Raw genomic sequence first — 56,408 nt, 5'->3', positions numbered from 1 at the left:
CAACTGTTCAACTTGGGCCTGGGTGACGATCCGTGTGGCCTTCGTCACCGCCGTGTTCGCCACGGTGCTGGGCACGCTCGCGGCGCTCGCGCTGACGCGCCACGGGCGCTTTCGCGGGCGGGCGCTGTTTACCGGGCTGATCTACGCGCCGATGGTGATGCCGGAGGTGATCACCGGGCTGTCATTGCTTCTGCTCTTCGTGGCCATCAATCTCGATCGCGGCATCTGGACCATCGCGGTGGCGCATACCACCTTCGCCATGTGCTTCGTCACCGTGATCGTGCAATCGCGGCTGATGGCCTTCGACAGAACGCTTGAGGAAGCCGCCCTCGATCTCGGCGCGCCGCCCTGGAAGGTGTTCTTCACGATCACCCTGCCGATCATCGCGCCGGCAATCCTCGCCGGTTTCCTCCTGGCCTTCACGCTCTCGATGGATGATCTCGTGATCGCGAGCTTCACCTCCGGCCCCGGCGCGACAACGCTGCCGATGCGCATCTACAGCCAGGTGCGGCTCGGGGTGACCCCGGAGATCAACGCGCTGTCAGCCATCCTGATCGGCCTCGTCGCCACGGCGGTGGTGATCGCCACGCTGGTGATGCGCCGCTCGGCGCGGATGCGTGAAGCGCGGGAGGGGTAGGTCGCGAACCCGCCTATTCCTCCCGGAAGGCGTTTTGAATGGCGCCTATTCCTCCCGGAAGGCGTTTTGAATGGCGCCTATTCCTCCCGGAAGGCGCGGGCGAGGTGGTCGGTCAGCGGCTTGACGAGATAGGAAAGCGGCGTGCGCTCGCCCGTCTGGATGAAGGCCTCGACGGGCATGCCGGGGACGAGATAGCGCTCGCCCACACGCTCCCATTCGCTTGCCGGAATGGCGATGCGGGCGCGATACCAGCCCTCACCGGTTTGCGGATCCCGTGTCAGATCGGCGGAGATCGTCAGGATATCCCCCATGATCTCGGGCGTGGTGCGCTGGTTGAAGGCGCTCAGCCGCAGCACGGCCTGGGAGGCTGCGAGCGCCTGGTCGATATCCTCCGGCACGATCCGCGCCTCGACAACGCGCTGCTCGTCATCCGGCACGATCGCCATGATCGTCTCCTCGGCGCTCACCACCCCGCCGACCGTATGCACGGAAAGCTCGTGCACGATGCCGTTCTGGGGGGCGCGAATATCGATGCGGGCGAGTTCATCATGGGCCGCGATGCGCCGCTCGCGCAGCTCGCTCAATTGCGCCTCGCTCTCGTGCAGGCCGGTGAGCACTTCCGACAGCACCTGCTGCTCGTATTGCAGCCATTCGAGCCGGGTCTCGACGATACGCGTGCGCGCCTGCGCGATCGCCGCCTCGATCTGGCCATCCTCGCCGGCGAGCTGGGCGCGGGCACGGCGCAGTTCGGCAATGCGGGGAAAGGGGATCAGCCCCTTGGCAAAAAGCGTTTCGATGCCGTCGAGTTCCTGCCCGATGAGCTGGCGCTCCTCATCAAGGGCGAGACGGCGCGCGGCCAATCCGTCAACCTCCTGGCCGATCTGGATGATGCGCTCGTCGAGCTGCTCCTTGCGGCGCTCATGCATGTCGCGCCGCGCCTCGAACAAGGCACGTTCGCCCGTGATCAATTCCGCGATCTCCGCCTCGCCGAGGCGCGCCGCGAGGCTGTCGGGGACGGCGACTTCGCGCGCTGCATCACGCTCGGCGACCAGCCGCGTCCGCCGTGCGACGAGCTGGTCGATCTGGTTCTCGATGATGGCGAGATTGGCGCGCGTCACGGTGGCATCGAGGGTCAGGACGATCTCGCCCGCGCGGACCCTGTCACCGTCGCGCACATGGATCGCGCCGACGATACCGCCGGTGCGATGCTGGACGCGGCGGATATTGCCTTCCACCACCACGACACCCGGCGCCATGATCGCGCCGGAAATACTCGCGAAGGCGCCCCAGCCGCCGATACCGGCAACCAGCATCCCGATCACGAGGGTAGCGATGATGATATGGCGCCGGATACCACGCACGGGGTCGACGGCTTTCGAGCGGGTCGGATCGTCGGAGGCTTCTGACATCGCTGCAATCTCCGGATCAGGCGGTGGCAGGGACGGGGCGGATGGTGGTACGGCGCAGGACCTCGTCGCGCGGCCCGATCGCCGCCTGGCGCCCGCCCTGCATCACCAGCACCTGATCGACATTGGCCAGCGCGCTCGGCCTGTGCGCGATGACGACGAGGATGGCCCGATCGGCCCGCGCCGCCGCGATTGCCTCGCTGAGCGCCTTTTCGCCCTCCGCATCAAGATTGGCATTGGGCTCGTCGAGCACGATCAGGAAGGGCTGGCCGAACAGCGCGCGCGCAAGCCCGATGCGCTGGCGCTGGCCGGCGGAGAGAATGGCGCCGTATTCGCCGATACGGGTATCGTAGCCGTCGGGAAATTGCAGGATCAGCTCATGCACCCCCGCGCGCTCGGCCGCTGCGACGATGGCCTGCGGGTCGGCATCCGGATCGAAGCGGGCGATGTTTTCCGCCACTGTTCCGTCGAACAGTTCGACACCCTGCGGCAGATAGCCGATGGCCGGGCCGAGCGCCTCGGGCGCCCATTGATCCAGCGTCGCGCCGTCGAGGCGGATGCTGCCGCGCATCGCGGGCCAGATCCCGACGAGCGCCCGCGCCAGCGTGGATTTGCCGGAGCCGCTCGGCCCTATCACGCCGAGCGCATCGCCTGCCTTCAGCGAGAAGCGCAGATCCTGAATCAGCGCGTGTTTGTCGCCAGGCGCGGCGACGGCGATATTCTCCACATCGAGGCGCTCGCCCGGGCGCGGCAGAACCATGTCGGGATCCGCAGCGAGCCCGTGGCCGAGCATCTCGCCGAGGCGCCGATAGGCCTGGCGGCAGGCGACGAAATGCCGCCACTGGCCGATCGCGGCCTCGATCGGCGCGAGAGCGCGTGCCGTCAGTATGGAAGCCGCAATCATCACGCCGGGCGTGATCGCCTGCATGATGGCGAGCCAGGCGCCGAGCGCGAGCACGGCCGATTGCAGGCCGAGGCGGAAGACCTTCGTCCCGGCGGAAAAACTGCCGGTCATGTCGCCGACCCGCGCCTGAATCGCCTGGTACGGCGCATCCGTCGTCTCGAAACGCTGCCGATAGCGCGACCCCATACCCATCGCACGCAACACTTCGGCGTTGCGCCGCCCGGCCTCCGCGAAGGCATTGCGCGTGCGCGTCATCGCCGCGAGCCGCTCGACGGGTTTGCGCAGGCTGTATTCGTTGATCAGCGTGATCACGATCAGGATGGCTGCGCCGGCAGTGCCCAGCCAGCCGAGCCAGGGGTGGAAGAGAAAGATGATGGCGAGGTAGATCGGCAGCCAGGGCAGATCACAGATCGCGACGGGCCCCTGCCCGGCCATGAACTGGCGGATGCGATCGAGATCGCGCATGGGATGCGCCGCAGCCTCGCTGTTGCGGGTCTTGAGCGGCAGGTTGAGGCCCGCATCGAAAGCCGGGCCTGACAATTCCCGGTCGACCCGCTGCCCGATCCGGGTGAGCACCCGGGCGCGGATGATTTCGAGAACGCCCAGAAACAGATAGAGCCCCGCCACCAGCGCCGTCAGCGCGACCAGCGTCGGCACGCTGCGGCTCGACAACACGCGGTCGTATATCTGGAGCATGAAGAGCGGGCCGGTGAGCATCAGGAGATTGGTCACGGCACTGACGAAAGCGACGCCCGTGAAGGCGCCGCGTGTTCGTGAAAGGGCAGCAGCCACGAGGGGCTGCTGCTGTCCTTTGGCAGATTTGGTCATGGATGCCTGCGCGTAAAGATTCTACCCTCAATTGCGCGATCGCACGGTCTGCGTCAAGCGACGAAACGGAAATCGTCCTCGTGCAGTTGCGACAGGTTCACGCCCTTCAGGAGCAGGGCGTCATCGTCATTTGCCGTGATGAGAACGTCGTCGCCCTGCTGTTCTGCTGCGGCGATCACGGCATCAAGATCGGCGAAGACCGCCTCGTCGAAGACGATGGTGCCGTCAGAGCCGGCACCCGCCGAGAAATCGACGATGGCGTCCTGACCGAAACCCGGTGCGAAGACGAAGGTGTCGTCACCGCCGTCACCGAAGAACACCTCGTTCGCCCCGGTGGAGGCGAAGGTATCGTCAGCGGCGAAACCACGATGGGTGACCGGCCCGGCATCCGGATGATCGAGCAATGCCGCGACCTGCGACTGCATCCAGGACACGCCATCCGCGAAGTGCAGCGTCTCGACGCCGTAACCCCAGCGCATCTCGAAATGATCCTGGAGCAGCACCGAGCCTTCATCACCCGCGCCCTCCGCGCTTTCCAGGATCAGCACGCGCAGATCCATCCCCTCGCGCACCAGCGTCACTTCGCCCGAGGCGATGTCCTCGAAGGTCAGCTGGTCGTTGCTGCCTTGGAAACGGTCCTCGATGATCGTGTCGTGGCCGTTGCCGCGCGCGTAGATATAGGTGTCGTTGCCATCCATCCCGCGCAGGATGTTATCGCCCTCGGTCGAGCGGATCACATCCGCAGAGCGGAAGCCGACAAGCTCCGTCTCGCCGTTCGCGCGATCCTGCTCGATGATCAGCGCGCGCAGATCGGCCTGCATCCAGGACACGCCATCCGCGAAGTGCAGCGTCTCGACGCCGTAACCCCAGCGCATCTCGAAATGATCCTGGAGCAGCACCGAGCCTTCATCACCCGCGCCCTCTGCGCTTTCCGGGATCAGCACGCGCAGATCCATCCCCTCGCGCACCAGCGTCACTTCGCCCGAGGCGATGTCCTCGAAGGTCAGCTGGTCGTTGCTGCCTTCGAAACGGTCCTCGATGATCGTGTCGTGGCCGTTGCCGCGCGCATAGATGTAGGTGTCGTTGCCATCCATCCCGCGCAGGATGTTGTCGCCCTCGGTCGAGCGGATCACATCCGCAGAACGGAAGCCGACAAGCTCCGTCTCGCCGTTCGCGCGATCCTGCTCGATGATCAGCGCGCGCAGATCGGCCTGCGTCCAGGACACGCCATCCGCGAAGTGCAGCGTCTCGACGCCGTAACCCCAGCGCATCTCGAAATGATCCTGGAGCAGCACCGACCCTTCATCACCCGCGCCCTCTGCGCTTTCCGGGATCAGCACGCGCAGATCCATCCCCTCGCGCACCAGCGTCACTTCGCCCGAGGCGATGTCCTCGAAGGTCAGCTGGTCGTTGCTGCCTTCGAAACGGTCCTCGATGATCGTGTCGTGGCCGTTGCCGCGCGCATAGATGTAGGTGTCGTTGCCATCCATCCCGCGCAGGATGTTGTCGCCCTCGGTCGAGCGGATCACATCCGCAGAACGGAAGCCGACAAGCTCCGTCTCGCCGTTCGCGCGATCCTGCTCGATGATCAGCGCGCGCAGATCGGCCTGCGTCCAGGACACGCCATCCGCGAAGTGGATTGTCTCGACGCCGTAACCCCAGCGGGATGCGAACTGATGCTTGAGGAGGACCGAACCCGCGCCGCCCGTGCCTTCCGCGCTCTCGGGGATCAGCACGCGCAGATCCATGCCCTCGCGCACCAGCGTCACCTCGCCCGAGGCGATGTCCACGAAGGTCAGCTGGTCGTTGCTGCCTTCGAAACGGTCCTCGATGATCGTGTCGTGGCCGTTGCCGCGCGCGTAGACATATAAATCACTGCCGCGGCCACCAGCCAGGGTCGTGTCGAGCGCGTTGCTGAAGATCAGGTCCTGCCCGGAATCGCTGATCGCCGTGAAGCTTTCACCTTCCGGGGTCGCGACGCGCATGCCGGACATTACCGCATCGAAAATCAGGCTCCCGTTCGCATTGATCCCGGCATCCTGGAGCGCCGATTGCAGCGCCACGGAAAACGCTTCGCCATCGGCGTCGTCATACAACCAAAGGCTGAGACCGGCGCCGAAGGCTTTGACGAAAACCGCCATATCCGCGACAGCCTTGGTGGATTCCGCAATGCGTGGCGCAAAGTAATCGTCGACCATCGTCTGCACGAAGTCACCGGCATCAGCACTGACACGATCCCGCAGCACGTCATATTCGAGATAGGAGAAGCCGATCCAGGGATTGTCGCGTGCCGCCTCGACGTCGCCACCGATCATCATCTGTGCAAAAGGCTGCTGGGTCATGAAGGAGATGAGATAGGCTGACAGCATCAGATCGTATTGCTGCATCAATTGCCGTCCGGCATTCGCGCCGATGCTCTCTCCACCCACCCAGTTCAGGAACGGACGCCCATGCAGCGCCTCGAGGACGGCGAGCTTGCGGGCATCGACATGCGAGCCGCGTGAGGCGGGATCGACATCGGAGACGTCGGCCCAGTCATGCAGGAAGGTCTCGAACCGGTCGCGGATCTCCAGCGCCGTGAGTTCCGGCGCATCGAGCACCAGCGCGCGCAGATCGAGGCGCAGGTCGTCGTCCTCGGAGATGGCGAAGCGCAGATCCTTCAGCGTGCCGTAGCCGGCGAGATCGGGCAGGAAGTCGATATCAGGGTGGAAGTTGAAATCCTGGCCCCAGGCGTAACGCGTCAGCATCTGGGAATGGTCGAACCAGATGTCGTGGATCTCGCGCACGGTGCCGTCGGCCATGGTGAAGGTGGCCGTGTGGCTGATCCAGTTGGCCCCCTCCCAGGTGTCGACGAATTGCGCATCGAGTGAGATCGAGACGATGCCGAGTTCGTCGAGCGTGAACAATTCACCCTCGTTGGTCAGGCCGTTCCCGTTGAAATCACGCCAGATCAAGAGGTCGCCGAAGACGGAATCCTGCGCGTCGATGACGCCGTCACCATTCTCGTCATGGAGCGCCAGCTTGGTGAAGCCGTGATCATCTGCGCTGTCGAAGCTGACGGCGCCGAACAATTCGCTCTGATCATCGATCCGGCCATTGCCGTTGACATCAAGCGCAAGGAAGCCGTTGCCGCCGCCGAGCCAGGCCGTGTGGCTGGCAAAGCCGTTATTGTCGAGATCGAAATAGGCGTTGGAAGCATCGAGATCGATGATTTCGAGGCCCTGCCCCGTCAGATCGAGCGCGAGCGGGGAAGCCGGCGGATTCTCGAACAGGTCGGGAAATCTCCACGGAGGGGTGCGGCGTTCGTCGCAATCCGGATCATCGGGACCGCCATTCAGCAACTCTTCGGCGAGATCCTGGAATCGTTGTGGATCGAAGTTCTCATCCGCCTCGACTTCATCAATCTTGTCGAGTGCCTGTTGTCGCAGATCTTCCGGCAGCTTCTCCACCCAATTTCTCAGCAGATCGAAATCGTTCTGGATAGCTGCAGGGTCGTTAATGCCCTCCAGCTCTCTCGCAAATCCATTGTCCCTGCTGGTCAGCTCACTTATCAAATCTCTCACGAAATTAAAATCATCTCTTAGCCCATCCCCCATATCCAATATAGCCTGCAGAGGTTCGAAAAAATTAATTTCATGCCTTTTTAGGAAGTTATCAATTATTGATGTTGCAAATGTACTAACAATGCCAACAAGGACAGCAGCTGCAACAGGCGTTGCGAAAAAGCCCAATGAAGTAATACTAAATACGATTGACGCTGTTATCATACCCCCAATCAGCGCTGAAGCAATTCCGTTCGCAGCATTATCTTGCCCTGCTGCACCACTTGCCGCCCCTAATGATATATCTCTCAATAAACCATTTGTGTTAATCATTATTTTGGCAATACTAGATGATGCCCCCGCAACTTTTGTCAATGAGAAGCTCTGAACGGCTGACATGAACGCCCCGTAGACAGTTAGGCCAACACCCAGCCAATCATTCAATTTGGAATCATCTTTATTTGGATCACAAGGCGAGTTACCCATACCACACTCCATTATTCAGCTAGACATTCGCGACTACGGCCGCAGTCACCGAAGACCGGCCAAGAAACCCGAAGTGCCCTACAAGCGACCCGCCTTAGGCGCACAGCTTGGCGGCCTCCAGATTTGGTCGCTAATTATAAAAACAATTTCTGATTGTCAATCATTCAATCTACGCAATCCATTGCGAAACAACCGGGTCTTAGTATTGCCGCTATATAACTCGAAACTCCCCACTCCCTGAATGGCATGCATCAATTTATACTCGTAATAGACAATTCCCTTAAGGGAGCCGCCACCATCCATATGTTCTAAAATACATAGTAACTCCGAAAAATAATGCAAAAAAAACGGTAATTTGATAAAAAACAATTCCAATTGCAGAGTTATGTGGAGTCGATAATCGCCCAGGGTTCAGAGGGTTGCCATATGGTAAGTACAAGGGCAACATTAATAGCAACACAATGATAAATGGATTGATAATTTTTGGCTTTGCCTCCCCTTCAATTGTCCCTTTAATTTCTTGTTCCTCATATATTTTGAAGTAAATTGATCGAATATTTCTTTGTGCAATGAAATTTGAAAAATAAAAGTATATTATTATTGCCATTGAGAATAACGCTTCAACAAAAAACATATAAGTCGAGTATCTGTAGGCACATAAGCCACCTGAACGCTCCACCGTCCACAGCGCAAAGCCGAACAGTTCGGTCCAGACCGAATCGGAAGGAAGACAAGCGTTCCGGAAAAACGGCGCGGCCAGGGGAATCAGAATCGCAAGTGCTGCCCAGACATACATGGCCGGCTTCAGCGACAGCCAGAACGGGATCTCCGCCTCGCCCTTGGCGCGATCCTGCCCGGCGAGGAAGGTGTAGCTGTCGAGTGTCGCGGCAATGATCGTCAGGGCCACGATCAGCCGGATATCCAGCATGAAGACCAACCCGAAGAAGATCGTCACCCGCGTGTTCACAAAAAAATGCTTGCGCGGCCGCCGCCACGCCTTCCACCACGCCCGGAACCGCGCCCAAAGCGAAGCGTTGCGCGCTGCCCCCTCCGGTTGACCATTGATCATCGAAACCTCGTCTTCAAAACCGGCACGCATTGCATGTGGCCATGATACGGATAAACCCACTAATCCAGAATTGCATAGGGAATTGTAAACGAGGCCGCACCTCCACCGTATTTGCGGCATGCGCGCCGAGCCCTTACCGTGTCTCGCAGGCCCTATACGTCACAGGCCCCATACGCCCATCACGCGGGAGACAGACACGATGCAGCAGCCGGCCATTCTCTTCGTATGCCTGGGTAATATCTGTCGCTCACCCCTCGCCGAGGCCGCTCTGCGCGAAGCGGCGCGGCAGCGCGAGATTTCGCTCACGGTCGATTCCGCCGGCACCGGGGACTGGCATGTCGGCGCCCCGCCCGACCCCCGGGCACAGGCCATCGCCCGCGCTCACGGCGTCGAGATCGCGCATTTGCGCGCGCGGCAGGTCGCGATGGCGGATTTCGATGCTTTCAGCCATGTCGTCGCACTCGACCACAGCAACCTCGAAGCGCTGCGCAGATTGCGCCCGATGACGGCTGCGGCACGGCTTTCGCTGTTGCTTGATCACGTGCCCGGACGTGCGGGCGAGGCGGTGGCAGATCCGTATTTCGGTGGCCCGGAAGGGTTCGCAGCCACCTGGGCCGAGGTCTCTGCCGGCGCGCAGGGCCTGCTGGATCAGATCACCGGCGCGCGCAGCCTTGCCCCCGATCGCTCATGAGGCCTGCGCCACGTCGCGCTCCAGCCGCGCCAGCAGCGCCCCGCGATTACCCGCGATATCGGCGATCGTGACCGCGTCGAGGCTGGCGAGGAAGGCGTCGAGCGCCTTTGCGAGCGCCTTCGACAGGCGGCAGACGCCGATCAGCGGGCAGGTATTCGTCGGTGCATGGTGGCACTCCACCAGTTCGATCGGCCCCTCGGTGAGGCGCAGGATTTCGCCGACGCTGATCGCCTCGGGCGCACGCGCGAGGGTAAATCCCCCTCCCCGGCCCCGTCGGGTTTCGAGATAGCCTTCGCGGCCCAGCAGATGCACGATCTTGACGATATGCGCGCGGTTGATCCGGTGCGCATCCGCGATTTCATCGATGCGAGCGAGGGCGGGCGCGCGCATAGCAGCGAATTGCAGGGTGCGCAAAGCGTAATTCGAGAAAGCCGTGAGCCTCACATCACATCCCCGATACGCGTTTGCGCCTAGGGAACAATCCCTGCGTCAATTCATTCACCATGGCCACCTTGTAAAATCAGCATGTCGGCGTTAAACATAGACACAGGATATATCTTTTGCAAGGAGCCGGCATGTTCGGTTACGATGCGATCGAACTGGCGCGATTCCAGTTCGCATTCACTGTGGCTTTCCACATCATCTTTCCCGCCTTCACCATCGGGCTGGCGAGCTATCTGGCCGTGCTGAACGGCCTGCATATGTGGACAAAGCAGGACGTCTATCTGAAACTGTTCAACTACTGGAAGACGATCTTCGCCGTCAGCTTCGGCATGGGGGTCGTCTCCGGCATCACCATGTCGTATCAGTTCGGCACCAACTGGTCGGTCTTTTCCGACAAGGCCGGGCCGATCATCGGGCCGCTGATGGGCTACGAAGTCCTCTCGGCCTTCTTCCTCGAAGCGGGTTTTCTCGGCGTGATGCTGTTCGGGCGCGAGAAAGTCGGGCCGAAGCTGCATTTCTTCGCCACGCTGATGGTGGCCATCGGCACGCTCGGCTCCGCCTTCTGGATCCTGAGCGTGAATTCCTGGATGCAGACCCCGGCGGGCTACGCCATCAACGATGTCGGCCAGTTCGTTCCTGCGGACTGGTGGGCGGCGATCTTCAACCCGTCCTTCCCCTATCGCCTCGTGCATATGGTGCTTGCGGCCTATCTCACCACGGCGCTCGTCGTCGGCGCGGTCGGCGCCTGGCACCTTTTGCGCGATACCGGAGATGCGGGTGCGCGCAAGATGTTCGCCATGGCGATGGGCATGATCCTGCTGGTCGCGCCCTTGCAGATCTTCGCAGGTGACATGCACGGGCTCAACACGCTCGAGCACCAGCCGGCCAAGGTCGCGGCGATGGAAGGGCATTACGAGAGCCATGCCGGCGCGCCGCTGATCCTGTTCGGCATCCCCGATGATGAAGCGGAAGAGACGCGTTATGCCATCGAGATTCCCAAGCTGGGCTCGCTCATCCTGACACATTCTCTGGATGGCGAAGTGCCCGGGCTGAAGGATTTTCCGCGTGACGAGCGCCCCGATGCCTTCCTCGTCTTCTTTGCTTTCCGGGTCATGGTCGGTCTCGGCTTTCTGATGCTTGGCCTTGCGCTCTGGGGCGCATGGCGGCGCTGGCGGGGCAATCTCTACCACAGCAGACCGCTGCTCTGGTCGGCGGTCGCCATGGGACCTGCCGGTTTCATCGCCGTGATTTCCGGCTGGATCGTGACCGAGGTCGGGCGCCAACCCTTCACCGTCTATGGTCTGCTCAAGACGACGGACAGCGTCGCGCCTCTGCAGGTTGAGGCGGTATCGAGTTCGCTCGTTGCCTTCATCGTGGTCTATTTCCTCATCTTCGGCGCCGGCACCTTCTATCTGCTTCGGCTCATGAAGAAGCCACCGGAGGCCGGGCCGCGGATCGAGGAACTGGGTCCGACGCGCACCGCCGGCGTGACACCGGCCCCGGCCAGCGACAAAAAATTCATCCCCGCCGAGTGAGGAGCGCAAAATGGAAATCGATCTTCCCCTCATCTGGGCCGCGATCATCGCCTTCGCGATCCTCGCCTATGTCATCCTCGACGGGTTCGATCTTGGCGTCGGCATCCTGTTTCCGCTGATCAAGGGCGAGAAGAACAAGGACCTCGCCATGAACACCGTCGCCCCGGTCTGGGACGGCAACGAAACCTGGCTGGTGCTGGGCGGCGGCGGGCTGTTCGCAGTCTTCCCGCTGGCCTATGCGGTGGTGATGCCGGCGCTCTATGCGCCGATCATCGCCATGTTGCTCGCCCTGGTCTTCCGGGGCGTCGCCTTCGAATTTCGCTGGCGGACCGTGCGCGGCAAGTTCCTCTGGGACTGGTCATTCTTTATCGGATCGACGATGGCGGCATTTGCGCAAGGCGTGGCGCTCGGCGCGCTGGTGCAGGGCATCGCCATCGAAGGGCGCGCCTATGGCGGCGGCAACTGGGACTGGCTCACGCCCTTCTCGATCCTCACCGGCCTTGCGCTCGTCGTCGGTTACGCCCTGCTCGGCGCGACATGGCTGGTGATGAAGACCGAAGGCTATGTCCGCGAGCGCGGCGTGCGTTTCGCCTGGGTCACCGGTGCCGGCACCTTCGTGGCGATCGGTCTCGTGAGCCTGATCACGCCCTTCCTCAATCCGGAATATCTCGAAAGCTGGTTCGGCATGCCGAATGTCTTCTTCACCCTGTGGGTGCCGGCGCTGCTGATCGTGACGGCGTGGTTCTTCGTGCGGGGTCTGCGCGAGGAGCGTGATGCCTGGCCCTTCATCGCAGCGCTGATCGCCTTCACCCTGTCCTTCGTCGGGCTGGGCATCAGCTTCTACCCGAACATGGTGCCGCCGGATCTCACGATCTGGGAGGCAGCGGCTCCGGATGAGAGTCTGATCTTCCTGCTCGTCGGCGCGCTCGTGCTGGTGCCGCTGATCCTCGCCTATACGGCTTATGCCTACTGGGTCTTCCGGGGCAAGGTCGATCCGGAGCACGGATATCACTGATGCAAGATGACAATACCCGTCAACGTGACGAGACACCCGGGCCGCTGTGGAAGCGGCTCGGCTGGTTCGCGATCCTCTGGATCGGTGGCTTCGTCGCACTCACCATCGTCGCCATGACAATCCGTGCCTTCATTGCCTGAATGCCGATCGTTGCTGCGATCGGAAGGGGATGTCCACGGCGACCATGCGACATCCGGAACCGATCCCGGATGCAGCCGCCGGGCCCTGGTGCTACAGGAAGCCACTCCCCACAGACCTGCCCGCCTACAGGTCCGCGAGTCTGATGCGGCTCTCGCGGTCGAACAGATGCAGGCTTTCATCGGCGGCGCGCAGGGGCAGAATCTCGCCCTCGCGCACCGGCGTATGCCCGGGAAGCCGCACGGCCATGCGCGCCCCGCCCTCCCCATAGACCGCCTGTTTGTGCGAATCGGCGAGCGTGCCGTGGACAAGAATATCGGCGCCGAGTGTCTCGACCAGCTCCGCAGCGAGACTGAAATCCGCCTCTCCGTCGCCACAGGGTAACAGATGCTCGGGGCGAATGCCGATCATTACCGGCTTGTCGGCATGGGCGGCGAGCCGATCCGGCGCCACCCGCAGGCCCTGTCCGCTTTCCAGCGCCAGCGTGGCGCCGTCCGACGCGATGCGCCCCGGCATGAAATTCATTGCCGGCGAGCCGATGAAGCCCGCCACGAACATGGTGCGCGGATGAAGATAGACGTTCATCGGCGTATCCACCTGGTCCGCCACGCCGGCATTCATCACCACCAGCTTGTCGGCGAGCGTCATCGCCTCGACCTGGTCATGCGTGACATAGAGCGCCGTGGTGCGCAGGCGGCGCTGCAATTGCTTGATCTCGAGGCGCATCTGGACGCGCAGCTTGGCGTCGAGATTGGAAAGCGGCTCGTCGAACAGAAACGCCGCCGGATCACGCACGATGGCGCGGCCCATGGCGACGCGCTGGCGCTGGCCGCCGGAGAGCTGGCGCGGCTTGCGTGTGAGCAGATCCGAGAGCTCCAGCAGCTTCGCGGCTCCGGCCACCCGCTCCTCGATCTCGGCACGCGGCTTGCCGGCGATCCTGAGCCCGTAGGCCATGTTGTCGAACACGCTCATATGCGGATAAAGCGCGTAGTTCTGAAACACCATGGCGATGTTGCGATCCTTCGGCTCCAGGCGGTTGACCACCCGCCCGCCGATGGCGATCTCCCCGGCGCTGATTTCCTCCAGCCCTGCCACCATGCGCAGCAGCGTCGATTTCCCGCAGCCGGACGGGCCGACGATGACGATCAGCTCGCCGTCATTGATGTCGATGGAGACACCGTGAATGACCTTGGTATCGCCGTAGCTTTTCTCGACATTCCGGATCATGATCTCGGACATGGGCGTGGCTTTCCTTACTTCTCGGTTTCGACGAGGCCCTTGACGAACAGCCTCTGCATGACGACGACGATGATGACGGGGGGCGCGAGCGCGAGCGTTGCCGTCGCCATGGCAAGATGCCATTGCGGCTGCGTATCGGCGACGTTGATCATGCGCTGGATGCCCATCACGATGGTCGTGTATGAAGCATCCGTGGTAACGAGCAGCGGCCAGAGATACTGGTTCCAGCCGTAGATGAACATGATCACGAAGATCGCCGCGATATTGGTGCGCGACAGCGGCAGGAGAATATCCTTGAAGAACCGGAACGGGCTCGCCCCGTCCATCCGCGCGGCCTCGGTGAGCTCGTCCGGCACGGTGAGAAAGAACTGCCGGAAGAGAAAGGTTGCCGTCGCCGAGGCGATCAGCGGGATCGAGAGCCCGGCATAGGAATTGAGCATGCCGAGATTGGCCACCACCTCGAAAGTCGGCAGGATGCGGACCTCGACCGGCAGCATCAGGGTGATGAAGATGATCCAGAAGCACAGCATCCGGAAGGGAAAGCGGAAATAGACCACCGCGAAGGCCGAGATCAGCGAGATCGCAATCTTGCCGATGGCGATGGCGAGCGCCATGATCAGCGAATTCAGCATCATCAGCGCCACCGGCACACCACCGGCCTGGCGCATGCCGTCGGTCAGGATGGCGCGGTAATTCTCGATCAGCCGGTCACCCGGCCAGAGCGGCATCACGCCCCGCATCAGCGCGCTGCCTTCATGCGTCGAGGCCACGAAGGCGATCCAGACCGGGAAGAGAACCAGCAGGACGCCGAAACTGAGCACGGCGTGACGGGTGAACGTCAGCCAGGGACGATTTTCGACCATGACGGCCCTCTCAATACTGGACCCGCCGCTCGACATAGCGGAACTGGATGGTGGTAAGTGCGATGACGATGCCCATCAGGATGACGCTCTGTGCAGCGGAGGACCCGAGGTTCAGCCCGACGAAACCGTCCGTGTAGACCTTGTAGACGAGGATGTTCGTCGCCTGGCCCGGCCCGCCGCCGGTGGTCGCATGGATCACGCCGAAGGTGTCGAAGAAGGCGTAGACGACATTCACCACGAGCAGGAAGAAGGTGGTGGGCGAGAGCAGCGGAAAGGTGATCGACCAGAACCTCTTCCAGGGGCTTGCGCCGTCGATCGCGGCAGCCTCCATGAGCGATTTCGGGATCGCCTGCAGCCCGGCGAGGAAGAACAGGAAATTGTAGCTGATCTGCTTCCAGACCGCCGCGATGGTCACCAGAACCAGCGCGTCATTGCCATTGATCTGGTGGTTCCAGTCATAGCCCAGCCCCCGCGCCATATAGGCGAAAATGCCGATGGACGGGTTGAACATGAACCACCACAACACCCCCGCGATCGCCGGCGCCACCGCATAGGGCAGGATCAGCAGGGTTTTATAGCCGCTCGCCCCCTTGATCGCCCGATCGGCCATGCTCGCGAGCAGGAGCGCGATGGCGAGCCCGGAAAAGGTGACGGCGACGCTGAAGACGGTCGTCACCTGGAAGGACGAGAGATAGAGCGGATCGGCAAACAGCCGCTGGAAATTCTGCAGACCGACGAAGGTCGTGCGCAGGCCGAACGCATCCTGGCGCAGAACCGACTGGTAGAGTGCCTGCGCAGCCGGCCAGATGAAGAAGATCAGCGTAATCAGGAGCTGAGGCGCGAGCAGGGCCAGCGGAAAGCCGAAACCTGCGAAAGTCACCCGCTTGTGCATGGGGGATCCGTTTCAGAGAAAGATCGTATACGGCGCCGGCCGGGACGGACGAGGACGCCGGCCTCAGGGACCGGCGTCCATCAGACGCGTGACACTGTCGGAAGGTGTCAGGAATTGTCGGCTTCGAACTGACGCAGCAGGTCGTCGCCACGACGAGCGGCATCGTCGAGCGCTTCCTGCGCGGACTTGTTGCCCGACCAGACTTCCTCGAGCTCTTCGTTGATGATGTCGCGGATCTGCACGAAATTGCCCAGACGCAGGCCGCGCGAATGCTCGGTCGGCTCGTTCAGGGTCATCTGCAGGATCGAGGTATCCGTGCCCGGATTGGCCTCGTAGAAGCCCTGCTCCTGCGAGAGCTCGAAGGCAGCCATGGTGATCGGCAGGTAGCCGGTGACCTGGTGCCAGTCGGCCTGGACTTCGGCCTGGCTGAGATAATCGAAGAATGCCGCCGTCGCCGCATTTTCCTCGTCGCTATGCCCGTTGAGCACCCAGAGCGTGGCACCGCCGATGATGGAATTCTGCGGCGCACCCGCGACATCGTCGTAATAGGGCAGCATGGCCACACCGAAATCGAATTCGGTATTGGCCTCGACACCGGCCTGTGCGGCGGAGGAGTTCATGTAGAAGGCGCATTCGCCATTGTAGAAGGCGGGCGCGGAATCGGAGCGGCGCCCGGCATAGCGAAACACATCTTCACCCTGCCATTCCTGCATGTTGGCGATATGGCGCTTGTGGAGATCGCTGTTGAAGGCGAATTCCGTGTCGAGACCCTCGAAACCGTTGGCATTGGTGGCAAACGGCACATTATGGAGTGCGGAGAAGTTCTCGAGCTGCACCCAGGACTGCCAGCCCGTGGTGAAGCCGCATTCGGCAGCGCCGGCCTCGATGATGGTGCGCGACATCTCGGCGAGTTCGCCCCAGGTCGCGGGCGGCGCGTCCGGATCGAGACCGGCGGCTTCCATCGCGTCGCGGTTGTAGTACATCACCGGCGTCGAGGAGTTGAAGGGCATCGACAGCATGTTGCCGTCGGGATCGGCGTAATAGCCCACCACGGAGGGCAGATAGACAGAGGGATCCCAGTCGCGGCCGTGCTCCTGCATGAGCTGATAAACCGGATAGATCGCCCCTTCGGCGGCCATCATCGAGGCCGTGCCGACTTCGAAGACCTGGACCAGATTCGGCTGTTCCCCGGCGCGGAAGGCGGCGATGGCGGAGGTCAGCGTCTCGGTGTAGTTGCCGCGATAGACGGCGTTGACGCGGAATTCGTTCTGGCTGGCGTTGAAGCCATCGACGACTTCCTGGGTGCGGTCACCCAGCTCGCCGCCCATGGCGTGCCAGAAATCGATCTCGACCGGTTGGGCCTGTGCGCTCGTGGCGCCGGCGACGAGGATCATGGCCGTCGAGGCGGCCAGAAGCGTGCGGGTGAAGGTCATGTTTCGCTCCGAAATACATAATTTACGCAGGGGAGCCTGCGTCATGCAGCGTGATGACTGCGTTTGATTTCAGAAATATGACAAAGACAAAGTAATTAATTGAAGTCGGCTAAATTTAATTCAGAGTCTGTCTAGTACATTCCTAGCCGAGCATAAATGCCAGAATCTTGCCAGATTATTCTACATCGTAAGACATCAAGCACGCTTAGCCGACCTTAATAAAATTTTAGGTTGTCTTTTCGAGCGAAGTTTACTACTTTAAGTAATCGAAATTGCAACGGATCCGCAAAATTCGCCCGCCCTCTTGCGGGCATGTACAGGCGATTGATTGTGGGAACATGACGAATGCTTGACTATCGATCACTATTAGCACTTGCCGCAGTCAATAGAGAAGGTTCTTACGAGCGTGCGGCAGCGCATCTGAATATGACGCCATCGGCGATCTCGCAACGAATCAAGGCACTGGAAGCGAAAGTGTGTGGCAAAGTGCTGGTGCGCGGTGCGAAAGGACAATTGACACCGCTCGGGGCGCTGCTGGTCAAACATACGACCCAAGTAAAAGTATTAGAGAAGGAATTATTTGGACGCCTCAAAATTCACAACTCGGATACGGATGGAAATCTTAAAATCGTTGTCAGTGCCGATCATTTATCGCTATGGTTTATCGACGCAATATGCAATTATTTGCGAAAACATATTTCTCTAAACATTGAAATAATTCCTGCAAGTGGGGAATATGCAGATGAGCTACTAAAAAATTGCCTCACAATTGCCGCAATAACTGAAAATAAATTTGACATATGTGGATATAAATCTTTGCTAATCGGAGAAATTGAATACCATGCTGTTTGTTCAATTGATGTCTATGAAAAATATTTCCTGCACAAGAATTTTTCTGAAGATACAATTTCTAAAATAATCTGCTTTCGTTCTTGTGGAAGAGGAATGATCCCACTTCAATGGGCCAAAAAAGTCTTCGGTAGGGATATTTTGCTCAAATACGTTACTGTTCCATCCTCACATGACATATTTCGGGCACTCAACGGCAATGTCGGATGGTCTGTGGTCCCGATTCTACAGTCTGCCCCCTATCTGGAAAGCGGGCGGCTGGTCAGGTTTTGCGATAATGTGAGCATTACAGCGCCCGTATACTGGCATTACCCGGCAAATGCAGGTGGAGCATTGGCCAATCTCACAAAAGTTGTCAGACGGGTGGCGTCAGATACCCTGACGCGCACAACCTCAATTTAGAGCGGCATTCCGTCAGCCCGCGGGCCTGAAATGAGATCGCATGCAATGCCTGCGAGATCCCGCAGTGCTTATCCAGGACTTCGGATGGGCACGGCGGCTTCACAGGGTCGCAGCGACCCCTACGATTTCAACGAGGTACCGGAAACTCTTCGCCTCAGAACGACGAATCCTCCCAGCGCAGCAATGATAGGGAACGATGCCCCGAGCGCGAAGGCGGCACCGATCCCGAACCAGGTCGTCATCAGGGCGAGAGCCGGCGCCGACAGCGCCTCGCCGACATTGGCAAAGGTCGAAAACGCAGCAAACGTTTTCGAGACGTGCTCCTTGGGCATGCGCTCCTGAATCAGCGTGGCAAAGAGCACGTCCGCCACAGCGCCAACGGCGCCAAGGACAAACCCGATTGCGAGAACTGCAATAAAATGGCTGGGCAAGAAGAGTGCGCCGATCAGGATCCCGTAACCCAGCCACGCCAGCAACATGTCCCGTTCCCGCCGCTCGGTCGTGAGGCGAATGCTCACCGCAGCGCCAAGAATCGTACCCATCGCCACAACGCCCCACAATACACCGAGTGCAGAAGGGCCGGCATTGAGGTGATCCTTCACAAGTATCGGTATCAGAAGACTCAGAATCCCCGCAACACCAAATATCGCTACAACATTCACAATAACGGCCGACAAGACTTCACTTCGTGATCGTGTCAAGAAATGAAAAAGCTCGGAATATTCCGCCAGAAACCCCGCGAGCCGAAGTTCGGCAGATCGTGTCTCACGGGGCAGGCGGATCGCAGCCGCCAATGCTGCTGCGACAAACTGGCATATTCCAACAAGAAACAGGACGCTTGATGCGGGCAGGACAGCCAACAGGGCGCCTCCGATTACGGGCGCTGCTACCCCCACCATTTCCATGCCACCATGGAGAGCTGCATTCGCACGCAACAACGTGCCACCGCCCGCCAGTTGTGGCAGCATCCCCTGCACTGCTGGCTGCGACAAGGTCCGGGTTGTCGTCATCAGAAAGGCGGTGATAGCGAGAACGACCAGCGGGTCAGCGTCAGTCATCAGCACCAAACCCGCTACGGCAAATAACAGGGTTCGTAGCAAATCAGCAAGTACGACCAATATCCGCCGATTCAACCGATCACTAAGCCAGCCGCAGAACATCCCGAAGAGTGCATAAGGCACGAAACGCAAGAAAACCAAAAATCCAACGGTTGCATAGTCATCCGCCTGATCAAGTGCGTACCAGATGAGGACGATATCAAAGATGCGGCTGCCGGTTGTCGCGACGAGTTGTCCGCCTAGCAGAAAGTTCAGATCCCGGCCCAGTCCGAAACCAGGGGACAAGCTGTCGCGCCATCCCATCGTCATTACGCAATTGCCAGATGGCCCGAATTAACAAATTCAATCTGGTCGGCCGTCAATACGCGCCCTGGCTGTCGCAAACAGTGAATAATGAAAGCATCCAGGACGGACTTTTGCGATTCGGGCATTGCATAATACATCATGTTAACGTACCACTCCCAACCATCCTGCGTGATCCGCCAGGTGTCGCCGGCATCCCGAATGAGCCCCGCATCAGCAAACTCATGCAATGCTTGAATGCACTCTCTTGGGACCTCATTCCAAAATACACGATTCTTTTCGAGAACACCATGATAGGCGAGCCGCGTGACAACCGGACGGGAGGCATCAATTGAACGGTCATGGCGGCTGATTTGTGTCTTCACAGATCCATTCTCATGCATATCATCAATATATTTTCGGCGATTGCCAGTATTTGTCAGCACTGTCTGTGGCAAAATAGATATTGCATTGACCCCAAAACCAACAACTGCAGTATCTGCATGGCCGTAAATATGGTCGTGATAATCGAAGGTGTAAGTATCAGTTACAGCCGGGTTGCGCGCAAGCTCGTCTGCATCCACGCGCACATAGCCATGTCCGTTATGCGGCAAGAAACCGTGCTCGCGCATCACCGCTCGCAAAAGCCGATTCATGTCGAAGCGCTCATCCGCAGTCTTTGAGGTGAAGCCGGCGGCTTCCAGCTTCCTGTGTAGCTTGATCTGAGTCACGACGTTATCGATCGGGTAGACATCCACGAGCGCGTTCCCCATCGCGGCGGCCTTCTCAAGATCGGCGAGAAAAGCATCTGTCGTCTGTCCATTCATCCCGTAGAGGATATCGAAAGACGAGTAAGGTAGCATCTTGTTGAACAGTTCGTTGGCGGCTTGGATCTGATCTAGCGAAGCAGTGAGGTCAAACATGTCCCGCCAGAACGGATCGAAGGTCTGGAGGCCATAGCGCGCATTTGTCACACCGATTTCGCGCAGCGCTGCAACCTTGTCCGCAGTGACGCTCTTGACCTCGCACTCGAATGCGAACTCCCTGAGAAGTGAAAGATCGAAATGCTCATGAAGTGCCGTACCGAATTGACGGATTTCGTCGGCCGTGAGAAGTGATGGCGTTCCACCGCCGACGAAAATCGAGCGAACTGCAAGCTCGCGCAGATTTTTTTGCTCTGATTTGAGATTTATTTCTTTGATAATAGCTTCAAGATAATCGCTGATAATTTGGTGTCCTTGGTATTTTCCTCGTGTAAAAGGGCAAAAATTGCAAATCGTTTCACAAAAAGGAAAATGAAAATAAAGTGCTACTGAACTCACTGAAGAAAAATCGATTTGAGAGAGCGCTGTAACACCATCGACAAACACGTCGCCTGACTTCGCATCCCATTGGAAGGGGTAGTATATATTAAAGATCGGCACTTGCCGATCAAAGGCGCGGCCAGGTAAATGACTTGGTTGCAATGTCAATTTCATCGGATCGCCTCCTGTCTCCTTTGTGCGACCGATCGATCTAGAGCAGGGATTGGGTCGCCACTTTCCAGTGCTGATCTTTCAAGGATATGGGTGGAAACGGCCTCCGGTCGGAGAGCCCTGATAACGACATCTGCTGCGACAGCAGGGTCACAGCTTCCGCAAGTAAAAAAATCTGCTGCGAGATAACGGTGCTCGGGATAGCTGTGATAACTGGCGTGAGATTCCGCCAAGAGGAACATTCCCGTCACGCCTCCTTCCCCTTCGAATACATGAGATTGTCGCTCAAGGATCTGCGCGCCAGCGCGGATCAAAGCGGTTTCGAAGAGGAGGTTCAGTGCCGCTTCATCGCGCAAGATGTTGGCGTCGCAGCCTGAGATATCGCCGATCCAGTGTCGCCCGATCCGCATGCGCTTCCTCCTGTTTCCACCGAAATACGAAAGGCGGAGGCGCGTGGTCGCGCCCCCGCCCGTCCGTTACCAGGCCGCAGAGCCCTTGAAGCCGCTCTTGACCTCTGTCGTCCGCTCTTTGATGAAGATATCAATAGCCATGACAAACTCCTTTGCCTCAGTGCTAGATTTATGCTGATTTGCCGAAATCAGGAATGAATTCGACAGTAAAATCCTAGCAATCGTTTTCGGCCTGCATAGCGAATTTTGCTAAAGTAGTTTTAGGAGCACTAAAGTTCCGGAATCGATGATTCACCGGCTTTGATGGGTCACGCATGCACGTCATGCACCGGCACGCACATCGACCTCTGAATGTCGGGCATAGGCACAGCGACAAGAACACAAAAAGTCGCGCCAAATTTCGATCTCGGCCCATCATATCTGACGGCAACTCTGCGTTCAGGTCGCGACGTCGATTCGTCCGCGGCGATGCCGGAGAGAATATTTACGCCGCCACAGCCGCACTCGCAGCAGCATGAGCTTCCCTGATATTGCCGAAGAACTGCCGCGCGCTCGCTTCCCAGGTATAGCCCTCCGCCGCCGTCCTGCAGGCGTCGCGGGAGATCGAGAGGGCGGCGAGGGCAGCCAGGCGCAGATCCCAGTCGAGCACACCGCAACCGGTATCGCCGACGATGTCGCTCGGGCCTGTGACCGGATAGGCCGCGATCGGCAGGCCCGAGGCTAAGGCCTCCAGCATGACGATGCCGAACGTGTCGGTGAGGCTGGGGAAGACGAAGACATCGGCGCTCGCATAGACCTGCGCGAGCGCCTCACCGCTCAGCGCCCCGAGGAAGACCGTATCGGGAAAGCGCGCTTCGAGATCGCGCCGCGCCGGCCCGTCGCCGACGACGACCTTGGTGCCGGGAAGATCGAGCGCGAGGAAGGCGGCGATGTTTTTCTCCACCGCAAGCCGGGACACGGTGAGGAAGACCGGTCCGGTGCCGAGCGTCAGCCGGGTGTCACGGGGACGGAAGAGATGGGTGTCGACCCCGCGTGACCACGGCATGATGCGCTGAAAACCGCGCCCGGCGAGTTCGCGTGCGAGCGAGGATGTCGAGACCATCATGCCGAGCCCGGATCCGTGGAAGCGGCGAATCAGCCGGTAGGTCCATTCCTCCGGGATGGGCGCGCGCGCGGCCACGTATTCGGGAAAGCGGGTATGGTAGCTGGTGGTGAAGGGGATGTTGCGAGCGCGGCAATGCCGGCGCGCCGCGAAGCCGATCGGGCCCTCGGTCGCGATATGCACATGGGTGGGCGCCATGCGCTCCATGATCTTCCCGACCATGCGCGGAAGCGTCAGCGACAGCCTGATCTCGGGATAGGTCGGCATCGGGAACGAGGCAAAATCCTGCGGCGTGATGAAACAGGTCTCGGCCCCGTTCTCAGCGGCATGGAGCGCCATCTTTTCGAGGGAACGCACGACCCCGTTGATCTGGGGATGCCAGGCATCCGTGGCGATGAGCAAGCGCATGTGATTTTTCTCCGCCATGTCGAGCGAATACTTCACCATGCCGAACTTCCATCGCAAGATTCATGAAGGTCGGACTGTATTCACTCAATGAGTGCGGTAATACGGTCGTTAAATCACAGTTTGATGACGGAATGGCTGGTCTCGCGACATGAAAAGGCCTCTCCCCCTTGCGGGAGAGAGGCCCTGCTGCATGTATGGGACGCGCCCGTCGCGCCCATATCGTCAAGGGCGATCAGAAATCCATGCCACCGCCCGGCATGGCGGGGGCCGATTCCTTCTTGGGCAGCTCGGCAATCATCGCCTCTGTGGTCACGAGCAGGCCGGAGACGGAGGCCGCATCCTGAAGCGCGGTGCGCACCACCTTGGCCGGATCGATCACGCCGAAGGCGAACATGTCACCGTATTCGCCGGTCTGGGCGTTGTAGCCGTAGGCATAATCGGCGCTCTCCAGCACCTTGCCGACCACGACGGAGCCGTCGGCGCCGGCATTCTGGACGATCTGGCGCGCCGGGGCCTGGATCGCGCGGCGCACGATCTCGATCCCGGTCTTCTGGTCGTCATTGGTCGGCGAGAGCCCGTCGAGCGCCTCGATGGCACGCAGGAGGGCCGTGCCGCCGCCGGGCAGGATGCCTTCTTCGACTGCCGCCTTGGTGGCGTGCATGGCATCGTCGACGCGATCCTTGCGCTCCTTTACCTCGACTTCCGTTGCGCCGCCGACGCGGATCACCGCGACGCCGCCCGCGAGCTTGGCCAGGCGCTCCTGGAGCTTCTCACGGTCGTAATCGGAGGTCGTTTCCTCGATCTGCGCCTTGATCTGGGCGACGCGGGCCTCGATGTCGTCCTTCGAACCGGCGCCATCGACGATGGTCGTATTTTCCTTCTCGATGACGATCTTCTTCGCCCGGCCCAGCATGTCGAGGGTCACGTTCTCGAGCTTGATGCCGAGATCCTCCGAGACCGCCGTGCCGCCGGTGAGGATGGCGATATCCTGCAGCATGGCCTTGCGGCGATCACCGAAGCCCGGCGCCTTGACGGCGGCGATCTTCAGGCCGCCACGCAGCTTGTTGACCACGAGCGTGGCCAGCGCCTCGCCTTCCACATCCTCGGCGACGATCAGGAGCGGCTTGCCCGATTGCACCACGGATTCGAGCACGGGCAGGAGCTCCTGCAGATTGCCGAGCTTCTTCTCGTGGATCAGCACATAGGCGTCTTCCAGCTCGACGCGCATCTTTTCCGAATTGGTGACGAAATAGGGCGAGAGATAGCCGCGATCGAACTGCATGCCCTCGACCACGTCGAGCTCGGTCTCGAAGCTCTTGGCCTCCTCGACGGTGATCACGCCCTCATTGCCGACCTTCTCCATGGCCTCGGCGAGATAACGGCCGATCTCGGCATCGCCATTGGCCGAGATGGTGCCGACCTGGGCGATCTCGTCATTGCTGGTGATCTTGCGGGCGCTCTTCTTCAGATCGGCCACCACCGCCTCGACGGCCATGTCGATGCCGCGCTTGAGATCCATCGGGTTCATGCCGGCGGCGACCGACTTGGCGCCTTCGCGAACGATCGCCTGGGCGAGCACGGTCGCGGTGGTGGTGCCGTCACCGGCCAGATCGTTGGTCTTGGAGGCAACCTCGCGCACCATCTGGGCGCCCATATTCTCGAACTTGTCGGAAAGCTCGATTTCCTTGGCGACCGTCACACCGTCCTTGGTGATGCGCGGTGCGCCGAAGGACTTCTCGATCACGACGTTGCGCCCCTTGGGGCCGAGCGTGACCTTCACCGCATCGGCGAGAATATCGACGCCGCGCAGCATCCTGGTGCGGGCATCGGTGGAGAATTTCACTTCCTTGGCAGACATGTTCGTCACTCCGAAAACGATATCTTCGATATCGGACAGGCCCCGTCAGGCGGCCTTCTGCTGGGCTTCGCCTTCCTCGAGCACGCCGAGAATGTCGGATTCCTTCATGATCAGAAGGTCTTCACCGTCGATACGCACTTCCGTGCCCGACCATTTGCCGAACAGCACGCGGTCGCCGGCCTTCACGTCGAGGGCGACGAGCTCACTCTTCTCGTTACGGGCGCCGGGGCCGACGGCGACGATTTCGCCCTGCTGCGGCTTCTCCTTCGCGGTATCGGGAATGATGATACCGCCAGCGGTCTTCTGATCGGCTTCGATGCGGCGCACCAGAACGCGGTCATGCAAAGGACGGAACGTCATCTTTCACATCTCCTGAATGATCTTGCGAGATCGGTTGATCCTCACAGGCGACGGCGCCCGTCGCGTCACGCAACGCCGCTCGCCCGGCGATCAGATGGGCGGGGACATGGCGCCGTTCAAGAGCGGGGACGAAAAATTTGGCACTCTTTTCATCGGAGTGCCAAGCGAGGCCGTATGAAGGCCGGCCACCGAGCGCGGAAAATTGGCAGCACTCACCGCAGAATGCTGCTAACATATTGATTTAAATGATTTTTCTCTTGCAGCTCGCTAACGCATTCGCCATCCTGTGACAAGGGATGAATCAATCCCGCCACGTTTTTTCTTCTGATGGTTTCGCGCATTGCGCAGGAAGGAGGTCCCATGTCGGAAAATGCGTTGCGTCCCGATGGTGCCGTCAGCCCCGCTTTCATCAAGCAGATGCAGGGCTATGGCCTGATCACCGCCGATATTCTCTACCGTTTGCCCGACCATCCCGGTCTGTTGCAGAATTTCATCTGGCAGGAATACGATACCGCCCCGGAATTCCCGGTGCTCAAGCGCTTCCTCGATTTCTGGACGCGCGAGATCGACGGACTGCTCCACAGCGTCACGATCGCCCATTGCGGGCTGATCAAGCCGGCGGAATTCAAGGCCGTCGACGGGGTCTTGCAGCTTCATTGAGCATCATGCCGTCAGGTGGATACCGGCTGACGGATACAATGATGCACCGAGACATTGAGCGAGCCGGGCCTCCACGACCCGGCACCCTCTCAGGGCGTGACCACGATCTTGCCCAGCGCCTGGCGCGCCGCGATATAGGCGAGTGCCTGAGGGGTCTCGTCGAGGGGGAAGACCTTGTCGACATGGGCCGAGATTACCCCGTCCGCCGCCCATTGCAGCAGGCGTTCCATATGCGCCGCCTGGCCCTTCGGATCGCGCTTGCAATAAGCGCCCCAGAACACGCCGCGTATGTCGCAGCCCTTGAGCAGAAGGAGGTTGAGCGGGATACGCGGAATCTCGCCGGCGGCGAAGCCGATCACGAGATAGCGCCCGCCCCAGCCCATGGAGCGCACGGCAGGCTCGGCGAGATCGCCGCCGACGGGGTCATAGAGCACATCGACGCCCTTGCCGTCGGTGAGGTCGCGCAGCCGCTCGCGCAGATTCTCCTGCGTATAATCGATCACCGCGTCGGCGCCGCATTGGCGCGCGAAGGCGAGTTTTTCAGGCGAGGAGGCGCAGGCGATCACCCGCGCGCCGAGCGCCTTGCCGACCTCCACCGCCGCGATTCCGGTCCCGCCGGCGGCGCCGAGCACCACCAGCGTCTCGCCCTCGCGGATCTGCGCCCGATCGACGAGCGCATGGATCGTGGTGCCGTAGGTCACCTGCAAACCCGCCGCCTTTTCGTCGGAGAGTGCATCGGGCACCCGCGCCAGCCGCTCGGCGGAGGCGATCACGGCCTCGCGGGCGCCGTTATGGCCGCAATAGCCGCTCACCCGCTCCCCGATCTGCCAGCCCTGGACACCGGGACCGAGCGCCGCGATCACGCCGCAGAATTCCGCGCCGGGCGAGAAGGGCAATTCCGGCTTGACCTGATACTTGCCCTCGATGATCAGCGTGTCGAAAAAATTCAGCGCCGCCGCGCGCAGATCGACGCGCACCTCACCGGGACCGGGTTCAGGCACCGGAATATCGGCGATTTCCAGATTTTCCGGCGGCCCCAATGTCCGCGCCAATACGGCCTTCATGCGCACGCTCCTTATGATGGCTCGGGGCAGGGATGAAACGGCGCCCGGAGCCCAAAGCACAACAGGCAAATCCGCAAAACCATGCGCGTCTGGCGGGAATCGCGCCCGCACGAATCATCTGGATGCCGGTCGCACAGGCGCGCCCGCGCCGGCGAGCTCCGGATGCGCGTAGGCTTGCGGATAGGGCATCGGGGTGAACGGACCGAGCGGCACGACCCCGTTCCAGGAACGCCCGAAATAGCCCTGGCGACAATGGATCAGTGAGCCGCTTCGTGCGACACCGGGCAGGGCGTGAACGCGGCAGAGCCATCGCCACAGATGCGGATAATCGAGAATCCGCGCCCCGTTGAGCTTCATGCGCAGATAATAGACCGGATCGTGGCGATAGAGGGTGGGAAACAGCCGCAGATCGGCTTCGGTGAAATCGGCCCCCGTCAGGAAAGGCCGCCCATCGGACAGCCGGTGCTCCAGATCGGCGAGCGCGTCGAAATAGGCCGCATAAGCCTGCGCATAGACGGATTGATCCGAGGAGAAACCGGCCTTGTAGGCGCCATTGTTGATGGCGGTGTAGATCTGCGCGTTCAAGGCGTCGATCACGCTGCGCAGGTCCGTATCATCCGGATAGAGACCAGGCCGAGCGCCATCCGCAACGGTGCTTCCCAGCGCTGACGCGGCATGGCCGAGCATGCGCACGATCTCCGCGCTCTCATTGTTGACGATGCGACCCGCGCGCTTGTCGTAGAGGATCGGGAGCGATTGCTCTTGCGACCCTTCCGCCCGGTAGATCTCCTTCGCCAGCCGCACCCCGCGCCCCGTCGCCGTCTCGCGGGTGCATTCGGGCAGCGGCGTGCCGGTCAGGCCCGAGATCCGTTCCGGAGCGAACGCCCACAGGTTCGGCCCTTCCGGATCATCCTCGCCGGTGCGGTTGGGATAGACCACGTCCATGGTGATGCTCTCAGTGAGGCCGAGCATGTTGCGGGCCAGGACGACACGGTGGCACCAGGGGCAGTTGAGCGCAACGTGCAGGTGATAGCGCCCCGGCTCCGCCGGAAACTCGGAATCGCCGATCGCGCGCCGGAAGCCGCTGACGCCGCGCACGAACTCGCCCTTGGCTCGGCGCGCAGCAGCGTTGCTCTGGTCTTCCTCGACGGAGGTGTCGGGCCCGGATCCGGTCATGGTCGCCTCTTCTATGCCCGGTAGTCCGGGTTCTCGTAGCCGAAACGGCAGCCGGCCTTCCAGGCGTTTCGGTCATTGCCGTGGTTGGGCAACCCGCCGGCCTGCTTGAGCATGCGGGCCATGTGCAGCAGGTTCCAGGTCATGATCGTGGTGTTGCGCTGGGTGAAGTCGTTATCGAAGCCAGCCCCGTCATCGCCATAGGACGGTCCGGGCCCCGCCTCGCCGATCCAGCCGCAATCAGCCTGTGGAGGGATGGTGTAGCCGAGATGGCCGAGCGCGTAGAGAATCGACATGGCGCAATGCTTGATGCCGTCCTCGTTGCCGGTGATCACCGCGCCACCGACCTTGCCGTAGAATCCGCTCTGACCGCGCTCGTTCAGGATGGCGGACATCGCGTAGAGCCGCTCGATCATCAGCCGGCAGACGGAGCTCTCCTCGCCGAGCCAGATCGGCGTGCCGATGATCAGGATGTCGGCTGCCGCGATCTTCTCCCAGAGCCCGGGCCAGGCATCCTCGGGCCAGCCATGCTCGGTCATGTCAGGCTGCACGCCGAACGCGATCGGCATGCCCGCGGGCCGGATCACCGCGACGCAGGCCCCGGCACGCCGCATGATCTCGGCCGGCACCGAGAGAAGCAGATCGGTATGGCTTTGTTCTTCGGGGCGCTTCAGGGTGCAGTTGAGGATGATTGCGGAAAGCCCCGAGAAATCGGTCTCGTTGGCCGCGCAGAGCGCCTCCTGCTTGTCGTTCAGGCTCATCGCAATCTCCTTCGCTCGCCGGCGGACGTTTGCGGTTTCATCGCCCGTCTCGCGGCGAGCATAACCCCATCCGCGATGATTGCCCCGATCACGAAACCGCCATCGCGGATGCAGACCGGGCGGACGTATCGGAACGAGAGCGATCTGGAGCAGGCCGGTTCATCGACGGAACAACGCTTCGAAGCAGGATATGATCCGCTTGCACGACCCGGGAAGGGGAATGCCACGCTGCACGGCGCCGATCCCGCAGAAATCAGAACACGCAATCAGCGCGGCGCGAAGGTTTGTGGATGTGTTCCGGGAAATTTGGTGGAGCCAGGCGGAATCGAACCGCCGACCTCTTGAATGCCATTCAAGCGCTCTCCCAACTGAGCTATGGCCCCACTGATATCCCGCAGCCTGGGAGGCCCCTGTCGGGGCGCTGCGGGCGGCGTCGCGTCAGCGACGTGCGCCTGTTTAATCAGCCACGACGGGATGTCAAGTGTCTTCGTCGCTATCGATGTCACCATCGATCAGACCGGAGACGTCATCGTCGGATTCCTCGTCATCCGGCAGGAAGGGATCGTCGGCATCGTCTTCCAGATCGATGTCGGGATCGGCCTCCGAGGTCGCCTTCTTCTCTTTGGGCTCGGCATCTTCGAGGGAGACGAGCTCGACATCGGGGGTGGCGACGGCTTCCTCGACCTCCTCCTCGGGTTCCGCTTCCGGCAGGCTGCGCGCCCCGCCTTCGAAATAGGAAAGCGGATAGGATACACCGGTATAGGGGGAGACGACGGGGTCGCGGTTCAGATCGTAGAACTTGCGCCCGGTTTCGGGGCAGGTCCGCTTGGTGCCGAGTTCCGGTCTTGCCACGGTTTCGAAACCTTCATGGTTGGTGCGAATGGATTTGGCAGCGATCCGGTTAGTCGCCTCTTGGCGGCTTTGTCAAATGCGAAATGCACGCGCGAGGCGTGACCTGTGCGGGCGGGCATGCTAACGACCCTTCCCGCAGGTCCTGCGCGGCCTGCACATGAGAGCGTTCCGCGCCAGGAAGACAACCGTGTCGCATGCCGATTCCCCCGTTCCCGTGAAGGCCCGTTCCGGCAACACCCTGACCGGACGGATGTGCCCGCCCGGCGACAAGTCGATCTCGCATCGCGCGCTGATCCTGGGCCTCCTCGCCATCGGTGAGACGAAGGTGCGCGGTCTGCTCGAGGGCGATGACGTCCTGCGCACTGCCGCCGCCTGCCGGGCGCTCGGTGCACAGGTCACGCGTGAAGCCGATGGCGCCTGGCGCATCGCCGGCGCCGGGATCGGCGGCCTGCACCAACCGGAGCAGGTTCTCGATTTCGGCAATGCCGGGACCGGTTCGCGCCTGATGATGGGGGTTGCGGGCAGCCATCCGGTGACCGTCACCTTCGACGGCGATGCCAGCCTGCGCAAACGCCCCATGGGCCGCATTCTCGACCCGCTGACCCGCATGGGCGTCACCGTGGTCGATCAGGCCGAAGGCGGGCGCGTGCCGCTCACGCTCAAGGGCCCGCGCGAGACGATCCCGATCCGCTACGAGACCCCCGTCCCCTCCGCGCAGATCAAATCCGCCGTGCTGCTCGCGGGGCTGAATGCGCCGGGCACCGTCACCGTCGTCGAGAACCAGGCCAGCCGCGACCATACCGAGCGCATGCTGCGCCTGTTCGGCGCGCAGGTGAGCGTCGAGCCCCACGGCGAAGCCGGGCGGCTGATCACGCTCGCAGGCCAGCCGGAACTGCGTGGCGTGGAACTCACCGTGCCGGCAGACCCGTCATCGGCGGCTTTCCCGATCGTCGCCGCGCTGATCACGCCGGGCTCCGACATCGTCGTCGAGAGCGTGATGACCAATCCGCTGCGCACGGGGCTGATCACCACGCTCATGGAAATGGGTGCCGATATCACGCTGACCAACGAGCGCGAGAATGGCGGCGAAGTGGTCGCGGATCTGCGGGTGCGCCATTCGGCCCTGCGCAGCGTCGAAGTGCCGCCGGAACGCGCGCCGGCCATGATCGACGAATATCCGGTGCTCGCCGTCGCCGCAGCCTTCGCTGAGGGCGAGACGCAGATGCGCGGGCTGCACGAATTGCGGGTGAAGGAGAGCGACCGCCTGCAGGCGGTGTCGGATGGCCTCGCAGCTGCCGGCGTGGCGCATCGCATCGAGGGCGATGATCTCATCGTCTGCGGTGACGGCAGCGCACCGCCCGGCGGGGGGACGGCGCAGACCCATCTCGACCACCGCATCGCCATGAGCTTCCTCGTGCTCGGCCTCGCCGCGCCCGGGGGCATGGCGGTGGACGACGGCGCCATGATCGCCACCAGCTTTCCCGATTTCGTCCCGGCCATGCGCCGGCTTGGCGCGGAGATCCTGGAGGGCTGAGCGGCATGGATGCGCTGATCATCGCCATTGACGGCCCCGCAGGCTCCGGAAAAGGTACGCTGGCGCGGCGTCTTGCCGGAGCTTACGGCCTGCGTCATCTCGATACGGGTCTGCTCTACCGGGCCGTGGCGCGGCTGATGCTTGACAGGAGCCGCCCCCTCGATGACGAAGACGCCGCACATGCGGTGGCGGCGACGCTCAATCTCGAATTCATGGACGAATCGCGCCTGCGCGGGCGTGAGATCGGTGATGCGGCCTCCGTGGTCTCGGCCCAGCCGCGTGTCCGCCATGCCTTGCTCGAGCGCCAGCGCAGCTTCGGTCTCGAACCGCCGGGCGCAGTGCTCGACGGGCGCGATATCGGCACGGTGATCTTCCCCGACGCGCCGGTGAAGCTCTTCGTCACCGCCTCTGCGGAAGAACGGGCGCGGCGTCGACATGCGGAGCTGGTGGAACGTGGCGAACATGTCGATTACGACGCCATTCTCGATGATATCCGCAAGCGTGACGATCGCGACATGAACCGCGCGCAGGCGCCGCTGAAACCGGCGGATGACGCGATCACCCTCGACACCACGGATCTCGACGCGGATGCCGCGTTCGAGGCAGCCTGCAAGATCGTCGAGACATGTCGGCAGCCAGAACGATAACGCATGCCTGATGGCGGTCAGCCGCATCGACGTCCCACCTAGGGGAATCGCATTTGAGAATTTTGTGTGGCGTGTTGGGATAAAATGGATTCTTGAGGGGCTTTCATGCATTGGGAGCCTTCGATGTCAGGATCGTGGTTTGAAGCGGCTTTTTCGGCTCTGCCGGACCCGCGAACCGGAAATGCCAAGCGCCATGAGCTTCTTGAGGTCTTGACGATTGCACTGACTGCGGCGGTTTGCGGGGCGGAGCATTGCTCGGACTTCGCGGATTTCGCGGTTGATCGGGAAGCGTTGTTCCGGGAGTTTCTGGAGCTGCGAAACGGTGTTCCGAGCCACGACACGTTCTCGCGGGTGTTCCGGCTTCTCGACCCGAGCGCCTTTGCGATGTGCTTCGGGCGGTTCGTAGACGAGTTGGGCGCGGCGGGCGAGGGCGTGGTGGCGATTGACGGCAAGACGCTGCGCCGGTCGTTCGACGCTGCGGCGGGGCGCTCGCCGCTGGCCGTGGTGTCCGCCTTCGCCTCGGCGACCTCAACCGTGATCGGCCAGACGGGCTTTCGCGCCGCCGACGGCGACAGCGAGATCGTCGCGGCGCGCGCATTGTTGCGCTGCCTCGATTTGACAGGCCAACTCGTGACTGCGGACGCCATCCATTGCCAGAGCGAGACCGCGCAGACGATCCTTGATCGCGGTGGAGACTATCTCCTGCGGTTGAAGGCGAACCGACCGGCGCTGCACGAGATGGTCGCGACATACTTCGCCGATGGACAGATCCGGGCCGCGCTCCCGACATGCGCCACGACGGATGCCGATCATGGCCGGGTCGAGACGCGCCGCGCCTTCGTTACCCACGACCTCGCCTGGCTGCGCGGCTCCAGATCCGCGTGCACCGAGCCGGTTCTCCTGCCGGGGCTTGCCTGCCTGGGAATGATAGAGAGCACCGTGACGCGCGGCGGCAAGACCACGACCACCCGCCACTACCACGTCGCCTCCCGCCAACTCACCCCAGAAGCCTACCTCGCTGCCGCGCGATCCCACTGGTCAATCGAAAACGGTCTCCATTGGGTCCTCGACATGACTTTCGACGAGGATCGCGCCCGCAACAGAAAGGATAACGGCCCAGAAAACCTCGCCATCCTCCGAAAACTCGCCCTCAACGTTCTCAAACGCGCCAGACCCAAAATCTCTATCCGACGAAAAAGAAAACGCTCCGGATGGTCCGACGACTTCGCACGATCCGTCATCGGCCAAATGCGATAGCCCTAACGTCCCACCTGATTCCGCTCGCAATCGGAAGCAAAACCGGGTATTCATGCAATGCGTGTCGGCATTGTCCGGCGCATCGAAGAGCAGCCTTTTCCATCAAGGTGATATCGCCCCGCATTGGCGTGGGCCAGCAGCGCGCACCACCATTCCCGCCATCATCCCAGCCATCATGGCGCCGACGACGAATGCTGGGCACGCCGAGCGTTGAAATCCGATCCCGGACCATCCGCACCATCTGCAGTATCTTCGCTGCGATGAGGTCTTGCACGCCATAGCCGCCACCAGCCCGCACGCCGGAAAGACGCACAAGCGGCGGGGTGCCCCGGCAACGCTTCGCGATGTCGTGCTGCTGTCGTGCTTTCGCAGCATGGTGCCGCTTGCATGTCACGCTCTGGTTTGCGCCGGTTGCCCCGCATGCGCGCGCCCCGGAATCGACAATCGAAAATCCCAGTACCTGCACAGAGATACGAGCATGTCGCCGAGACACGAAACCCTTCATGATGCGCGCAGCACCCGAAGCGCCGCGCCTGCGCAGATCCGCCGAAAACCGCAGCCCCGCGACGCCGATGTGATCATCATCGGCGCCGGGGCTGCCGGTATCGCGGCTGCGCGCAATCTGCGCCGCCATGGCGTCGATTCCCTGATCCTCGAGGCCCGCGACCGCCCCGGCGGACGCGCCCAGACCATCGCGCTGGCCGGGCAGGCCGTCGATATCGGCGCACACTGGCTCCATGCCGCCGATGCGAATGCGCTGGTACGCCAGGCGAAGCGCCTCGGCCTGCGCCTCAGCGAGGCTGCCCAGGAACCGCTTCTGATCGCGCGCACGGGTGAACGCGCCGACCCGCAAAGCTATGTTGCCTTCATGCGCCGCTGGGAATCCGTCTATGACGCCATGATCGCCCATCCCGGCAGCGGCCCCGCCAGGGCGGCGGATACGGTGTTTTCGCAGATCGACGATACGCCTTCGCGATTCGACGACACGATCCGTTTTCTGCACGGCCCGTTCGACAGCGGCGTCGGGCTGGACACGATCGATGCCAGCGATTTCGCGGCGGCGGTGGACGATGCGGATCTCTTCGTCGAAGGCGGCTACGGGGCGCTGATCCTGCGGCTCGCGCGCGGCCTCGCCATTCACTACGAGACCCCGGTGACAAGCATCGACTGGAGCGGCGCCGGTGTCCGGGTCGAGACGCCGCGCGGCACACTCTCGGCACGCGCCGTTCTGGTGACGGCGCCTCTGCCGCTGTTGCAGAGCGAGGCGATCCGCTTCGCCCCGCATCTGCCGCTGGAGACCCTGCAGGCGATCCACGCCCTGCGCCCGGCGCTCTACGAGCATGTCGTGCTTTCCTGGGCGGATCATCCCTTCACTGATGCCGTCAACCGCCTCGTTGCCTTCGAGGGGGATGCGCGCGACAATCTCGGCATGCTCGCCAATATCGACGGCGCGCATCTGCATTACGCCGATATCGCCGCGCAGATCGTGGCCGCCTGTCCCGATCCGCGCGACCGTGCCGGCTATGTTCGCGAATTCCTCGGTGCGCGTTTCGGCAGCCGGGCGCTGGCGCGCTGCGACGTGCTGGCAGCGAGCGACTGGGCGGGGGATCCCTGGACGGGGTGTGCCTGGATGTACGCCCCGGTCGGCGCGCATGGCGCCCGGGCGGCTTTGCGCGAACCCGTCGGCGAGCGCATCCACTTCGCCGGCGAGGCCTCCTCCGCCACGCAATGGGGCACGATCGGCGGCGCCTGGGACGAAGGCGAGCGCGCGGCGGATCTGATTCGCGCCGGGCTGACAGCCCCGGTCGGGGGCGCGGTGATACAGGCGGCCTGACGCGAAAGGCCGGCGGTGACGCCATATGGCGAGGCTGCGCTGTGCCGTCTGCACGCCGAAGGGGACTCTATGCGCTGCCCATGATCAGGCGCAGCGTCCGCCTGGCGCGGCGCAGCGTCGGCTGTTCCAATTCACCGGCGATCTCACGCAGGAGCCGCGCGGCACGACGGGAACCCCGGGCGGCGGCGTAGCGCAGCCAGACATATCCCGCAAAGAGATCGGTCGGGCGTCCCTCGCCGAGGGCGTAAATTCGACCGATCGCGTAGAAATCCTCGGGATCGCTGAAACAGACGCCGTCGAGGCCGGCATGAAAGACTGCCGGAATATCGCTGTGCTGAACCATAATGCCCCCGTCGCTCTTGCGGTCGAACCGGGCCTAGCGCAATCATGTGAGCGATATGCTACCAAAAATAGCAAAAAATCCCTTTCCAGGTTCGCGCTCGGATTGCCGGAATGCGATTTACCGCCACCCCGACGCGCCGGCTTTCCGCGACCGAAAAACGGCGTTTTTGCTTCCTGCGGGTTTCACATCGTGATTGATTGCATTTTGTGAGCACGCAGCGTGCCATCGCAAGAAGGCTTTCACCCCATGCCCGAGGATTCCGACAAACGCCCGCTCACCCCCTCGGACCGGCGCATTCTGCGCGTGGTGCAGGAAGAGGGGCGGATTACCAATGCGGCGCTGGCCGAGAAGGTGGGGCTCGCCGCCTCGCCCTGCCTGCGGCGGCTGAAAGCGCTCGAGGAAGACGGCATCGTCGCCGGCTACCGTGCCGTGCTCGATCGCAAGGCGCTGGGCTACGCCATCGAGGCTTTCGTGCTGGTGAAGCTGGAGCAGTCCGAGCCGGGCTGGCGCACGCGGCTGATCGAGCGACTGAACGCCTTCGAAGAGGTGCTCGCCTGCTATGCCATGGCGGGTGAAATCGATCTGCTGATCCATGTCGTCGCGCAGGACATGGACGCTTTCGGCGAGTTCAGCATGAACCGGCTGCTGACATTGCCGGGCGTCGCGGATGTGCGCTCGAGCTTCGTGCTGTCCACAATCACCCCCCCGCGCGGCCTGCCGATCCCGGATTGAACGGGGGTCGGCAAGCCGGTTTTGCTGACGCGGATCAGGTAGTGCGCGTCTTCTCCTTGCGCCACTGCACCGAATAGAGATCGAAGCGGCGGTCGCGCAGGTTCTGGACCGTGCCGGTCATGCGCGCCTGGCGCAGTGTGTCGAGATTGAGATCGGCAATGGCGACCATCTCGACATTGGGCGTGGTATCCGCCGCCACACCGTCCCGGTCGAAGGGGAAATCGCAGGGCGTCAGAATGCAGCTCTGGGCGTATTGGATATCCATGTTGGGCACGCCCGGCAGATTGCCGACATTGCCTGCGAGCGCAACATAAACCTGGTTCTCCACCGCCCGCGCCTGACAGCAATAGCGCACGCGCAGATAGCTCTTGCGCTCATCCGTGCAGAAGGGGACGAACAGGATCTGCGCGCCCTGATCGACGAGATGGCGACCAAGCTCCGGGAACTCGGAATCGTAGCAGATCATCACCCCGATCGGCCCGCAATCGGTCTGGATCGTGCGGACATCGTCGGCGCCGACAATCGACCACCAATAGGCTTCATTCGGTGTCGGATGGATCTTGGCCTGCGCATGGATCGAGCCGTCGCGCAGGCAGACATAACAGACATTGACGATGTCGCCGTCCTCGTCGAGCGTCGGATGTGAGCCGCCGATGATGTTGATATTGTAATGCACCGCCAGCCGCGAGAGCAGTTCCTTGAGGCGCTCGGTATATTTCGTCAGCGTGGCGATGGCCTGATCCGGCGGAATCGGCTCGTTCTCGATCGAGAGGAGCTGCAGCGTGAACAGTTCCGGGAAGACCGCGAAGTCGGATTTGTAATCGGCAACGACATCGACGAAATATTCCACATTCTCGGCAAATTCCTCGAAGGAGCGCACGCGCCGCTGCTGATACTGGATACAGGCCACGCGCACGGTGTGGGCGAGGCGCCCGCGCTGGGTCTTCGTCTTGGTGCGCCCGGCCGGCGCCTCGACAACGGCGGGGTTCCACCAGACCAGATGCACGGCATGGCCCATGCTCTCCTTGTCGCCGGGCAGATAGTTGCGCAGGATGCCGATCGGCTCGAATCCGTTGCGCATCTGGAAGGAGACGACCCGGTCGCGCAGATTCTGCTCCCTGATCTGCTCGAGGAAATCCTCCGGACTCTCGACCTCCTTGCGGCGCACCTTCTGCGCGAGGCTGGGCATGCGGCCTGCAAAGACAATGCCCTTGAGCTGGTAATCCTGCGCCAGACGTCGGCGCTCGTTATAGAGGCGCTGGCCGATGCGCAGGCCCCGAAAGCGCGGATCGACCATCACCTCCATGCCATAGAGCATGTCGCCTTCCTCGTCGTGACGGGAGGCGTAGCCGTTGCCGGTGATCGTCACCCAGTCATGTGGCTTCAGGGCGGTCTTCTCGTCGATCAGGAAGGTCGCAGCGAAACCGACGAGGGTGTCGTCGTAGATGGCGACGAACTGCCCTTCAGGAAAGTTCTGGATCTGCCCGCGCAGTTGCGCCTGGGAGTAGGATTGCATGTCGGGATAGGCGCGTTTTCCCAGGGCCTGGATCGCGCGCACATCCTTGAGCATCGCCTGCCGGACTTCGAGCCGGGGCTTCGAATCCTTCGCCTTTTCCGTCTCTGCGCGCGCGGGTGTCTTCGCCATCTGTCTGATCGTCCTTCCTGCGGGATCTCCGCTGCGGCATCGCACCGGTCATTGTTCAATGCCCAAGCTTAACGCCTGCGCCACCATTTCGTTCGCGATTAACGATCAAATGCCTTTCCGGCAAGGTTTTTCAAGCCACAGCGCATGATGCTGCAGATCCATGGATGCGGTCCTTCATAACGGCCAGACCGTGAGGATCATCGGTACGGCCACGATGATGATGATGATCTGCAAGGGCAGGCCCAGACGCCAGTAATCGCCGAAACGAAAGCCTCCCGGTCCGAGAATCAGCGTGTTGTTCTGATGCCCGATCGGCGTGAGGAAAGCGCAGGACGCCCCCACGGCCACGGCCATGAGAAGCGGATCCGGACTGACGCCGAGGGTTTCGGCTGCACCGAGCGCGACCGGCGCCATCACGGCGGCCGTGGCGGCATTGTTCATGAAATCGGTCAGCCACATGGTGAGGATCAGCATGACGATCACGGCGAATACGGCATTGCCGCCGCCGAGATCCTCGAACAACAACCCTGCCACGGCCGCAGCAGCGCCTGTCGCCTGGACGGCGCCGGCCACCGGGATCAGCGCACCGAGCAGGACGATGACCGACCAGTCGATGGCCTCGTAGACCCGTCGCACCGGCACGATGTCGAGGGCGACATAGGCGAGCGCGCCCATGGCGAAGGCGACTTCGACACGCAGCAGGCCGGAGGCGGTTGCGGCGATGGCGGCGAGCATCAGCGCACCCGCAACCAGACCATCGCGCTTGCCCGGGAAATGCAGCGCCCGCTCGGCCAGCGGCACGCATTCGTAATGCACCACGAATTCATTGAGCGTCTCGCTCGGCCCTTGCAACAGCAGCACGTCACCGGGCGAAAGGCGCGTACTGCGCAGCCGTGTCAGCGAGCGCCTTCCCTGTCGCGAGATCGCCAGCAGGTTGATGCCAAGCCGCCGGCGCAGACGCAGATGCTGGGCCGTGCGCCCGGCAAGCGGCGAACCGGGGCGCACCGCCACTTCGAGCAACACCGTGCGCCCGGCGGTCACGACCTTGGGCATCTCGTCCGAACGATCTTCCTCGAGCTTCAGACCGAGCTTGCCGAGGGCGCCCCCGAGCACCTTCGAATCGGCCTCGATCACCAGAATGTCACCCGCCTGGACGATATGCTCGGGATGCGGCGCGGGGATGCGTGTCTTGTCGCGCACGAGCCCGACCACCTGCGCATCGACTTTTTCCAGCTGGACCTCGACTTCACGCAGGCTCATGCCGACGGCGGAGGCGGCCTCGGTCACGCGCGCCTCGGTCAGATAGGCGCCGATATTGAAATCGGGCGCCGAGGCACGGTTGCGCTGCGGCACGAGGAAGCGGGCCGCGATGATGATGAAGGTGATGCCCACAGCCGCGACAGCGAGGCCGACAGGCGCGAAATCGAACATGCCGAATGCCGGTCTTTCCTCATTGGCGCGGAACGTGGCGACGATCAGATTTGGCGGCGTCCCGATCAGGGTGGTCATGCCTCCCAGAATCGAGGCGAAGGAAAGCGGCATCAGCATCTGGCCAGGCGCGATCTCGAGCCGCCGCGCCGCATCGAGAGCAATCGGCATCATCAGCGCAAGCGCCCCGACATTGTTCATGAAGGCCGAAAAGCAGCCCGCCATCACGCACAGCCCGATCATCACCGCCCCGGGCCCGGCATGCGCCGGCATCGCCTTGCGGGCGATCCAGTCGACGGCGCCGCTGGTTGATAATCCGCGGCTGAGAATCAGCACGCAGGCGACGGTGATGACGGCGGGGTGGCCGAAACCGGCGAAAGCCCCCTCCCCCGGCACCAGCCCGAGCAGAATACAGGCGAGCAATGCAGCGAGGGCCACCAGATCATGGCGCCAGCGTCCCCACATAAAGACGGCCATCGCCACCGCGAGAACCGCCAGAATCAGCGATTGCTGCCCCGTCATGACACGATCCCGACGTGACAATCAGGGATTGCCGCTAGCAATATCAGCAATGATACCGACCTCGCAGATGTTGCGCTGCGGGTAGTCATAACAGCCATGTACGGGGCCTGTCTTCCCGAAACCCTGCATTCTTTTCGGGCACGGGACGCGGCGCACCAGAGCCGTTGCGGCCTCGCCGCTGACGCGAAGAGCCCCGCCGAAGCGGGGCCCGTCATGACTGTATCATCTGTCGCGGATGGCTGCGAGTGCCTCAGGCGGCGACGCGCGACAGGAATGCGTCCACCGTTTCGCGCATGCGCCGGGCTTCGGCCGCGACCTCGCCGGAGGCGCCATTGACGTCGGCCACGGCCTGCTCCGTCTGGACCACACCCTGTTCGACCTCGCCGAGATCGGATGCGACTTCCATGGTCGAGGCGTTGGCGCCGGCAACGCTGCTGGCGATCTCGCCAATGGCGACAGCCTGCTGTTCGATCGAGCTTGCGACAGCGCCGGCAAAGGCCTCGATGCCGGTCATGCGCTCGGCGATCCCGTCCATCTCACCGACCATGCGATCGGTCGCGCTCAGGATCGCCTGGACCTGATCGACGATGCGATCGGTCGCGGATGCGGTCTGGCCGGCGAGGGCCTTCACCTCGGCGGCGACGACGGCGAACCCCTTGCCGGCCTCACCGGCCCGTGCGGCCTCGATCGTCGCGTTGAGCGCAAGCAGATTGGTCTGCTCGGCGATCGCCTGGATCAGCTTGACCACTTCCTGAATACTGGCCGCCGTACCCGCAAGATCCTTCATGCCAGTGGCGGTTTCGCGCGAGGCGCCGGCGGCACCGACGATGTCACCACGGATCTTCACCACCTGGCTCTCGACATCGTTGATCGCGGCGCTCATCTCCTCGGTGGCCTGCGCCGCGTTGCCGACGGCGGACGAGGCTGCTCCCGAAGACCCCGCCGCGCTGCGGGTCTTGCTGGCCGTTGCGGCAGCGACTTCGGAGAGCGTTGCGGAGACCGCATCAAGGCGCCCGGCATTGCTCTCGAAGGAAGCCAGTGCTGCCGTTACGTCAGCCCGGAAGCCGGAAATGGCTTCGTCGACCGCCCGCTGGCGCTCGGCCTTTTCAGCCTCGTCGCTGGCGCGCCGCGCCTGCAAGGTCTCACGATCGGCGAGATTCTCGCGAAACACCTTCAGCGCACTGGCGATGGCGCCAATCTCGTCGCGACGACCCTGACCCGGGATCGCGGTATCGAGCCGCCCCTCCGACAGGCCGACCACGGCACCGGTGATCGGGCGCAGAGGCGCCATCATGCGCGCGAGCGCGAACCAGAGGACGAGCGCGACACCGCCGAGTACCGCGAGCCCGCCGGCAATGATCGCGGCCGTCTCCGCAGCGATGCCGGTCGCAAGCCGCGCACGGGAGAATTCCATGGCGACATATCCGACGAGGCGCTGATCGGAGCCGATACGCAAGGCGCGGACATGCATCAGGCTGTCTCCCCGGTCGAGCGTGTAGACGGGATTGTCCGCGACGAAATCGAAGGGCATGTCACCGACAGCCGCCTCGATCACCTGCGGGTTGAAAGCGGAACTCGGCTCGCCATCGGCGCCGATGCTGGTGAGCGGGAAAAAGTCGTTGGCGACGAGGCCGTGCATGAAATCCGGGTCGCGCGCGACCGAGGCGAGCAAGTTGCTCAGCGTGGTGGTGTCATTGCCCATGACCAGGATCGGCGCGGCATTGGCGACCATCGCGGTGAGATCGTCGGTTTTCTGCACGAATTCCGCGCGTGACGTCTGCGCATTATAGATTGTCAGACCCGCGATCGCCGCACCGAGCGTGCCGGCCACGACAGCGACTGCGACGAGGACGATCCGTATGCTGAGAGAATTGAAGAGATTCCGCACTTTCGAGAGCATGGATACCACTTTCCTTAAAAGAGATGCCGTATAGATGCGACATACGGCCTTAAATGGCGGTTAATTGCCAAAAATGACGCAAGGGAAATGCTGACAAAATCACCCTGATTATCGACCATCGATTGTTTTAGCGGTGCATGATCATGCCCGCAGGCAATGCCGGACAATCCTTTTCAAAACTATCTTTAATTGTACTCAATCCTTGGTATTTTTCCGCCGGCCCTGCGCAGATTCGCATACCGGCTTGCGCGGCGGGTTGTGGACTGGTGCTTTCGCCGTGAACCGCTATCTTCCCCGCCAGTGCGCAATACGTCACCGACAGCCGGGCGGGCCCCATGACCGAACAGCCGATATCCGCAAGAACGCCTTCACCGCAAACGTCCTGGCGCCAGCTTTTCGCGGGCCGGCTCGGGCTGCCCGTGATCGGGGCGCCGATGTTCATCGTCTCCGGGCCGGACCTCGTCATCGCCCAGTGCAAGGCGGGGATCGTGGGCTCGTTTCCGGCGCTGAACGCCCGCCCCGCCTCGATGCTCGATGAATGGATCGCGCGGATCAGGGAAGAGCTTGCCGCCCATGACGCGGCCAATCCGGATCGCCCTTCGGCCCCCTTTGCCGTGAACCAGATCGTGCACCGCTCGAATGACCGCCTCGATCACGACATGGCGATCTGCGAGAAGCACAAGGTGCCGATCGTGATCACCTCCCTCGGCGCGCGCCCGGAGGTCAACCAGGCGGTGCAGGGCTGGGGCGGCGTCACATTGCATGACGTGATCAATCTGCGCTTTGCCCACAAGGCAATCGAGAAGGGGGCGACCGGGCTCATCGCCGTGGCCGCAGGTGCCGGCGGCCACGGCGGGACGCTGTCTCCCTTCGCGCTGATCAGCGAGATCCGGGCCTTCTTCGATGGACCGCTCGCGCTTTCGGGCGCCATCGCCACCGGGGGCGGGATCCGCGCGGCGGAGATGATGGGCGCCGATTTCGCCTATATCGGCTCCCCCTTCATCGCCACGCGCGAGGCCAATGCGGCGGATGCCTACAAGCAGATGATCGTGGAGGGCAGCGCCGACGACATCCTCTATACCAACTATTTCTCCGGCATTCACGGCAACTATCTCAAGCCCTCGATCCGCGCCGCCGGCCATGACCCCGATATGCTGGGCGAGGCCGATCCCTCGAAGATGAATTTCGGCGCGAGCGGCGCGGGCGGCGACAAGAAGGTCTGGCGCGACGTCTGGGGCGCAGGCCAGGGGATCGGTGCGGTGGATTCGGTGGAGAAAGCCGCCGCGCGCGTCGCGCGGCTCGATACCCAATACCGCGCCGCGCTGGCCGCAGAGCGGCGTTTCGCGCTCAGGGCATCGGCATGAAGAGCCAGACGGTCGCTGATGCGCGGATCACGCGCTGGTGGTGGATCCGCCACGCACCCGTGGTCGGCGATGGCGGGCGCATCTACGGTCAGGCCGATCTCGATTGCGATTGCTCGGACATCCCCGTCTTCGCGGCGCTGGGGCGGATGCTGCCGCGCGAGCCGCTCTGGCTGACCTCGAATCTCGCACGAACCCGTCAGACGGCACAGGCCATCATGACGCAACGCGCCGACGAGGAGAGCGCCTGCACACCGATCAAGGATTTTGCTGAACAGTTTTTAGGCGATTGGCAGGGGCTGCCGCGCGAGGCATTCTTCGCCGGCCGCCGGCCCCAGGCGGGGAGCTACTGGTTCGGTCCCGCTGATGAACGCGCGCCGGGCGGTGAGAGTTTCATCGATCTGTGCGCACGCGTGGAACCCGCGATCGCGCGGCTCAATCAGGAGCATGCGGGGCGCGATATCGTGGCTGTTGCCCATGGCGGCACGATTCGTGCCGCATTGCGGCTCGCACTCGGGATCGACGCCCAGACCGCCCTGGCCTTTGCCATACGCAATTGCGCACTCACGCGGATCGACCATGTCGCGCTCGCGGACGAGGCGGGCTGGCGTGTTGGCTTCGTTAACTTTTATCCTTTGGGATGAGAAGCGCAGCGCCCAATAGCTGTGCTGCCTGCAATTTCTACAAAAATTTCGGCACCATGCCTGAAAGGTAAGCAGGGCTGTCGCAAAAAGCGCTTGCAACACAAAGCCCTGTGGTGATTGCATAGCAGGGATGAGCCTGCCTTATATGCGGCGATTGCCGGCAAGGCTGCGCATCAGAGCTTTTCTGCCTGCACGGGCGTTGTGCACATCATGCGATGCTGCGACGCCCGGCTGGCTGAAAAAGTTAATGACGAAGGGGCGGAAACAAGCCCCTCGGCATGTCAAAGAATATCCAGAAGGGGACTCCTCAATGTTGAAAAAAATCGTACCGGTTGCTGCAACTCTGGCAGCGGCACTGTCCTACACAACCGCCGCGAGCGCGCAGCAAACCCTTGAGACCGTGCAGGAGCGCGGCAACCTGAACTGCCAGGTCGGCCTGCCCACACCGGGCTTCTACAATCTCGACTCTGATGGCAACTGGTCAGGCATCGACGTCGATGTCTGCCGCGCCGTCGCCGCAGCCATCTTCGACGATCCGGAGGCGGTTGACTTCCAGTCGGTCACCTCGGCCGTGCGCTTCACCTCGCTCGCCAACGGCGAGTCGGACATGCTCAGCCGTACCACCACCTGGACTGCGGTGCGTGACACCCAGCTCGGCCTGGACTTCACCACCATCAATTTCTATGACGGCCAGGGCTTCCTGGTGCCGGAGGATTCCGGCATCACCTCCACGCTGGAACTCGACGGCGCCACGGTCTGCGTGCTGACCGGCACCACCACCGAACTCAACCTGGCGGATTACTTCCGTGCCAACAACATGGAGTTCACCCCCGTCACGAACGAGAACGTCAACGTTCTCGTCGAAACCTATCTCGGTGGCGGCTGCGACGCCTACACCAACGACAAGTCGGGCCTCGCCGCCCGCCGTTCGGCCTTCCCGAACCCGGACGAGCACGTCATCCTGCCCGAGACGGTCTCCAAGGAACCGCTCGGCCCGGTCGTGCGCAATGACGATAGCGCCTGGGCTGACATCGTGCGCTGGACCCTGTTCGGCATGATCGAAGCCGAAGAGCTGGGCGTGTCTTCTGAAAACGTCGAAGAGATGCTCGAATCCGATTCCCCCGCGATCCGTCGCCTGCTCGGCGTCGAGGGCAATATCGGCGAGGAAATGGGCCTCGCGCCGGACTTCATGGTCAACGTCCTGCGCCATGTCGGCAATTACGGCGAGATCTACGAGGCCAATATCGGCGAAGATACGCCGGTCGGCATCCCGCGCGCCGGGACGCAGAACGATCTGTGGACCCGTGGCGGCCTGATCTACGCGATGCCCTTCCGTTGATCGGCACGTGACCCCGGCCCGGCTCCCTCGCGGAGCCGGGCTTTCCGGCGACAGTTCAGACGTCCCTGCGCGGAGCGCCCGATGGCCATCACCGAATCGACCTCGATGCGAGGCTCGAAACCCTCGTCGTCAATTCTGAACAACGAGACGTTTCGCTCGATCGTCTTCCAGTTCGTCACAGTCGTCTGCATCTTCGGGCTCGGCTGGTTCTTCGTCACGAACACCATCGAGAACATGTCCCAGCGCGGCATGTCGGCGGGGTTCGGGTTCCTCGATTCCTCCGCAGGTTTCGGCATCAGCTTCACGCTGATTCCCTACACGGAGAGCGACAGCTATTTCCGCGTCTTCCAGGTCGGTATCGCCAACACGCTGCTCGTGGCGGTGATCAGTATTTTCGGCGCCACCGTGATCGGCCTGATCGTCGGGCTGATGCGCATGTCGAAGAACTGGCTCGTGCGCACCATCGCGCGCTGGTATATCGAGATCCTGCGCAACACGCCCCTGCTCCTGCAGATCATCGCCTGGTATTTCGGCGTGTTCAATCTGCTGCCCCGCCCGCGCGACAGCCTCGACTGGGGCGGGCTGTTCTTCCTCAACAATCGCGGCTTCTACATGCCCGGCCCGATCCCCGGCGACGGTTTCACCGTGACGCTGATTGCGCTCGTGATTGCCATCGCGGCTGCGGTCGGCCTGCGCTACTGGGCGCGCAAGCGACAGGAAGCAACCGGCAAGTATTTCCCGGCCGTAAGTGTCGGGCTCGCCGTGATCGTGGCGTTGCCGCTCGCGATCTTCCTGCTCTCCGGGGCGCCGCTGGCCTGGGACGTCCCCGTCCTGCAGGGCTTCAATTATCGCGGTGGCGTCAGTGTCCCGCCCGCCCTGTGCGCCCTGGTGCTGGCCTTGGCGATCTATACTTCCTGCTTCATCGCGGAGATCGTGCGCTCGGGCGTGCAATCGGTCAGCCACGGGCAGACGGAAGCCGCGCGCGCACTCGGCGTGAAGCCTTCATGGACCATGCGTCTGATCATTCTTCCGCAGGCGCTGCGGGTGATCATTCCGCCGCTGATCAGCCAGTATCTGAACGTCACCAAGAATTCCTCGCTGGCCATCGCCATCGGCTTCCCCGATCTCGTGAGTGTGTGGATGAACACTTCTCTGAACCAGTCCGGGCGCGCGATCCCGATCGTCGCCATGACCATGGCCTTCTACTGCCTCGTGAGCCTGTTCGTGTCGCTGATCATGAACGCCTATAACCGCCGCATTCTCCTGAAGGAGCGCTGAGAGATGAGCGACTCCACCACCACCAGAACGCAGCCGCTGATCTTCCAGCCGAAGCCGGAGCGGGCCGCCCCGCCGAGCACCGTCGGTGTCGTCGGCTGGATGCGCGAGAACCTGTTCTCCAGCGTCTCCAACACGCTGATGACGATCCTTGGCGCCTATATCGTCTATGTCTTCCTTGCCTCGGTGCTGAACTGGGCCTTGTTCAACGCGGTCTGGGAGGCGGAAAACCGGCGTGAATGTCTCGATCTGGTCGGGCGCTCCGGAGCCTGCTGGCCAGGCGTGATGCAATGGTTCGACAACCTGATCTACGGGCTCTACCCCAAGGATCAGATCTGGCGCATCAATCTTGGTTTTCTCGCGCTGATCCTGTGGGTCGCGCCGCTCTGGTTCCCCAAGGTCCAGTCCAAGGTCGCGATCGGCATCACCGCCGTGATGCTCTACCCGTTCCTGGCCTCCTATTTCTTCCTCGGTGGCGACAAGGGCGTGTTCTGGACCGCGCTGGTCTCTGCGGGGCTGACCGGGCTGATCTGGGTCTGGCTCACCGTCTTTACCGAATTGCGCTACGGCAGGAGTTTCACCCGCACCATGGGCGCGATCCTCGGCAATTCCGGCAAGTCGGAGGAAGAGCAGCTTAAATTCGGGCGGCTTTCGCTCATCGGCGTCTTCGTCATCGCGGTGGTGCTGGTGTCGCAATGGGAATTGTCCTTCGTCTCCACACGGCAATGGGGCGGGCTGTTCCTGACCCTGGTGATCTCCGGCATCGGCATCACCTTCTCGCTCCCCTCCGGCATTCTGCTGGCGCTGGGGCGGCGTTCGACCATGCCGCTGATCCGGATGATCTGTACCGGTTTCATCGAGCTGTTCCGCTCGGTGCCGCTGATCACCATCCTGTTCATGTTCAACACCATGCTGCCCCTGTTCCTGCCGGTGGGCGTGGAGGTGAACCAGCTGGTGCGGGCCATCGTCGCCGTCTGTCTCTTCGCCGCCGCCTACATGGCGGAGGTGATCCGTGGCGGGCTGCAGGCGATTCCCAAGGGGCAGTACGAAGCTGCTGCCGCAATGGGGCTGGGCTACTGGCAGGCAACGACGCTGATCATCATGCCGCAGGCGTTGAAGATCATGATCCCGACCATCGTCGGCAACTTCATCGGCTTGTTCAAGGACACCACCCTGGTTTCGATCATCGGCCTGTTCGACCTGCTCAACATGGCGCGTTCGGTGGGTGAGGATACGCGCTGGCTGGGCCTGTTCATCGAGCCGTTCTTCTTCATCACGATGATCTACTTCTTCTTCTGCTTCCTGATGTCGCAATATTCGATCAACCTCGAGCGCAAGCTCGAAGCCGGCGCACGACGCTGAGGGAGGATGACGTGAGCACGGATACGATCGAAAAGACGGCGACACGTTCCGCCAAAAGTGGCCAGCCGGTGATCGAACTGGTCGGCATGAGCAAGTGGTACGGCAATTTCCAGGTGCTGAAGGATATCGACCTGACGGTCTATGAGGGGGAGCGGATCGTCGTCTGCGGCCCGTCGGGATCGGGAAAATCGACCATGATCCGCTGCATCAACCAGCTGGAATTCCACCAGGAAGGCGACGTCATCATTCATGGCAAGGCCTATGGCAAGGACGAGAAGCAGAACGACCTGATCCGCCGCGATATCGGCATGGTCTTCCAGAGCTTCAACCTGTTCCCGCATCTCTCGGTGCTGGAGAACTGCACCATGGCCCAGATCTGGGTGAAGGAGACCCCCAAGGCCGAGGCGGAGGCGGTTGCGATGCATTTTCTGGAGCGGGTGCGCATTCCCGAACAGGCACATAAATACCCGCTCCAGCTCTCCGGCGGACAGCAGCAGCGCGTCGCCATTGCCCGCGCGCTATGCATGAATCCGAAGATCATGCTGTTCGACGAGCCCACTTCCGCACTCGATCCGGAAATGATCAACGAGGTGCTGGAAGCCATGATCGAACTGGCGCAATCGGGCATGACCATGATCGTGGTCACGCACGAGATGAATTTCGCCCGCAAGGTGGCCGACCGGGTCATCTTCATGGATCAGGGTGAAATCGTCGAACAGGCGCCACCTCATGCGTTTTTCGACAATCCACAATATGACCGCACGCAACTGTTCCTGAGCCAGATCCTGCACCATTAAACAGGCAACGCTACCGCGGGTCGCCCCTTCGTTCCCCGTGCGCGCTTCGTCCTCGTCAAGGAGGCCTCATGGCTCTCGATCTCGCGCATGTGCGCAGCCAGTTCCCGGCTCTCGCGGATGGTTTCGCCTATTTCGACAATGCCGGCGGCTCGCTCGTGCTCAAGCCCGTGGCCGAACGGATCAGCGACTATCTGCTCACCACCAGCGTGCAGACCGGCGCCTCCTACAGCCACTCGCAGCGCGCGACGGCGCGGGTGCAGGAGGCGCGCGCTGCGATCGCGCGCTACATGAATGCGCAGCGCCCGGAGGAGATCGTGCTCGGCGCCTCCGCCACCATGATGATGCGCACCCTGGCCCAGGCGATGGCCGGCCAGTTCCAGCCCGGCGACGAGGTGATCCTCACCAATTTCGACCACGAGACCAATATCGGCCCCTGGTTGACGCTGGAAGCGCGCGGGGTCGTTTTCAAGTTCTGGGAGATCAACCAGGAGACCGCCACGGTCGATCTGGCCGATCTCGATGCGCTGATGAGCGAGAACACGAAGCTCGTCTGCGTCACGCATGTCTCCAACATCCTGGGCACGATCAACCCGATCCGCGCCATTGCCGACAGGGTCCATGCGGGCGGCGCGAAACTCGTGGTCGATGGTGTTGCCTATGCGCCGCACCGCGCCGTCGATGTGCAGGCGCTGGATGCCGATTATTATGTTTTCAGTTTCTATAAAACCTACGGCCCGCATTTTGCCGTGCTCTACGGTCGCTACGACTTGCTGCGTGAACTGGATAATCTGTACCATTATTTCTATGACAAGGACAAAGTCCCCGCCAAGCTGGAGCCCGGCAATACCAATTACGAACTCGCCTGGGGCTCTGCCGGCATCGTGGATTACTTTGATGAGCTGGGCGGCGGCACTGGCGATCATGCTGCCATCGCGCGCGCCTTCGAGGATGTCGCCGCGCACGAGGCCGTGATCGGCGAGCGGCTGCTTGCCTATCTGCGCGGCAAGAATGGCGTGCGCATCATCGGTGAGCGCGGCTCCGACAAGGCGACGCGGGTACCGACCATCTCCTTCAAGGCGGACGGGATCGACAGTGCAGCGATCGTGCGCAAGGTCGATGCGGCGCAGATCGGCATTCGCTTCGGCGATTTCCACTCCCGCCGCCTGGTGGAATCACTCGGCCTGAGCCCGATGGGGGGCGTGGTGCGCGTCTCGATGGTACATTACAACACCCTTGAGGAAGTCGACCGCGTCATCGCGGCTTTGGACGAGGCGATGGCGTGATCGGCCTTCTTGTTCGCATGTAAGCTGTTTCATCGAGCGAATCATGCTATCCAAGATCGTATCAAGCGATCAGGGATGGCAGGATGCTCGACAAACTGACTTACGACGATTTCAAGGATTATCGCAGCAAGACCTTCACGCTCGAAGGTATCGGCGGACAGGTGGAGATGCGCCTGCTCGATGTGCGACTCTCGCCTTATCCGGGTTTGCCGGGCCAGCGCCAGCCCTTCGCGATCCTCTTCGTCGCCCCCGACAAACCCCCACTCGACGGGCAGATGTACAACATCCGCCATCCTGGTCGTGGCCTCGTTGAAGGCATGTTCATCACACCCGTCGTTCCGCCGCCGGAATTCATCCAGAAGACCCGGGAAATGCGCTTTTACGAAGCGATCTTCAACTGAACCAGTGCATTCTCAGAGGCGGAAATCCTCGCCGAGATAGAGCTTGCGCACATCCGGATTCGCGACGATCTCCTGCGGCGTGCCTTCGGTGAGAACACGGCCGGAATGGATGATATAGGCCCGGTCGATCAGGCCGAGCGTCTCGCGCACATTGTGATCGGTGATCAGCACCCCGATCCCGCGCCGGGTCAGGTGGCGGACCAGATTCTGGATATCGCCGACCGCGATCGGATCGATGCCGGCAAAAGGCTCGTCGAGCAGCATGAAGGCGGGATCGCTTGCGAGCGCGCGTGCGATCTCGCAGCGCCGGCGTTCGCCGCCCGACAGTGCGATGGAGGGCGTCTTGCGCAGCCGCTCGATATGGAATTCCGCCAGAAGCGCATCCAGCTTTTCCCGGCGCCGCCGACGATCGGGCTCGACCACTTCGAGCACGGCGCGGATATTGTCCTCGACATTGAGGCCACGAAAGATCGACGCTTCCTGAGGGAGGTAGCCGATACCCAGTCGCGCACGCCGATACATCGGCAGCGCCGTCACATCGGATCCTTCCAGACTGATGACGCCCTGATCCGCCCCGACGAGCCCGGTGATCATGTAGAAGATCGTGGTCTTGCCGGCACCGTTGGGCCCAAGCAGACCGACGGCCTCCCCGCGTCGCACGGTCAGGCCGGCATCCTGCACCACGGTGCGATCACCATAGCGTTTCTGCAAGCCCTTCACGGCCAGCACGCCCGGCCCGCCGAAAGCTCCTTCGCCGGTCTGCTCAAGCGCACCGCCGGGAGCGGCATTCTGCATCGGATAGTCGAATTGATCGTTCACGGTCTCGGGCTCATCCCCGGTCTGAGATTGCATTCTGCTGTAATCCAGGCGGCTGTCGCGCGCAATCACGCGCTCAACGATCATCACTCATCTGCGCCGCCGGGGACGAACAGGCCGCGCACCCGCTGCGTTCCGCCGGATTCGACATTCGCGACACCGCGATCGATATCGTAGACGAGTCGCTCCCCGCGTGTGACGTTCCGGCCCTGGCTGAGCGCGACATTGCCGCTGATGACCATCTGGCCGCTGGCACGGTCATACACCGCCTGATCACCGGTCGCGACCTGGTCCTCCGAGAGGATGGTGACCGGCCCGGCGCATTCGATCCTGCGGATCGCATCCCCGGCATCATCGCCGCCCCCGCCCGTCGGATTGCGCTCGAAATGGATCGTGAGTTCCGCGCAGCGGATCGTGGTGTCGCCCTGCACGGCCACGACATTGCCGGCATAGACGGCGCGGTTCTCCCGGTCGAACACGTCGAGACGATCGGCATCAATCCGGATCGGCGCATCTGATTCAGAGCCCAGCCCGCCGAAGGCGCGATCGGGATTCTGCGCCTGCGCCGATACCGTCATCAGCAGCGCAACGACGATACCGAAACCGAGAAGCAGGACACGCGCCAGCGCATTCCAACGCATCGGCAATCGGGGCGGGCGCGGGGCATGCACACATGCATGAGGGCGGGATGAGGGGAACGCTGTCATTGGCTCTGCGTCTTTCAGCGGGTGGAATCGGTACCGGACGGATCGGCCGGCGCGGGAGCGACATTCTGTGCGTCGCCGCCCAGCCTCGGCGCGGCGAGAACGCTCTCGACCCCGCCCTCGAAACTGATCACGTCGCCGCCATCGGAAATGCGCATGCTGCGTGCCTTTATCGTCCCTTCAGTAAAGGTAAGCGAGACGGGCGCGTCGGATACGACCGTTCCGGCGCCGAAATCGATATCGGCGACGCTGAGATCCAGAACATAGCCCGTCGAGGAGACGACGCGGACATCGCGCTCCAGCACGAGATACTCGCTCTGCGTATCGAAACGCCCGCTGGCGGCCTCGATCCGCGCAGTCTGGCCGGCATCATCGATGGTGATATTGGCGCGCAATTCGCGCAAATCGACCAGATGCGGCTCGCGCACATCCTGCGAAGCATCTTCCGCCGTGACCTCATAGGGCCGCGTCTCGTCCTGGAAACCGCGCAAGCGCGGCGCATCCATGACGACGCGGGTACCGGACACGCTGATCGGGCCGATGCTGATGCCGCCGTAACGTGCGAAGGGATTGAACCAGGTCAGGGCGAAGAGGAAAACGACTGCGAGCACAGCGGCGATCGGTATGGCGCGACGCAGGAACCGCACGCGGCGGGAATGACGCACGGCGCGGGCATGTTCGCGCCGGTGCCTCTCATGCCACCGGGCGCGCTGCATGCTATCGTGACGACCTCGCCCATCAAGCACCCGATCATGCGTCGGCATCTGCGTCGCGGTCAATTCAATCGTATCCCGTCAAAAAAGCTCTCGCAGAAGATCGCGCGCCACACCATCGCATGTCGATCCTCTGTCCGCGCGCCATTCTGATATGGTACATCAATGGCGCATTTATGTCCCCATGACAAAACCTCTATTTCCATGTGGCGCGCAGGATTGCCCACATATTGTCATCCGTCGGCAGCGACCAGAGCAGGGGCAGTTCCACGTCGAACCCATGGCGCGCAGCCATCTGCGTGAGTGACGACTTGGTGAAATAGTTCACGTGATCGGGAATACGGAAACCGCACCAGTTCCCACCCATCACCATACGGTTGAGACTGCCGTAATTGGGGACCTTGACGATCGCGACGCCCCCGGGGCGTAGGACGCGAGCCAGTTCGGCCAGCACCTCATTGGGATAGGCCTCGTGTTCGAGATAGGAGCGCAGGACTGCCGCGTCGAAAAAACCCTCTGCAAATGTCGCAAGGCCGGCCCGGCTTTCCGCATGCACACAATGCCCGCCATGGGGCGCAAAACTGTCGGCCGCTTCCTGCGCGAGTGCGCGCGACAATTCGATACCGAACGGCACGAAATCTCCCAGGAAAGGCAATGCGTGCGAGCCGGTACCGCAACCGATATCGAGCACGCGTCCACCATCGACCCGAGCGCGAACGAGATTTTCGGGGCGCGCACGCGGAATCAGGCGATGGCGCCAGCGCGTCGCATCCTCGAGCCATTGCAGCACCGAAACGCGCTTTCGCCGCTCCGTCTTCTCGCGCTCGAATTGCTTTTCCCAGGCCAGATCATCGACAAAGGCCTCCGCCGGAGCAAATTGCGGCATGTAGACGAAGCCGCAGACCCGGCACCCGGCGACCGACCAGCCATCACGGGACAGCACCTGGCGGTCTTCCTCGGGATCATGCCTTGTAGCGCATGACGGGCACGGGCGCTCGTGCTTCTCAACCATGTTCAGACCCCGCATAACCGGAAATGCAATCTCACCGCCAAACGTATTTTGCGACCCGCTCAGCTATGAGCGAAGATGTCGGTCTCCGGCCAGCCGGCCAGATCGAGCCTCGCGCGCGTCGGCAGGAATTCGAAGCAGGCCTGCGCCAGAGCAGCACGATCTTCGCGCGCCAGCATCGCATCCAGCCGTTCCTTGAGCTTGTGCAGATGCAACACGTCCGAGGCGGCGTAATCGAGCTGCGCCTTGCTGAGCGTCTCTGCGGCCCAATCCGAGGATTGCTGCTGCTTCGAGATTTCCACCTGCAGCAACTCGCGCAAGAGATCCTTGAGGCCATGGCGGTCTGTATAGGTGCGCACTAGTTTCGAGGCGATCTTGGTGCAATAGACCGGCCCGGTCATCGCGCCGAGAGCATGGTAGAGAACCGCGAGATCGAAGCGGGCGAAGTGGAAGAGCTTGAGCGTATCGCGGCTCGCAAGCACGCCTGCGAGAACGGGGGCGCCGCCATGCGGGGCATTCAGCTGCTCGCGCGTGATCTGCACCACGTCGGCCTCGCCGTCACCCCTGGAGATCTGCACGACGCAGAGCCGGTCGCGCAACGGGTTGAGCCCCAGCGTCTCGGTATCGACGGCGATGACGGGGCCGGGATCGTAATCGGCGGGGAGATCCCCGAGATGGTGACGCACGCTCATGCGCTGGCTTCCTCGCTTGACCGGTTGAATACGCTGGTGATTTCACTTTGCCCGGCATCTGTCAAATCGCCTGTCGCCATGCCGGCATCTTGACACCCGCCGATCCCGGCGCCATCCCGATCCGATGACCCCGCCCGATCATATCGCCGTGCAGGATGACGCCATCGCGGCCCGGCTGACTCCGATCGCCGATCCGCTGGATCCGCGCATCGCGGATTACCGCGACGTGCGCGATCGCGATCTCAAGGGCCGCGGCGGGCTGTTCATGGCCGAGGGCGCCGTGGTCTTGCGCGACATGGCGCGCAGTGCGCGCTTTGCCTTCGAATCCGTGCTGATCACGCAAAAACGCGTACCCGCCATGACGGATTGGCTCGCCGCCCTGCCCGATGCCGTGGCGGTCTACGTGGCGGAGGGCGCCGTCATGGATGCGATTGCCGGCTTCCCCATCCATCGCGGCATTCTGGCACTGGCGCGGCGCGGCGAGCCGATCGCACCGCAGATTCTGCTGGATGACGCGCCGGCGCATGCACTGGTACTGGCCTGTTTCGGCATCACCAATCACGACAATCTCGGTGGCATATTCCGCAATGCCGCCGCTTTCGGCGCCGCCGCGATTTTACTCGACCCGCAATGCTGCGATCCGCTCTATCGCAAGGCCTTGCGCGTCTCCGTGGGCGCAGCGGCGCGGGTGCCCTTCGCAAGGCTCGGCCCCGGACCGGGCGATGCTGGCAATGCCTGTACGCTGTTGCGCAACCATGGCTTCGAGCCGCTCGCCCTGTCGCCGCGCGGCACGCTGACGCTGGCGCAGGCCGCCGCGCACTACCAGGGGCGCCGCGCCCTTCTGCTGGGCAGCGAGGGGCCCGGTCTCGCACCGGACCTGATCGCGGCTGCCACCAGTGTGCGCATCGACATGGCGGGTGATTTCGACAGCCTCAACGTCGCAACCACGTCCGGCATTGCGCTCCATGCACTGACGCGTCAGGCGGGTGGCTGAAGCAGGGCGCCCTCCCCGCATGCCGGCTACTCCATCGGCAGCTTCGAAGGCATGCGCGGCCCCGAAGGCGCGTTGGGGCGCACTTCCGTGCCATAGGCCTTGACCCCGCCGCTGCCCATATCGAGCTCGCGCTTGATCACGGCCTGGAAACGCTGGTTGGGGCCGAATCCGCCAAGCGGCCCATCCTCCAGCTTCGCCAGCGCATGGCCGCATTCGTGGATCAGGAGATCCATCAGATCGCCCTGCTCGAGATTGATATAGATCTTCTCGTCGCGCGCGCCGATCGTCGAGCGGCTGTTGCCACCGCCATGGCCGATCGTGATCCAGAGTGTGTCGTAATCGGCGAGCGCCTTGTTGAGGACACCGCGAAAGGTCGGGCTCAGCCGCACCAGACGATGCAGATAGGACATGCATTCGCGCGCCCGCTCACCGGAAATGATGATCTGATCATCGAAGCCGCGTGCCACCCGCGCCTCTGCAGCTTCGGTATCGTGATGGGTGAGATATTCACGGCGCAGGGCAGCCTGGAATTCGCGCGACTTGTCCTGGAGGTCGCTTTCCCGTCGCGAAGGCGTAACCGGAGCGATCTCCGGCGAACCCTGCATGCGTCTGGGCCCCTTGACCATGATCATGCCTCACCAGATCATCGCGGCGCTACAGTCCGGACCATGCATCGTCGCGGAGCGCCATCACGACATTACAATCTAAAATTATAAACATTTCTTTGTCCCGAGCAAGGATCATGCCGAAGAAGACAACATACTGTCGGCAGATCGGCCAGTAAGGCTTTCAGACTGGATCAGGAGGCGCGGATTCATGTCACAATCCTGAATTACAGGGCAGGTGGCGCATTACCGCTTGCGCCTGACGCCATGGCGGTTCAACAATCACTCGGCATCGCGCGTTTTGTGGCGCGCGGACAGATCATTCGCGGGCTCTGAAAACCATGACATGCCGCTACATCCTCACCCTCTCCTGCCCCGACCGGATCGGCATCGTTGCCGCCGTCGCCGGGTTTCTTGCGGGGCGTGAGGGAAATATTCTGGAGAGCGCACAATACAACGACCCGGAGACCGGGCGTTTCTTCATGCGGGTGCGCTTCGAGATCGCACAGGATCACGCGGCGCTGCGCGCCGGTTTCAGCGAGAGTGTCGCCGGGGCATTCGGCATGGAATGGGCGATCAACGGGGCCGAGGACCGCCCGCGCGTGCTGCTGATGGCCTCGAAATTCGGCCATTGCCTCAACGACCTGCTCTATCGCTACGGCTCCGGCCTGTTGCCGGCGGAAGTCGTGGCGGTGGTCTCGAACCATCGCGATTTCTACCGTCTCGCCGCCAGCT

Annotated in this window: 53 protein-coding genes, 1 tRNA gene and 1 pseudogene (1 of these 55 running past the window's edge); 23 read left to right on the top strand and 32 right to left on the bottom strand. The window is 62.3% G+C overall.

Annotation, left to right across the window (positions count from 1 at the left end; all coding sequences use genetic code 11):
• Nucleotides 1-16: 16 nt before the first annotated feature.
• Nucleotides 17-637, top strand: a pseudogene (locus GA0071312_RS08435) (ABC transporter permease); the annotation flags it as partial.
• Between the two features lie 77 nt (nt 638-714).
• Here GA0071312_RS08435 and GA0071312_RS08430 read toward each other — a convergent pair.
• Genes GA0071312_RS08430 through GA0071312_RS08420 form a run of 3 tightly spaced genes read right to left on the bottom strand, consistent with a single transcriptional unit; the run spans nt 715 to nt 7,224 of the window.
• Nucleotides 715-2,046: an HlyD family type I secretion periplasmic adaptor subunit gene (locus GA0071312_RS08430; protein WP_074444603.1), complete on the bottom strand. Its 1,332-nt coding sequence runs from the start codon at nt 2,044-2,046 to the stop codon at nt 715-717.
• Between the two features lie 16 nt (nt 2,047-2,062).
• Nucleotides 2,063-3,775, bottom strand: a complete 1,713-nt coding sequence (locus GA0071312_RS08425) for a type I secretion system permease/ATPase (RefSeq protein WP_074444602.1) — start codon at nt 3,773-3,775, stop codon at nt 2,063-2,065.
• A 53-nt stretch (nt 3,776-3,828) separates the two neighbouring features.
• On the bottom strand, nt 3,829-7,224 hold the full coding sequence (locus GA0071312_RS08420) for a calcium-binding protein (protein ID WP_074444601.1): 3,396 nt from the start codon (nt 7,222-7,224) through the stop codon (nt 3,829-3,831).
• Between the two features lie 49 nt (nt 7,225-7,273).
• Here GA0071312_RS08420 and GA0071312_RS19940 point away from each other — a divergent pair, with 49 nt between their 5' ends.
• Nucleotides 7,274-7,705 carry a hypothetical protein gene (locus GA0071312_RS19940; RefSeq protein ID WP_165603993.1) on the top strand — a complete coding sequence of 144 codons (432 nt, stop codon included), beginning with the start codon at nt 7,274-7,276 and terminating at the stop codon, nt 7,703-7,705.
• 378 nt (nt 7,706-8,083) lie between these two features.
• Here GA0071312_RS19940 and GA0071312_RS08415 read toward each other — a convergent pair whose 3' ends face one another.
• Entirely contained in the window at nt 8,084-8,872 is a 789-nt protein-coding gene (locus GA0071312_RS08415) for a hypothetical protein (RefSeq protein ID WP_131817750.1), read from the bottom strand.
• Between the two features lie 199 nt (nt 8,873-9,071).
• Between GA0071312_RS08415 and GA0071312_RS08410 the strand changes: the two genes are divergently transcribed.
• Complete coding sequence (locus tag GA0071312_RS08410) at nt 9,072-9,563, top strand: low molecular weight protein-tyrosine-phosphatase (RefSeq protein ID WP_074444599.1); 492 nt, start codon at nt 9,072-9,074, stop codon at nt 9,561-9,563.
• Here GA0071312_RS08410 and GA0071312_RS08405 read toward each other — a convergent pair.
• Nucleotides 9,558-10,007, bottom strand: coding sequence for an RrF2 family transcriptional regulator (locus GA0071312_RS08405; protein WP_074444598.1), 450 nt, complete (start codon nt 10,005-10,007; stop codon nt 9,558-9,560). The genes GA0071312_RS08410 and GA0071312_RS08405 overlap by 6 nt on opposite strands.
• Before the next feature lie 131 nt (nt 10,008-10,138).
• On the opposite strand from GA0071312_RS08405, the gene GA0071312_RS08400 reads away from it, so the two are divergent.
• Genes GA0071312_RS08400 through GA0071312_RS08390 form a run of 3 tightly spaced genes read left to right on the top strand, consistent with a single transcriptional unit; the run spans nt 10,139 to nt 12,697 of the window.
• A complete protein-coding gene (locus GA0071312_RS08400; RefSeq protein WP_074444597.1) occupies nt 10,139-11,542 on the top strand; it encodes a cytochrome ubiquinol oxidase subunit I in 1,404 nt (467 codons plus the stop codon).
• Nucleotides 11,543-11,552: 10 nt separating this feature from the next.
• Nucleotides 11,553-12,557 carry a cytochrome d ubiquinol oxidase subunit II gene (cydB, locus tag GA0071312_RS08395; RefSeq protein WP_074444596.1) on the top strand — a complete coding sequence of 335 codons (1,005 nt, stop codon included), beginning with the start codon at nt 11,553-11,555 and terminating at the stop codon, nt 12,555-12,557.
• Nucleotides 12,557-12,697, top strand: coding sequence for a DUF2474 domain-containing protein (locus GA0071312_RS08390; protein WP_083204441.1), 141 nt, complete (start codon nt 12,557-12,559; stop codon nt 12,695-12,697). Before cydB ends, GA0071312_RS08390 begins: the two co-directional genes overlap by 1 nt.
• 124 nt (nt 12,698-12,821) lie before the next feature.
• Here the strand turns inward: GA0071312_RS08390 and GA0071312_RS08385 are convergent, their stop codons facing one another.
• The 4 genes from GA0071312_RS08385 to ugpB all read right to left on the bottom strand — a co-directional run bounded on the left by GA0071312_RS08385 (nt 12,822) and on the right by ugpB (nt 17,122).
• On the bottom strand, nt 12,822-13,934 hold the full coding sequence (locus tag GA0071312_RS08385) for a sn-glycerol-3-phosphate import ATP-binding protein UgpC (RefSeq protein WP_074444595.1): 1,113 nt from the start codon (nt 13,932-13,934) through the stop codon (nt 12,822-12,824).
• A gap of 14 nt (nt 13,935-13,948) precedes the next feature.
• Complete coding sequence (gene ugpE, locus GA0071312_RS08380; protein WP_074444594.1) at nt 13,949-14,797, bottom strand: sn-glycerol-3-phosphate ABC transporter permease UgpE; 849 nt, start codon at nt 14,795-14,797, stop codon at nt 13,949-13,951.
• Between the two features lie 10 nt (nt 14,798-14,807).
• On the bottom strand, nt 14,808-15,689 hold the full coding sequence (gene ugpA, locus GA0071312_RS08375) for a sn-glycerol-3-phosphate ABC transporter permease UgpA (RefSeq protein ID WP_074444593.1): 882 nt from the start codon (nt 15,687-15,689) through the stop codon (nt 14,808-14,810).
• A gap of 107 nt (nt 15,690-15,796) precedes the next feature.
• Nucleotides 15,797-17,122, bottom strand: a complete 1,326-nt coding sequence (gene ugpB, locus GA0071312_RS08370; protein ID WP_074444592.1) for a sn-glycerol-3-phosphate ABC transporter substrate-binding protein UgpB — start codon at nt 17,120-17,122, stop codon at nt 15,797-15,799.
• 345 nt (nt 17,123-17,467) lie between these two features.
• Between ugpB and GA0071312_RS08365 the strand changes: the two genes are divergently transcribed.
• A complete protein-coding gene (locus GA0071312_RS08365; RefSeq protein WP_074444591.1) occupies nt 17,468-18,373 on the top strand; it encodes an ArgP/LysG family DNA-binding transcriptional regulator in 906 nt (301 codons plus the stop codon).
• Between the two features lie 119 nt (nt 18,374-18,492).
• On the opposite strand, the gene GA0071312_RS08360 is transcribed toward GA0071312_RS08365, so the two are convergent.
• The 6 genes from GA0071312_RS08360 to groES all read right to left on the bottom strand — a co-directional run bounded on the left by GA0071312_RS08360 (nt 18,493) and on the right by groES (nt 25,326).
• Nucleotides 18,493-19,740: an MFS transporter gene (locus tag GA0071312_RS08360; RefSeq protein ID WP_074444590.1), complete on the bottom strand. Its 1,248-nt coding sequence runs from the start codon at nt 19,738-19,740 to the stop codon at nt 18,493-18,495.
• Complete coding sequence (locus GA0071312_RS08355; protein ID WP_074444589.1) at nt 19,740-21,191, bottom strand: radical SAM protein; 1,452 nt, start codon at nt 21,189-21,191, stop codon at nt 19,740-19,742. The genes GA0071312_RS08360 and GA0071312_RS08355 overlap by 1 nt, the downstream gene beginning before the upstream one ends.
• Nucleotides 21,188-21,598, bottom strand: coding sequence for an adenosylmethionine decarboxylase (speD, locus tag GA0071312_RS08350; protein ID WP_074444588.1), 411 nt, complete (start codon nt 21,596-21,598; stop codon nt 21,188-21,190). Before speD ends, GA0071312_RS08355 begins: the two co-directional genes overlap by 4 nt.
• A 484-nt stretch (nt 21,599-22,082) precedes the next feature.
• A complete protein-coding gene (locus GA0071312_RS08345; protein ID WP_074446014.1) occupies nt 22,083-23,108 on the bottom strand; it encodes a glycosyltransferase family 4 protein in 1,026 nt (341 codons plus the stop codon).
• A 232-nt stretch (nt 23,109-23,340) separates the two neighbouring features.
• Entirely contained in the window at nt 23,341-24,966 is a 1,626-nt protein-coding gene (gene groL / locus GA0071312_RS08340; protein ID WP_074444587.1) for a chaperonin GroEL, read from the bottom strand.
• 45 nt (nt 24,967-25,011) lie between these two features.
• A complete protein-coding gene (gene groES, locus GA0071312_RS08335) occupies nt 25,012-25,326 on the bottom strand; it encodes a co-chaperone GroES (RefSeq protein ID WP_074444586.1) in 315 nt (104 codons plus the stop codon).
• A 360-nt stretch (nt 25,327-25,686) separates the two neighbouring features.
• Between groES and GA0071312_RS08330 the strand changes: the two genes are divergently transcribed.
• Nucleotides 25,687-25,986 carry an usg protein gene (locus GA0071312_RS08330; protein WP_074446013.1) on the top strand — a complete coding sequence of 100 codons (300 nt, stop codon included), beginning with the start codon at nt 25,687-25,689 and terminating at the stop codon, nt 25,984-25,986.
• 89 nt (nt 25,987-26,075) lie between these two features.
• Here the strand turns inward: GA0071312_RS08330 and GA0071312_RS08325 are convergent, their stop codons facing one another.
• The 5 genes from GA0071312_RS08325 to GA0071312_RS08305 all read right to left on the bottom strand — a co-directional run bounded on the left by GA0071312_RS08325 (nt 26,076) and on the right by GA0071312_RS08305 (nt 29,836).
• Entirely contained in the window at nt 26,076-27,050 is a 975-nt protein-coding gene (locus GA0071312_RS08325; RefSeq protein WP_074444585.1) for an NADPH:quinone oxidoreductase family protein, read from the bottom strand.
• 114 nt (nt 27,051-27,164) lie between these two features.
• Nucleotides 27,165-28,226: a glutathione S-transferase C-terminal domain-containing protein gene (locus GA0071312_RS08320; RefSeq protein WP_074444584.1), complete on the bottom strand. Its 1,062-nt coding sequence runs from the start codon at nt 28,224-28,226 to the stop codon at nt 27,165-27,167.
• 11 nt (nt 28,227-28,237) lie between these two features.
• Nucleotides 28,238-28,984, bottom strand: a complete 747-nt coding sequence (locus tag GA0071312_RS08315) for a flavodoxin family protein (RefSeq protein ID WP_074444583.1) — start codon at nt 28,982-28,984, stop codon at nt 28,238-28,240.
• Nucleotides 28,985-29,291: 307 nt separating this feature from the next.
• Nucleotides 29,292-29,367 (bottom strand) — tRNA-Ala (locus tag GA0071312_RS08310).
• Between the two features lie 94 nt (nt 29,368-29,461).
• Entirely contained in the window at nt 29,462-29,836 is a 375-nt protein-coding gene (locus GA0071312_RS08305) for a TIGR02300 family protein (protein ID WP_074444582.1), read from the bottom strand.
• A gap of 187 nt (nt 29,837-30,023) precedes the next feature.
• Here GA0071312_RS08305 and aroA point away from each other — a divergent pair, with 187 nt between their 5' ends.
• From aroA to GA0071312_RS08290, 3 genes are all read left to right on the top strand, one after another.
• The gene (gene aroA, locus GA0071312_RS08300) at nt 30,024-31,370 is read left to right on the top strand and encodes a 3-phosphoshikimate 1-carboxyvinyltransferase (RefSeq protein ID WP_074444581.1); all 1,347 of its coding nucleotides are present in this window, start codon (nt 30,024-30,026) and stop codon (nt 31,368-31,370) included.
• A 14-nt stretch (nt 31,371-31,384) separates the two neighbouring features.
• Nucleotides 31,385-32,017, top strand: coding sequence for a (d)CMP kinase (cmk, locus tag GA0071312_RS08295; protein ID WP_074446012.1), 633 nt, complete (start codon nt 31,385-31,387; stop codon nt 32,015-32,017).
• Nucleotides 32,018-32,140: 123 nt separating this feature from the next.
• Nucleotides 32,141-33,274, top strand: coding sequence for an ISAs1 family transposase (locus GA0071312_RS08290; RefSeq protein WP_074443596.1), 1,134 nt, complete (start codon nt 32,141-32,143; stop codon nt 33,272-33,274).
• Here the strand turns inward: GA0071312_RS08290 and GA0071312_RS19935 are convergent.
• The gene (locus GA0071312_RS19935) at nt 33,255-33,908 is read right to left on the bottom strand and encodes a hypothetical protein (RefSeq protein WP_165603992.1); all 654 of its coding nucleotides are present in this window, start codon (nt 33,906-33,908) and stop codon (nt 33,255-33,257) included. The genes GA0071312_RS08290 and GA0071312_RS19935 overlap by 20 nt on opposite strands.
• On the opposite strand from GA0071312_RS19935, the gene GA0071312_RS08285 reads away from it, so the two are divergent.
• Nucleotides 33,849-35,108, top strand: a complete 1,260-nt coding sequence (locus GA0071312_RS08285) for a flavin monoamine oxidase family protein (protein ID WP_165603991.1) — start codon at nt 33,849-33,851, stop codon at nt 35,106-35,108. The two genes, GA0071312_RS19935 and GA0071312_RS08285, sit on opposite strands and share 60 nt — an antisense overlap.
• Before the next feature lie 67 nt (nt 35,109-35,175).
• Here GA0071312_RS08285 and GA0071312_RS08280 read toward each other — a convergent pair whose 3' ends face one another.
• Entirely contained in the window at nt 35,176-35,451 is a 276-nt protein-coding gene (locus GA0071312_RS08280) for a hypothetical protein (protein WP_074444579.1), read from the bottom strand.
• Nucleotides 35,452-35,697: 246 nt separating this feature from the next.
• On the opposite strand from GA0071312_RS08280, the gene GA0071312_RS08275 reads away from it, so the two are divergent.
• On the top strand, nt 35,698-36,183 hold the full coding sequence (locus GA0071312_RS08275; RefSeq protein ID WP_074444578.1) for an Lrp/AsnC family transcriptional regulator: 486 nt from the start codon (nt 35,698-35,700) through the stop codon (nt 36,181-36,183).
• Between the two features lie 34 nt (nt 36,184-36,217).
• Here the strand turns inward: GA0071312_RS08275 and GA0071312_RS08270 are convergent, their stop codons facing one another.
• The 4 genes from GA0071312_RS08270 to GA0071312_RS19930 form a co-directional block, all read right to left on the bottom strand.
• A complete protein-coding gene (locus tag GA0071312_RS08270; protein ID WP_074444577.1) occupies nt 36,218-37,828 on the bottom strand; it encodes a carbon-nitrogen hydrolase family protein in 1,611 nt (536 codons plus the stop codon).
• A gap of 174 nt (nt 37,829-38,002) precedes the next feature.
• Nucleotides 38,003-39,778 (bottom strand): SLC13 family permease, encoded by a 1,776-nt coding sequence (locus GA0071312_RS08265; RefSeq protein WP_074444576.1) that lies wholly within the window; start codon nt 39,776-39,778, stop codon nt 38,003-38,005.
• A 250-nt stretch (nt 39,779-40,028) separates the two neighbouring features.
• Nucleotides 40,029-41,678, bottom strand: a complete 1,650-nt coding sequence (locus tag GA0071312_RS08260; protein WP_074444575.1) for a methyl-accepting chemotaxis protein — start codon at nt 41,676-41,678, stop codon at nt 40,029-40,031.
• 127 nt (nt 41,679-41,805) lie between these two features.
• On the bottom strand, nt 41,806-42,120 hold the full coding sequence (locus GA0071312_RS19930; RefSeq protein WP_165603970.1) for a hypothetical protein: 315 nt from the start codon (nt 42,118-42,120) through the stop codon (nt 41,806-41,808).
• Between GA0071312_RS19930 and GA0071312_RS08255 the strand changes: the two genes are divergently transcribed.
• The 8 genes from GA0071312_RS08255 (at nt 42,113) to GA0071312_RS08220 (ending at nt 50,140) form a co-directional block, all read left to right on the top strand.
• Nucleotides 42,113-43,042 (top strand): NAD(P)H-dependent flavin oxidoreductase, encoded by a 930-nt coding sequence (locus GA0071312_RS08255; protein WP_074446011.1) that lies wholly within the window; start codon nt 42,113-42,115, stop codon nt 43,040-43,042. The two genes, GA0071312_RS19930 and GA0071312_RS08255, sit on opposite strands and share 8 nt — an antisense overlap.
• Nucleotides 43,039-43,683, top strand: coding sequence for a histidine phosphatase family protein (locus GA0071312_RS08250; protein WP_083204438.1), 645 nt, complete (start codon nt 43,039-43,041; stop codon nt 43,681-43,683). The genes GA0071312_RS08255 and GA0071312_RS08250 overlap by 4 nt, the downstream gene beginning before the upstream one ends.
• Before the next feature lie 310 nt (nt 43,684-43,993).
• The gene (locus GA0071312_RS08245; RefSeq protein ID WP_074444573.1) at nt 43,994-45,022 is read left to right on the top strand and encodes an amino acid ABC transporter substrate-binding protein; all 1,029 of its coding nucleotides are present in this window, start codon (nt 43,994-43,996) and stop codon (nt 45,020-45,022) included.
• 81 nt (nt 45,023-45,103) lie between these two features.
• Nucleotides 45,104-46,300 carry an amino acid ABC transporter permease gene (locus tag GA0071312_RS08240; protein ID WP_074444572.1) on the top strand — a complete coding sequence of 399 codons (1,197 nt, stop codon included), beginning with the start codon at nt 45,104-45,106 and terminating at the stop codon, nt 46,298-46,300.
• A 3-nt stretch (nt 46,301-46,303) separates the two neighbouring features.
• A complete protein-coding gene (locus GA0071312_RS08235) occupies nt 46,304-47,659 on the top strand; it encodes an amino acid ABC transporter permease (protein ID WP_074444571.1) in 1,356 nt (451 codons plus the stop codon).
• An 86-nt stretch (nt 47,660-47,745) separates the two neighbouring features.
• Complete coding sequence (locus tag GA0071312_RS08230; RefSeq protein WP_074446010.1) at nt 47,746-48,456, top strand: amino acid ABC transporter ATP-binding protein; 711 nt, start codon at nt 47,746-47,748, stop codon at nt 48,454-48,456.
• A 68-nt stretch (nt 48,457-48,524) separates the two neighbouring features.
• Nucleotides 48,525-49,739 carry a cysteine desulfurase-like protein gene (locus tag GA0071312_RS08225; RefSeq protein WP_074444570.1) on the top strand — a complete coding sequence of 405 codons (1,215 nt, stop codon included), beginning with the start codon at nt 48,525-48,527 and terminating at the stop codon, nt 49,737-49,739.
• An 83-nt stretch (nt 49,740-49,822) separates the two neighbouring features.
• Nucleotides 49,823-50,140, top strand: a complete 318-nt coding sequence (locus GA0071312_RS08220) for a DUF6916 family protein (RefSeq protein WP_074444569.1) — start codon at nt 49,823-49,825, stop codon at nt 50,138-50,140.
• Between the two features lie 12 nt (nt 50,141-50,152).
• On the opposite strand, the gene lptB is transcribed toward GA0071312_RS08220, so the two are convergent.
• From lptB to GA0071312_RS08195, 5 genes are all read right to left on the bottom strand, one after another.
• Nucleotides 50,153-51,043, bottom strand: a complete 891-nt coding sequence (lptB, locus tag GA0071312_RS08215) for an LPS export ABC transporter ATP-binding protein (protein WP_420819960.1) — start codon at nt 51,041-51,043, stop codon at nt 50,153-50,155.
• Entirely contained in the window at nt 51,043-51,597 is a 555-nt protein-coding gene (locus GA0071312_RS08210) for an LptA/OstA family protein (protein ID WP_165603990.1), read from the bottom strand. The genes lptB and GA0071312_RS08210 overlap by 1 nt, the downstream gene beginning before the upstream one ends.
• Before the next feature lie 80 nt (nt 51,598-51,677).
• Entirely contained in the window at nt 51,678-52,271 is a 594-nt protein-coding gene (gene lptC, locus GA0071312_RS08205; protein WP_131817748.1) for an LPS export ABC transporter periplasmic protein LptC, read from the bottom strand.
• A gap of 298 nt (nt 52,272-52,569) precedes the next feature.
• Nucleotides 52,570-53,385 (bottom strand): class I SAM-dependent methyltransferase, encoded by an 816-nt coding sequence (locus tag GA0071312_RS08200; protein ID WP_165603989.1) that lies wholly within the window; start codon nt 53,383-53,385, stop codon nt 52,570-52,572.
• Between the two features lie 59 nt (nt 53,386-53,444).
• A complete protein-coding gene (locus GA0071312_RS08195) occupies nt 53,445-54,074 on the bottom strand; it encodes a ribonuclease D (protein ID WP_074444566.1) in 630 nt (209 codons plus the stop codon).
• A gap of 124 nt (nt 54,075-54,198) precedes the next feature.
• Between GA0071312_RS08195 and GA0071312_RS08190 the strand changes: the two genes are divergently transcribed.
• Nucleotides 54,199-55,068: a TrmH family RNA methyltransferase gene (locus tag GA0071312_RS08190; protein ID WP_074444565.1), complete on the top strand. Its 870-nt coding sequence runs from the start codon at nt 54,199-54,201 to the stop codon at nt 55,066-55,068.
• Between the two features lie 26 nt (nt 55,069-55,094).
• Here GA0071312_RS08190 and GA0071312_RS08185 read toward each other — a convergent pair whose 3' ends face one another.
• A complete protein-coding gene (locus GA0071312_RS08185) occupies nt 55,095-55,673 on the bottom strand; it encodes a hypothetical protein (protein ID WP_074444564.1) in 579 nt (192 codons plus the stop codon).
• Between the two features lie 341 nt (nt 55,674-56,014).
• On the opposite strand from GA0071312_RS08185, the gene purU reads away from it, so the two are divergent.
• Nucleotides 56,015-56,408: the beginning of a formyltetrahydrofolate deformylase gene (gene purU / locus GA0071312_RS08180; RefSeq protein ID WP_074444563.1), read on the top strand. It continues 455 nt past the right edge of the window; the window shows 394 of its 849 coding nt (coding positions 1-394); it begins with the start codon at nt 56,015-56,017; its stop codon lies beyond the right edge, outside the window.

It is taken from the genome of Saliniramus fredricksonii, assembly GCF_900094735.1.
GTDB lineage: Bacteria > Pseudomonadota > Alphaproteobacteria > Rhizobiales > Beijerinckiaceae > Saliniramus > Saliniramus fredricksonii.
The sequence above is the reverse complement of the archived record's forward strand: the minus strand, read 5'-3'. Positions and strand labels throughout refer to the sequence as shown.

Excerpts from the sequence above, each read along its gene's own strand:
- GA0071312_RS08430 (WP_074444603.1), bottom strand. The coding sequence starts at position 2,046 with ATGTCAGAAGCCTCCGACGATCCGACCCGCTCGAAAGCCGTCGACCCC.
- GA0071312_RS08425 (WP_074444602.1), bottom strand. The coding sequence starts at position 3,775 with ATGACCAAATCTGCCAAAGGACAGCAGCAGCCCCTCGTGGCTGCTGCC.
- GA0071312_RS19940 (WP_165603993.1), top strand. The coding sequence starts at position 7,274 with ATGCCCTCCAGCTCTCTCGCAAATCCATTGTCCCTGCTGGTCAGCTCA.
- GA0071312_RS08415 (WP_131817750.1), bottom strand. The coding sequence starts at position 8,872 with ATGATCAATGGTCAACCGGAGGGGGCAGCGCGCAACGCTTCGCTTTGG.
- GA0071312_RS08410 (WP_074444599.1), top strand. The coding sequence starts at position 9,072 with ATGCAGCAGCCGGCCATTCTCTTCGTATGCCTGGGTAATATCTGTCGC.
- GA0071312_RS08400 (WP_074444597.1), top strand. The coding sequence starts at position 10,139 with ATGTTCGGTTACGATGCGATCGAACTGGCGCGATTCCAGTTCGCATTC.
- cydB (WP_074444596.1), top strand. The coding sequence starts at position 11,553 with ATGGAAATCGATCTTCCCCTCATCTGGGCCGCGATCATCGCCTTCGCG.
- GA0071312_RS08390 (WP_083204441.1), top strand. The coding sequence starts at position 12,557 with ATGCAAGATGACAATACCCGTCAACGTGACGAGACACCCGGGCCGCTG.
- GA0071312_RS08385 (WP_074444595.1), bottom strand. The coding sequence starts at position 13,934 with ATGTCCGAGATCATGATCCGGAATGTCGAGAAAAGCTACGGCGATACC.
- ugpE (WP_074444594.1), bottom strand. The coding sequence starts at position 14,797 with ATGGTCGAAAATCGTCCCTGGCTGACGTTCACCCGTCACGCCGTGCTC.
- ugpA (WP_074444593.1), bottom strand. The coding sequence starts at position 15,689 with ATGCACAAGCGGGTGACTTTCGCAGGTTTCGGCTTTCCGCTGGCCCTG.
- ugpB (WP_074444592.1), bottom strand. The coding sequence starts at position 17,122 with ATGACCTTCACCCGCACGCTTCTGGCCGCCTCGACGGCCATGATCCTC.
- GA0071312_RS08365 (WP_074444591.1), top strand. The coding sequence starts at position 17,468 with ATGCTTGACTATCGATCACTATTAGCACTTGCCGCAGTCAATAGAGAA.
- GA0071312_RS08360 (WP_074444590.1), bottom strand. The coding sequence starts at position 19,740 with ATGACGATGGGATGGCGCGACAGCTTGTCCCCTGGTTTCGGACTGGGC.
- GA0071312_RS08355 (WP_074444589.1), bottom strand. The coding sequence starts at position 21,191 with ATGAAATTGACATTGCAACCAAGTCATTTACCTGGCCGCGCCTTTGAT.
- speD (WP_074444588.1), bottom strand. The coding sequence starts at position 21,598 with ATGCGGATCGGGCGACACTGGATCGGCGATATCTCAGGCTGCGACGCC.
- GA0071312_RS08345 (WP_074446014.1), bottom strand. The coding sequence starts at position 23,108 with ATGCGCTTGCTCATCGCCACGGATGCCTGGCATCCCCAGATCAACGGG.
- groL (WP_074444587.1), bottom strand. The coding sequence starts at position 24,966 with ATGTCTGCCAAGGAAGTGAAATTCTCCACCGATGCCCGCACCAGGATG.
- groES (WP_074444586.1), bottom strand. The coding sequence starts at position 25,326 with ATGACGTTCCGTCCTTTGCATGACCGCGTTCTGGTGCGCCGCATCGAA.
- GA0071312_RS08330 (WP_074446013.1), top strand. The coding sequence starts at position 25,687 with ATGTCGGAAAATGCGTTGCGTCCCGATGGTGCCGTCAGCCCCGCTTTC.
- GA0071312_RS08325 (WP_074444585.1), bottom strand. The coding sequence starts at position 27,050 with ATGAAGGCCGTATTGGCGCGGACATTGGGGCCGCCGGAAAATCTGGAA.
- GA0071312_RS08320 (WP_074444584.1), bottom strand. The coding sequence starts at position 28,226 with ATGACCGGATCCGGGCCCGACACCTCCGTCGAGGAAGACCAGAGCAAC.
- GA0071312_RS08315 (WP_074444583.1), bottom strand. The coding sequence starts at position 28,984 with ATGAGCCTGAACGACAAGCAGGAGGCGCTCTGCGCGGCCAACGAGACC.
- GA0071312_RS08290 (WP_074443596.1), top strand. The coding sequence starts at position 32,141 with ATGTCAGGATCGTGGTTTGAAGCGGCTTTTTCGGCTCTGCCGGACCCG.
- GA0071312_RS19935 (WP_165603992.1), bottom strand. The coding sequence starts at position 33,908 with ATGGCGGCGCAGATTGCGCGCAGCCGCGATACCGGCAGCCCCGGCGCC.
- GA0071312_RS08280 (WP_074444579.1), bottom strand. The coding sequence starts at position 35,451 with ATGGTTCAGCACAGCGATATTCCGGCAGTCTTTCATGCCGGCCTCGAC.
- GA0071312_RS08275 (WP_074444578.1), top strand. The coding sequence starts at position 35,698 with ATGCCCGAGGATTCCGACAAACGCCCGCTCACCCCCTCGGACCGGCGC.
- GA0071312_RS08270 (WP_074444577.1), bottom strand. The coding sequence starts at position 37,828 with ATGGCGAAGACACCCGCGCGCGCAGAGACGGAAAAGGCGAAGGATTCG.
- GA0071312_RS08265 (WP_074444576.1), bottom strand. The coding sequence starts at position 39,778 with ATGACGGGGCAGCAATCGCTGATTCTGGCGGTTCTCGCGGTGGCGATG.
- GA0071312_RS08260 (WP_074444575.1), bottom strand. The coding sequence starts at position 41,678 with ATGCTCTCGAAAGTGCGGAATCTCTTCAATTCTCTCAGCATACGGATC.
- GA0071312_RS08255 (WP_074446011.1), top strand. The coding sequence starts at position 42,113 with ATGTTCATCGTCTCCGGGCCGGACCTCGTCATCGCCCAGTGCAAGGCG.
- GA0071312_RS19930 (WP_165603970.1), bottom strand. The coding sequence starts at position 42,120 with ATGAACATCGGCGCCCCGATCACGGGCAGCCCGAGCCGGCCCGCGAAA.
- GA0071312_RS08250 (WP_083204438.1), top strand. The coding sequence starts at position 43,039 with ATGAAGAGCCAGACGGTCGCTGATGCGCGGATCACGCGCTGGTGGTGG.
- GA0071312_RS08245 (WP_074444573.1), top strand. The coding sequence starts at position 43,994 with ATGTTGAAAAAAATCGTACCGGTTGCTGCAACTCTGGCAGCGGCACTG.
- GA0071312_RS08240 (WP_074444572.1), top strand. The coding sequence starts at position 45,104 with ATGGCCATCACCGAATCGACCTCGATGCGAGGCTCGAAACCCTCGTCG.
- GA0071312_RS08235 (WP_074444571.1), top strand. The coding sequence starts at position 46,304 with ATGAGCGACTCCACCACCACCAGAACGCAGCCGCTGATCTTCCAGCCG.
- GA0071312_RS08230 (WP_074446010.1), top strand. The coding sequence starts at position 47,746 with ATGAGCAAGTGGTACGGCAATTTCCAGGTGCTGAAGGATATCGACCTG.
- GA0071312_RS08225 (WP_074444570.1), top strand. The coding sequence starts at position 48,525 with ATGGCTCTCGATCTCGCGCATGTGCGCAGCCAGTTCCCGGCTCTCGCG.
- GA0071312_RS08220 (WP_074444569.1), top strand. The coding sequence starts at position 49,823 with ATGCTCGACAAACTGACTTACGACGATTTCAAGGATTATCGCAGCAAG.
- lptB (WP_420819960.1), bottom strand. The coding sequence starts at position 51,043 with ATGATCGTTGAGCGCGTGATTGCGCGCGACAGCCGCCTGGATTACAGC.
- GA0071312_RS08210 (WP_165603990.1), bottom strand. The coding sequence starts at position 51,597 with ATGCGTTGGAATGCGCTGGCGCGTGTCCTGCTTCTCGGTTTCGGTATC.
- GA0071312_RS08200 (WP_165603989.1), bottom strand. The coding sequence starts at position 53,385 with ATGGTTGAGAAGCACGAGCGCCCGTGCCCGTCATGCGCTACAAGGCAT.
- GA0071312_RS08195 (WP_074444566.1), bottom strand. The coding sequence starts at position 54,074 with ATGAGCGTGCGTCACCATCTCGGGGATCTCCCCGCCGATTACGATCCC.
- GA0071312_RS08190 (WP_074444565.1), top strand. The coding sequence starts at position 54,199 with ATGACCCCGCCCGATCATATCGCCGTGCAGGATGACGCCATCGCGGCC.
- GA0071312_RS08185 (WP_074444564.1), bottom strand. The coding sequence starts at position 55,673 with ATGCAGGGTTCGCCGGAGATCGCTCCGGTTACGCCTTCGCGACGGGAA.